The sequence below is a fragment of the Tritonibacter mobilis genome (assembly GCF_001681715.1).
In the GTDB taxonomy this organism is placed as follows: domain Bacteria; phylum Pseudomonadota; class Alphaproteobacteria; order Rhodobacterales; family Rhodobacteraceae; genus Epibacterium; species Epibacterium mobile.
In genome coordinates, this window is record NZ_LNWY01000009.1 from 1 (window position 1) to 55,677 (window position 55,677).

The 55,677-nt window shown below is 59.0% G+C and carries 59 protein-coding genes and 1 pseudogene (1 of these 60 only partly in view); 29 read left to right on the forward strand and 31 right to left on the reverse strand.

The window, feature by feature from the left end:
• The first annotated feature begins 311 nt into the window (after positions 1 to 311).
• Entirely contained in the window at positions 312 to 2,402 is a 2,091-nt protein-coding gene (locus UB90_RS10105) for a protein-disulfide reductase DsbD family protein (RefSeq protein WP_081285562.1), read from the forward strand.
• Positions 2,403 to 2,404: 2 nt separating this feature from the next.
• On the opposite strand, the pseudogene UB90_RS10110 reads toward UB90_RS10105, so the two are convergent.
• From UB90_RS10110 to UB90_RS10125, 4 genes and pseudogenes are all read right to left on the reverse strand, one after another.
• Positions 2,405 to 3,125: pseudogene (locus UB90_RS10110) on the reverse strand (MauE/DoxX family redox-associated membrane protein).
• Between the two features lie 68 nt (positions 3,126 to 3,193).
• Complete coding sequence (locus UB90_RS10115) at positions 3,194 to 4,144, reverse strand: DUF305 domain-containing protein (RefSeq protein WP_050686576.1); 951 nt, start codon at positions 4,142 to 4,144, stop codon at positions 3,194 to 3,196.
• A 119-nt stretch (positions 4,145 to 4,263) separates the two neighbouring features.
• On the reverse strand, positions 4,264 to 4,653 hold the full coding sequence (gene cueR, locus UB90_RS10120) for a Cu(I)-responsive transcriptional regulator (RefSeq protein ID WP_005619161.1): 390 nt from the start codon (positions 4,651 to 4,653) through the stop codon (positions 4,264 to 4,266).
• 9 nt (positions 4,654 to 4,662) lie between these two features.
• Positions 4,663 to 7,173, reverse strand: a complete 2,511-nt coding sequence (locus UB90_RS10125; RefSeq protein WP_043847201.1) for a heavy metal translocating P-type ATPase — start codon at positions 7,171 to 7,173, stop codon at positions 4,663 to 4,665.
• Between the two features lie 146 nt (positions 7,174 to 7,319).
• Between UB90_RS10125 and UB90_RS10130 the strand changes: the two genes are divergently transcribed.
• Positions 7,320 to 7,514 carry a heavy-metal-associated domain-containing protein gene (locus UB90_RS10130; RefSeq protein ID WP_043847225.1) on the forward strand — a complete coding sequence of 65 codons (195 nt, stop codon included), beginning with the start codon at positions 7,320 to 7,322 and terminating at the stop codon, positions 7,512 to 7,514.
• Positions 7,515 to 7,522: 8 nt separating this feature from the next.
• Here the strand turns inward: UB90_RS10130 and UB90_RS10135 are convergent, their stop codons facing one another.
• The 10 genes from UB90_RS10135 to UB90_RS10180 form a co-directional block, all read right to left on the reverse strand.
• Entirely contained in the window at positions 7,523 to 8,242 is a 720-nt protein-coding gene (locus tag UB90_RS10135) for a DsbA family protein (RefSeq protein WP_005619167.1), read from the reverse strand.
• Positions 8,242 to 8,736, reverse strand: coding sequence for a c-type cytochrome (locus UB90_RS10140; RefSeq protein ID WP_005619169.1), 495 nt, complete (start codon positions 8,734 to 8,736; stop codon positions 8,242 to 8,244). Before UB90_RS10140 ends, UB90_RS10135 begins: the two co-directional genes overlap by 1 nt.
• Entirely contained in the window at positions 8,733 to 10,121 is a 1,389-nt protein-coding gene (locus tag UB90_RS10145; RefSeq protein WP_065331939.1) for a multicopper oxidase family protein, read from the reverse strand. The genes UB90_RS10140 and UB90_RS10145 overlap by 4 nt, the downstream gene beginning before the upstream one ends.
• A gap of 16 nt (positions 10,122 to 10,137) precedes the next feature.
• Positions 10,138 to 11,028: a c-type cytochrome gene (locus UB90_RS10150; protein WP_005619174.1), complete on the reverse strand. Its 891-nt coding sequence runs from the start codon at positions 11,026 to 11,028 to the stop codon at positions 10,138 to 10,140.
• Between the two features lie 4 nt (positions 11,029 to 11,032).
• Positions 11,033 to 11,623 (reverse strand): c-type cytochrome, encoded by a 591-nt coding sequence (locus UB90_RS10155; protein ID WP_005619176.1) that lies wholly within the window; start codon positions 11,621 to 11,623, stop codon positions 11,033 to 11,035.
• Positions 11,624 to 11,637: 14 nt separating this feature from the next.
• Entirely contained in the window at positions 11,638 to 12,096 is a 459-nt protein-coding gene (locus UB90_RS10160; protein ID WP_005619178.1) for a c-type cytochrome, read from the reverse strand.
• On the reverse strand, positions 12,096 to 12,668 hold the full coding sequence (locus tag UB90_RS10165) for a L,D-transpeptidase (protein WP_005619181.1): 573 nt from the start codon (positions 12,666 to 12,668) through the stop codon (positions 12,096 to 12,098). Before UB90_RS10165 ends, UB90_RS10160 begins: the two co-directional genes overlap by 1 nt.
• Positions 12,669 to 12,796: 128 nt before the next feature.
• Positions 12,797 to 13,390, reverse strand: a complete 594-nt coding sequence (locus UB90_RS10170) for a L,D-transpeptidase (RefSeq protein ID WP_005619183.1) — start codon at positions 13,388 to 13,390, stop codon at positions 12,797 to 12,799.
• Between the two features lie 17 nt (positions 13,391 to 13,407).
• Positions 13,408 to 14,850, reverse strand: a complete 1,443-nt coding sequence (locus UB90_RS10175) for an ATP-binding protein (protein WP_050672446.1) — start codon at positions 14,848 to 14,850, stop codon at positions 13,408 to 13,410.
• A complete protein-coding gene (locus UB90_RS10180; RefSeq protein ID WP_050672447.1) occupies positions 14,847 to 15,566 on the reverse strand; it encodes a response regulator in 720 nt (239 codons plus the stop codon). The genes UB90_RS10175 and UB90_RS10180 overlap by 4 nt, the downstream gene beginning before the upstream one ends.
• Positions 15,567 to 15,698: 132 nt before the next feature.
• Here UB90_RS10180 and UB90_RS10185 point away from each other — a divergent pair, with 132 nt between their 5' ends.
• The 3 genes from UB90_RS10185 to UB90_RS10195 all read left to right on the forward strand — a co-directional run bounded on the left by UB90_RS10185 (position 15,699) and on the right by UB90_RS10195 (position 17,216).
• Entirely contained in the window at positions 15,699 to 16,145 is a 447-nt protein-coding gene (locus UB90_RS10185; protein WP_043847208.1) for a DUF411 domain-containing protein, read from the forward strand.
• Between the two features lie 97 nt (positions 16,146 to 16,242).
• A complete protein-coding gene (locus tag UB90_RS10190) occupies positions 16,243 to 16,785 on the forward strand; it encodes a hypothetical protein (protein WP_050672448.1) in 543 nt (180 codons plus the stop codon).
• Positions 16,786 to 16,904: 119 nt separating this feature from the next.
• Positions 16,905 to 17,216, forward strand: coding sequence for a DUF2933 domain-containing protein (locus tag UB90_RS10195; protein WP_037953520.1), 312 nt, complete (start codon positions 16,905 to 16,907; stop codon positions 17,214 to 17,216).
• A 280-nt stretch (positions 17,217 to 17,496) separates the two neighbouring features.
• Here UB90_RS10195 and ccmI read toward each other — a convergent pair whose 3' ends face one another.
• Genes ccmI through UB90_RS10215 form a run of 4 tightly spaced genes read right to left on the reverse strand, consistent with a single transcriptional unit; the run spans position 17,497 to position 21,687 of the window.
• A complete protein-coding gene (gene ccmI, locus UB90_RS10200; protein ID WP_043847209.1) occupies positions 17,497 to 18,654 on the reverse strand; it encodes a c-type cytochrome biogenesis protein CcmI in 1,158 nt (385 codons plus the stop codon).
• On the reverse strand, positions 18,651 to 19,121 hold the full coding sequence (locus UB90_RS10205; protein ID WP_009824475.1) for a cytochrome c-type biogenesis protein: 471 nt from the start codon (positions 19,119 to 19,121) through the stop codon (positions 18,651 to 18,653). The genes ccmI and UB90_RS10205 overlap by 4 nt, the downstream gene beginning before the upstream one ends.
• On the reverse strand, positions 19,118 to 19,684 hold the full coding sequence (locus UB90_RS10210; protein ID WP_009824474.1) for a DsbE family thiol:disulfide interchange protein: 567 nt from the start codon (positions 19,682 to 19,684) through the stop codon (positions 19,118 to 19,120). Before UB90_RS10210 ends, UB90_RS10205 begins: the two co-directional genes overlap by 4 nt.
• 2 nt (positions 19,685 to 19,686) lie before the next feature.
• Entirely contained in the window at positions 19,687 to 21,687 is a 2,001-nt protein-coding gene (locus tag UB90_RS10215) for a heme lyase CcmF/NrfE family subunit (protein WP_043847210.1), read from the reverse strand.
• Between the two features lie 196 nt (positions 21,688 to 21,883).
• Here UB90_RS10215 and UB90_RS10220 point away from each other — a divergent pair, with 196 nt between their 5' ends.
• The 8 genes from UB90_RS10220 (at position 21,884) to UB90_RS10250 (ending at position 29,328) form a co-directional block, all read left to right on the forward strand.
• A complete protein-coding gene (locus tag UB90_RS10220; protein WP_043847211.1) occupies positions 21,884 to 22,429 on the forward strand; it encodes an EF-hand domain-containing protein in 546 nt (181 codons plus the stop codon).
• A gap of 39 nt (positions 22,430 to 22,468) precedes the next feature.
• Positions 22,469 to 22,936 carry a rhodanese-like domain-containing protein gene (locus UB90_RS10225; RefSeq protein WP_043847215.1) on the forward strand — a complete coding sequence of 156 codons (468 nt, stop codon included), beginning with the start codon at positions 22,469 to 22,471 and terminating at the stop codon, positions 22,934 to 22,936.
• 1 nt (position 22,937) lies between these two features.
• Positions 22,938 to 24,389, forward strand: coding sequence for a multicopper oxidase family protein (locus UB90_RS10230; protein WP_043847217.1), 1,452 nt, complete (start codon positions 22,938 to 22,940; stop codon positions 24,387 to 24,389).
• Positions 24,390 to 24,459: 70 nt separating this feature from the next.
• Positions 24,460 to 24,603, forward strand: coding sequence for a hypothetical protein (locus UB90_RS22805; protein ID WP_009824469.1), 144 nt, complete (start codon positions 24,460 to 24,462; stop codon positions 24,601 to 24,603).
• A complete protein-coding gene (locus tag UB90_RS10235) occupies positions 24,593 to 25,267 on the forward strand; it encodes a TVP38/TMEM64 family protein (RefSeq protein ID WP_043847219.1) in 675 nt (224 codons plus the stop codon). Before UB90_RS22805 ends, UB90_RS10235 begins: the two co-directional genes overlap by 11 nt.
• Positions 25,268 to 25,354: 87 nt before the next feature.
• Positions 25,355 to 25,912, forward strand: coding sequence for a ubiquinol-cytochrome c reductase iron-sulfur subunit (gene petA, locus UB90_RS10240; RefSeq protein WP_009824465.1), 558 nt, complete (start codon positions 25,355 to 25,357; stop codon positions 25,910 to 25,912).
• A 121-nt stretch (positions 25,913 to 26,033) separates the two neighbouring features.
• Positions 26,034 to 28,379 (forward strand): heavy metal translocating P-type ATPase, encoded by a 2,346-nt coding sequence (locus UB90_RS10245; RefSeq protein ID WP_043847221.1) that lies wholly within the window; start codon positions 26,034 to 26,036, stop codon positions 28,377 to 28,379.
• Between the two features lie 85 nt (positions 28,380 to 28,464).
• Positions 28,465 to 29,328: a cation diffusion facilitator family transporter gene (locus tag UB90_RS10250; RefSeq protein ID WP_227512169.1), complete on the forward strand. Its 864-nt coding sequence runs from the start codon at positions 28,465 to 28,467 to the stop codon at positions 29,326 to 29,328.
• Positions 29,329 to 29,445: 117 nt separating this feature from the next.
• Here UB90_RS10250 and UB90_RS10255 read toward each other — a convergent pair whose 3' ends face one another.
• Entirely contained in the window at positions 29,446 to 30,009 is a 564-nt protein-coding gene (locus UB90_RS10255) for a Crp/Fnr family transcriptional regulator (RefSeq protein ID WP_227512966.1), read from the reverse strand.
• 215 nt (positions 30,010 to 30,224) lie between these two features.
• On the opposite strand from UB90_RS10255, the gene UB90_RS10260 reads away from it, so the two are divergent.
• Positions 30,225 to 30,608, forward strand: coding sequence for a hypothetical protein (locus tag UB90_RS10260; protein WP_009824461.1), 384 nt, complete (start codon positions 30,225 to 30,227; stop codon positions 30,606 to 30,608).
• 69 nt (positions 30,609 to 30,677) lie between these two features.
• Here the strand turns inward: UB90_RS10260 and lgt are convergent, their stop codons facing one another.
• Positions 30,678 to 31,607, reverse strand: coding sequence for a prolipoprotein diacylglyceryl transferase (gene lgt / locus UB90_RS10265; RefSeq protein WP_050672452.1), 930 nt, complete (start codon positions 31,605 to 31,607; stop codon positions 30,678 to 30,680).
• Between the two features lie 459 nt (positions 31,608 to 32,066).
• Between lgt and UB90_RS10275 the strand changes: the two genes are divergently transcribed.
• From UB90_RS10275 to UB90_RS10285, 3 genes are all read left to right on the forward strand, one after another.
• Positions 32,067 to 32,732, forward strand: coding sequence for a DUF3047 domain-containing protein (locus tag UB90_RS10275; RefSeq protein WP_050672461.1), 666 nt, complete (start codon positions 32,067 to 32,069; stop codon positions 32,730 to 32,732).
• Positions 32,733 to 32,987: 255 nt separating this feature from the next.
• Positions 32,988 to 34,145, forward strand: coding sequence for a multicopper oxidase family protein (locus UB90_RS23295; RefSeq protein WP_348429606.1), 1,158 nt, complete (start codon positions 32,988 to 32,990; stop codon positions 34,143 to 34,145).
• Between the two features lie 214 nt (positions 34,146 to 34,359).
• A complete protein-coding gene (locus UB90_RS10285; protein WP_227513137.1) occupies positions 34,360 to 35,559 on the forward strand; it encodes a sialidase family protein in 1,200 nt (399 codons plus the stop codon).
• 43 nt (positions 35,560 to 35,602) lie between these two features.
• On the opposite strand, the gene UB90_RS10290 is transcribed toward UB90_RS10285, so the two are convergent.
• The 6 genes from UB90_RS10290 to UB90_RS10315 all read right to left on the reverse strand — a co-directional run bounded on the left by UB90_RS10290 (position 35,603) and on the right by UB90_RS10315 (position 40,574).
• Positions 35,603 to 36,205 (reverse strand): hypothetical protein, encoded by a 603-nt coding sequence (locus UB90_RS10290; RefSeq protein ID WP_227512168.1) that lies wholly within the window; start codon positions 36,203 to 36,205, stop codon positions 35,603 to 35,605.
• Between the two features lie 322 nt (positions 36,206 to 36,527).
• Positions 36,528 to 37,979 (reverse strand): mercury(II) reductase, encoded by a 1,452-nt coding sequence (gene merA, locus UB90_RS10295; RefSeq protein WP_050672454.1) that lies wholly within the window; start codon positions 37,977 to 37,979, stop codon positions 36,528 to 36,530.
• Between the two features lie 58 nt (positions 37,980 to 38,037).
• Entirely contained in the window at positions 38,038 to 39,387 is a 1,350-nt protein-coding gene (locus tag UB90_RS10300) for a dihydrolipoyl dehydrogenase family protein (RefSeq protein WP_050672455.1), read from the reverse strand.
• Positions 39,371 to 39,811 (reverse strand): mercury resistance system transport protein MerF, encoded by a 441-nt coding sequence (gene merF, locus UB90_RS10305; RefSeq protein ID WP_081285561.1) that lies wholly within the window; start codon positions 39,809 to 39,811, stop codon positions 39,371 to 39,373. The genes UB90_RS10300 and merF overlap by 17 nt, the downstream gene beginning before the upstream one ends.
• 37 nt (positions 39,812 to 39,848) lie before the next feature.
• Positions 39,849 to 40,154, reverse strand: a complete 306-nt coding sequence (locus UB90_RS10310; RefSeq protein ID WP_048535538.1) for a heavy-metal-associated domain-containing protein — start codon at positions 40,152 to 40,154, stop codon at positions 39,849 to 39,851.
• A gap of 12 nt (positions 40,155 to 40,166) precedes the next feature.
• The gene (locus UB90_RS10315) at positions 40,167 to 40,574 is read right to left on the reverse strand and encodes a mercuric transporter MerT family protein (protein ID WP_009824452.1); all 408 of its coding nucleotides are present in this window, start codon (positions 40,572 to 40,574) and stop codon (positions 40,167 to 40,169) included.
• A 96-nt stretch (positions 40,575 to 40,670) separates the two neighbouring features.
• Here UB90_RS10315 and UB90_RS10320 point away from each other — a divergent pair, with 96 nt between their 5' ends.
• Positions 40,671 to 41,072: a MerR family transcriptional regulator gene (locus UB90_RS10320; RefSeq protein WP_037953553.1), complete on the forward strand. Its 402-nt coding sequence runs from the start codon at positions 40,671 to 40,673 to the stop codon at positions 41,070 to 41,072.
• A gap of 69 nt (positions 41,073 to 41,141) precedes the next feature.
• Here the strand turns inward: UB90_RS10320 and UB90_RS23240 are convergent, their stop codons facing one another.
• The 3 genes from UB90_RS23240 to UB90_RS10330 all read right to left on the reverse strand — a co-directional run bounded on the left by UB90_RS23240 (position 41,142) and on the right by UB90_RS10330 (position 43,499).
• Positions 41,142 to 41,273, reverse strand: a complete 132-nt coding sequence (locus UB90_RS23240) for a hypothetical protein (protein WP_264753311.1) — start codon at positions 41,271 to 41,273, stop codon at positions 41,142 to 41,144.
• Positions 41,274 to 41,354: 81 nt separating this feature from the next.
• Positions 41,355 to 42,134, reverse strand: coding sequence for an arsenic resistance protein (locus UB90_RS10325; RefSeq protein ID WP_235859291.1), 780 nt, complete (start codon positions 42,132 to 42,134; stop codon positions 41,355 to 41,357).
• Positions 42,135 to 42,431: 297 nt separating this feature from the next.
• The gene (locus UB90_RS10330) at positions 42,432 to 43,499 is read right to left on the reverse strand and encodes a hypothetical protein (protein ID WP_065331941.1); all 1,068 of its coding nucleotides are present in this window, start codon (positions 43,497 to 43,499) and stop codon (positions 42,432 to 42,434) included.
• Positions 43,500 to 43,725: 226 nt separating this feature from the next.
• On the opposite strand from UB90_RS10330, the gene UB90_RS10335 reads away from it, so the two are divergent.
• From UB90_RS10335 to repC, 4 genes are all read left to right on the forward strand, one after another.
• Complete coding sequence (locus UB90_RS10335; protein ID WP_065331700.1) at positions 43,726 to 44,634, forward strand: recombinase family protein; 909 nt, start codon at positions 43,726 to 43,728, stop codon at positions 44,632 to 44,634.
• A 342-nt stretch (positions 44,635 to 44,976) separates the two neighbouring features.
• Positions 44,977 to 46,176: a plasmid partitioning protein RepA gene (gene repA / locus UB90_RS10340; RefSeq protein ID WP_065331699.1), complete on the forward strand. Its 1,200-nt coding sequence runs from the start codon at positions 44,977 to 44,979 to the stop codon at positions 46,174 to 46,176.
• The gene (repB, locus tag UB90_RS10345) at positions 46,176 to 47,144 is read left to right on the forward strand and encodes a plasmid partitioning protein RepB (protein ID WP_228711381.1); all 969 of its coding nucleotides are present in this window, start codon (positions 46,176 to 46,178) and stop codon (positions 47,142 to 47,144) included. The genes repA and repB overlap by 1 nt, the downstream gene beginning before the upstream one ends.
• Positions 47,145 to 47,381: 237 nt before the next feature.
• Positions 47,382 to 48,437: a plasmid replication protein RepC gene (repC, locus tag UB90_RS10350; RefSeq protein ID WP_065331697.1), complete on the forward strand. Its 1,056-nt coding sequence runs from the start codon at positions 47,382 to 47,384 to the stop codon at positions 48,435 to 48,437.
• A gap of 174 nt (positions 48,438 to 48,611) precedes the next feature.
• On the opposite strand, the gene UB90_RS10355 is transcribed toward repC, so the two are convergent.
• Together UB90_RS10355 and UB90_RS10360 are read right to left on the reverse strand one after the other, a co-directional pair.
• Complete coding sequence (locus UB90_RS10355; protein WP_065331696.1) at positions 48,612 to 49,124, reverse strand: RES family NAD+ phosphorylase; 513 nt, start codon at positions 49,122 to 49,124, stop codon at positions 48,612 to 48,614.
• On the reverse strand, positions 49,124 to 49,474 hold the full coding sequence (locus UB90_RS10360; RefSeq protein WP_065331695.1) for an MbcA/ParS/Xre antitoxin family protein: 351 nt from the start codon (positions 49,472 to 49,474) through the stop codon (positions 49,124 to 49,126). The genes UB90_RS10355 and UB90_RS10360 overlap by 1 nt, the downstream gene beginning before the upstream one ends.
• A 459-nt stretch (positions 49,475 to 49,933) precedes the next feature.
• Here UB90_RS10360 and UB90_RS10365 point away from each other — a divergent pair, with 459 nt between their 5' ends.
• The 7 genes from UB90_RS10365 to UB90_RS10395 all read left to right on the forward strand — a co-directional run.
• A complete protein-coding gene (locus tag UB90_RS10365) occupies positions 49,934 to 50,404 on the forward strand; it encodes a hypothetical protein (protein WP_065331694.1) in 471 nt (156 codons plus the stop codon).
• A 40-nt stretch (positions 50,405 to 50,444) separates the two neighbouring features.
• Complete coding sequence (locus UB90_RS10370; protein WP_065331693.1) at positions 50,445 to 51,383, forward strand: ArdC family protein; 939 nt, start codon at positions 50,445 to 50,447, stop codon at positions 51,381 to 51,383.
• A 69-nt stretch (positions 51,384 to 51,452) separates the two neighbouring features.
• Entirely contained in the window at positions 51,453 to 51,842 is a 390-nt protein-coding gene (locus UB90_RS10375; RefSeq protein WP_065331692.1) for a DUF3768 domain-containing protein, read from the forward strand.
• Between the two features lie 154 nt (positions 51,843 to 51,996).
• Positions 51,997 to 53,979: a ParB/RepB/Spo0J family partition protein gene (locus UB90_RS10380; protein ID WP_065331703.1), complete on the forward strand. Its 1,983-nt coding sequence runs from the start codon at positions 51,997 to 51,999 to the stop codon at positions 53,977 to 53,979.
• Between the two features lie 76 nt (positions 53,980 to 54,055).
• Positions 54,056 to 54,649 (forward strand): hypothetical protein, encoded by a 594-nt coding sequence (locus tag UB90_RS10385; RefSeq protein ID WP_025042408.1) that lies wholly within the window; start codon positions 54,056 to 54,058, stop codon positions 54,647 to 54,649.
• Positions 54,649 to 55,302 (forward strand): DUF6927 domain-containing protein, encoded by a 654-nt coding sequence (locus UB90_RS10390; protein ID WP_024099305.1) that lies wholly within the window; start codon positions 54,649 to 54,651, stop codon positions 55,300 to 55,302. The genes UB90_RS10385 and UB90_RS10390 overlap by 1 nt, the downstream gene beginning before the upstream one ends.
• A 124-nt stretch (positions 55,303 to 55,426) precedes the next feature.
• Positions 55,427 to 55,677: the 5' portion of a type II toxin-antitoxin system PrlF family antitoxin gene (locus UB90_RS10395; protein ID WP_005668772.1), read on the forward strand. It continues 76 nt past the right edge of the window; only the first 251 of its 327 coding nucleotides appear in the window; its start codon is at positions 55,427 to 55,429; the stop codon falls past the right edge of the window.

The following is a 55,677-nucleotide window of genomic DNA, read 5'->3' on the forward strand; positions in this document are numbered from 1 at the left end:
ACCGTTAATGTGACAACACCTCTTCTTCCTTCTCTCAATTGCTAAGCGTTCAACTAAGTCATCCGCATTTGGTTTCAATTTCCAGCGCTGGAAGGTTGGAGGCCGCGGTTGCGATTGAAATGTTCAATGAAGAAAAAAGCTTCTATTGGCCTTCCTGCTACGAACGCGGACTTCGTCGCGTTATTCTCGCAGCGGGATGGCTTCACAAACGACATTGTATCCGTTTGTAAAGTTGACCAACCGGGAGATGCAGCCATAGAGGTGCTTCGGATTTCGATCTCGGGACAAGGGTGGAAGCGAGCCAAAAGATGATGCGAACCACGTTGCGCCTATTCTTCCTTCTCATGGCTTGCCTTTGGGCCTCCATGGGCTTTGCTGCATCGAGCGATACCTACGAGAATTCAACAATCACGGCCCGGCTCATCTCCGTTGAAAATGGGGTCGCGGAAACCTCCAGAACCCTTTCCCTTGGCCTGGATGTCGAGCTGGCCGAGGGCTGGAAAGCCTATTGGCGTTCGCCCGGCGAGGTGGGTCTGCCGCCTGAAATTTCATGGGATGGATCGGAAAATCTGGTGAGCGCACAGATGCTCTGGCCCGCGCCTGAGCGCTTCACGGCATTCGGCATCGAGAATTTTGGCTACAAGACCCGTGTCGTCCTGCCCATTCAGGCAGTTCTCGAAACTGCGGGCCAGTCCGCAACATTGCAGGCGCGTGTTTCATTGCTGGCGTGCTCGACTGTCTGTGTGCCGCATGATTTCGATCTCGCACTGACAATTCCGGCGGGCACCGGGATTGACGCGAAGGCGGCGGGCCTGATTTCGGAGTATGCCCAGCGGGTGCCGCTTGGTCCCGAAGAGAGCGACATCATTGTCGAAACGGCGGTGATCGCGGATGATGCGCTTTATGTGACGGCGCGCAGTGCGAATGCCTTTGTGAAGCCGGATATCTTTCCGGAACTGGGGCCGGAATTCACCTTTGGCAAACCGGACATCCGAACCGATGATGCGGGAACAGCCCTTTGGGCCAAGCTGCCTCTTCTCGCGCAAGGGGAGGATCCGCCGCCCCTGCAACTGACTTTGACCGATGGATCACGCGCGGTGACAGCGCAGCCCGCTTGGTCAGACCGCATCCCGGGTGCACCATTCGAGGTTATGGCGAACCTGCCGGATCTGACGCAAATCCTGGCGATTGCGGCCTTTGCCTTTCTTGGCGGTCTGATCCTGAATGTCATGCCCTGTGTTCTGCCTGTCCTGTCCATCAAGCTGACATCGGTTCTCAATCATGGAAACAAGCCAGCGCACGAGGTCCGGAATGGGTTCCTGATGTCGGCGCTTGGCGTTCTGGTGTTCATGTGGGCCCTCGCCGCAATCATTCTGGTTCTGCAATCCGTCGGCGTCACCGTTGGGTGGGGCCTGCAATTCCAAAGCCCTGTTTTCCTGACCGTCATGTTTCTGGTGCTTGCCGTGTTCTCTGCCAATCTGTTCGGGGTGTTCGAAGTTTCATTGCCCTCCGGGTTGCAGTCACGGCTGGCCAGATCAAGCGGTCGCGACGGGTATGGCGGAGATTTTGCAACAGGCGCCTTCGCGGCGGTGCTGGCCACGCCCTGCTCGGCCCCGTTTTTGGGGACAGCGGTTGCCTTTGCCCTGTCCGGGCGCCCGATTGATGTCATTCTCGTTTTCACGGCTCTGGGGCTTGGGCTCTCCCTGCCCTATCTGGTTCTGGCGGGGAAGCCTGGTCTGGTCCGGTTGTTGCCCAGGCCGGGACGTTGGATGGTTGTCGTCAAATGGGTGCTTGCCGGTCTTCTGGCCGGGACCGCGATCTGGCTGCTCTGGGTACTGATAGGGGTGGCGGGTGGCCGGGTGGCCATGACCGTGCTGCTTATGACGAGCCTTTTCATTCTTCTCGCAACAATACGTTTGCCGGGCAGATTGACGCGCCCGACAGCGCTGGTGGTGGTTGCTGTTCTCAGCCTTCTGGTGCCGACGGCGCTGACAATCCCGCCGCAGACGAGAGCGGTGGGCCAGGACTGGGTCGCGTTCGATCGCTCCGAGATACCGAAACTGGTGTCGCAGGGAAAAACCGTCTTTGTCGACGTGACCGCAGACTGGTGCCTGACGTGCAAGGCCAACAAGACGCTGGTGCTGGACCGTGCGCCCGTGGTCGACCAACTGCGGGGTGATAATGTCGTTGCGATGCGGGCAGACTGGACTAGGCCCAGCACTGACATTTCCCGGTATCTGGAAAGCCACAACAGGTTTGGCATCCCGTTCAACATCGTCTACGGGCCAAACGCGCCAGACGGGATCATCCTGTCCGAGGTTCTGACGTCCGAAGCCGTTCTCGACGCGCTGAGCAGGGCTGCACTTGGCGACCCTGTGACCGCTTTGAAAACGGATGGTTAGGCCTAAAAGAGGCCCATCGCACGCGCCGACATCCAGACGCCCATGAATATCATCATCAGGTTTTCGGTCAGGGACACGAAACCCAGCGGCACGTTTGAACCGCCGCCCACGCAGGCGCACTTGATCTCGCGCTTATCGATGTAGACGGCCTTGAAAACTGAAGCCGCTCCGACCGTACCGATGAACAGTGCAACAGGCGCGCTGATCCAGACCAAGGCACCGGCGACCATGAGAATACCGGCAAGTGCTTCGCCGAAGGGATAGACATAGCCATAGCGCACCCATTTCTGGGCAAGCAGATCGTAGTTCAGAAACATCGTGGAAAACGTCTCGACGTCCTGCAGTTTTTGAACAGCAAGAAAGCTCATCGAGATCGCGATGAACCACTCGAATGCCCGCAGCGTCAGGATCGAACCGTAAAACGCCCAACTGAGACCAAGCGCCATAAGGAATGCGACAGCGAATATCGCAATGACGGGTTGATAAGTCGTCTCGTCGTCATCCTTTACGTCCTGGCCGAAAAATTCCCTCAGCGCGTCATAGCCACCAATTCTTTCATTGCCGATAAAGGTCTGCGGAGTCGTTTCGACACCGTGTTCTTCCATGAAAGCATCCGTTTCCTCGCGGGTGTTCAGAGGCCGGTCCTCAATCGAATACCCCTCCCGCTCAAGCAGGTCCTTCGATTTTCAGCCCATAGGGACAAACATGCTCCTCCATCACCATTCGGTACAAAACCGCCGTCTTCGGGGTGGATTTTGCCTCTCTCGTCATGACGCGTTCCTTTAAATCCTTTAACCGTTGCAGGTCCAATACCCGGTAAATCCGACAGTCAGAGGCGTCTCTCCCGTCAATTCAAACAGCAGGGTGGCGTCTTCACCGTCCGCGTCACCCGGCGCCAGCGTGAATTGGCCACCATCGGCAGACAGGACGCCACCGGACGTCACTGTGTCTTGCGACGTGAAGTTGACCAGCGATCCGGATATCTTGGCGACGCCGTTCCCCGCCCCGTCCGTGACCAGAATGGGATCGGCGTTCACGGCGCGAATGAAACGGCATTGTCCGTCGGACCCCAGTGCGCGTGTTATTTCTTCGGCTTTGAGCGGTGCAGGACGGATTCCGGCAATCACCGGGGTTGCAATCGCTTCTTGAAGCCCCTCCATTTCAGCCGGACCGTCCGCTTCACCAAGTGGCCATTCAGGACCGGCTTCGCCATTTGCCTCAATGTCATCTATGAGGAAACGCATTTCGGAAATTTCGCGGTTTTGCGCCGTCACAATTTCCGAAGCCAGCGCCTCGACCCTTGGATCTGTCAGCTCGGCCCGTTCGCTTGTCATGATCGCAATGGAGTGGTGCGGAATCATCGCGCTCATCCAGCTTTCGTCCTGAATGGTCTCCTGGCTTCTCACGAGCCAGAGCGCGCCGGCGAACATCACGACAGACCCGAGAATGATCGCGGCGTTGACGCCCTTGTTCTTGTACATGTTCAACATGAAAAGGAGCATCACGGTCGCCATCGTCGCGCCCATGATGAACGTCATGTAAAATCGGGTTTCGCTCCAGTAGACATGTTCGAAGGAGTACGAGTTGATGTACATCAGGCCGAACATGATCGCAGTCGATGTGCCGACCATCGCCAGAAACCGGCCATAGGATGAACCTGAATGGCCTCCCGAATGTGCTGCACCTTCACTTGAACGGGTGTCGGACCCGCCACGAGATTTCCCGATCGCATCTTCAGACATCTGATCTCTCCATCATGGATTCTATTTGTGGAGGAACAACATTCCAGCGCTGGAGGGTTTCAAGACGATATATCGAAACGGCATGAAACCCCATAAATGTCTGGCCCAGGCATCGTGCGTTACGGGTCTTTGGCCAGATCTTTCAGGATTGGACAATCGGGGCGGTGATCGCCCTGGCAGGCGTCAACGAGGTGAGCCAGGGTCTCTCGCATCGACTTGAGCTGGGCGATTTTTTCGTCAACGGCGGCCAGATGCTCTTGAGCGACAGCCTTGACCTGTGCACTTTCCCGCGTCTCATCTTCATAGAGATCAAGCAGCGTGCGGCAGTCTTCGATCGAGAACCCGAACGTCCTGGCGCGACCGAGAAATGCGAGCTTGTGGATGTCGCTGTCGCGAAAGGCGCGATAGCCGTTGTCGCTGCGCAAAGGCCGGACAAGGCCGATGTCTTCGTAGTAGCGGATTGTCTTCGCTGGCAAACCCGCGCGTTCTGATACTTCTCCGATGTTCACACCTGTCTCCTATTCTGCGGGCTGCGTTGCGAATTTCGTCTCCGCGTCGTGGGGCGGATCCTGTTCCGACATCGTCGCCTTGATCCGTCGCAGCCGCAGCGCGTTGGTCAGAACCGACACGGAGGACAGCGCCATGGCCCCGGCGGCAAACACCGGCGACAGGAGCAATCCAAAGGCCGGGTAAAGCGCGCCCGCCGCCACAGGGATCAGCGCGACGTTATAGCCAAAGGCCCAGATAAGGTTCTGCCGTATGTTGCGCATGGTCTTGCGCGACACGTCGATGGCATTCACCACGCCGCGCAGGTCGCCCGACATCAACACCACGTCGGCGCTTTCGATTGCGACATCCGTGCCGGTTCCGATGGCGATGCCGACATCGGCATGGGCCAGCGCTGGCGCGTCGTTGATGCCGTCTCCGACAAAGGCGATCTTGCTGTTCCCTTGCCGCAATTCGTCCAGGGCGGCGACTTTTCCATCCGGCAACACCCCTGCAATGACATGGTCGATCCCGACCTCGCGGGCGATGGCATCTGCCGTGGCCTTCTTGTCTCCGGTGATCATCGCGACCTTGATCCCTCGATCATGCAGAGCTGCGATCACTTCGGCGCTGGAGGATTTGACCGGGTCTGCCACGGCAATCACGGCCGCCAGGGATCCGTCCACCGCAGCATAAAGCGCGGTGCGTCCCTTTTCGGCCAAGGCCCTTTCGCGGTCTTCCAGCGGGCTGGTGTCAATGCCCTGCTGCACCATGAAGCGATCCGCACCGACATGAACCTTGCGGCCCTGGACAAGCGCCTCGACACCGTAGCCGGTCACGGACCGGAATTCCGTCGCATCGGGCCAGGACAGGCCTTCGCTCTTTGCGGACTGCACAATGGCCTCTGCCACCGGGTGCTCAGACTGCGCCTCGACAGATGCGATGAGGGCGAGTGTCTCTGCCCGGTCAAAGCCGTCGGCCGTGATGAGGTCTGTCAAACTGGGTTGCCCTTGCGTGACCGTCCCGGTCTTGTCCAATGCGACAACGCCAACTTCATCCAGATGTTGCAGCGCATCTCCCTTGCGGAAGAACACCCCCATCTCAGCCGCGCGTCCTGTCCCCACCATGATCGAGGTGGGCGTGGCCAACCCCATGGCGCAGGGGCACGCAATGATCAGAACGGAGACACCCGCCACAAGCGCAAAGGTCAGAGCCGGATCGGGACCGACCAGCAGCCAGACAACCACAGTCGCAAGCGCCAGAACCAGAACGGCAGGCACGAACCACATGGTCACGCGATCCACTAGGCCTTGGATCGGCAGCTTGGCCCCCTGAGCATCTTCGACCATGCGGATAATCTGCGCCAGCGTGGTATCCGCCCCGACTCGCGTCGCCGTTATGGTCAGGCTCCCGGTGCCGTTCACCGTGCCGCCGGTCACCGGTTCGCCAGCAGCCTTTGGCACGGCGAGGGGTTCACCGGTGATCATGCTTTCATCGACGTTGCTTGATCCTTCTGTGACCTCGCCATCGACAGGCAGCCTTTCACCGGGACGCACGAGGATCTGATCGCCGATCCGCAGTTCCTTGATGTCAACCTCGGTCGCCTGCCCGTCACGCAGGACCCTGGCTGTCTTTGCCTGCAGACCAAGAAGGGCCTGAATGGCTGCACCGGTCTTGCCCTTGGCCCGCGCTTCAAGCCAGCGACCCAACAAGATCAGAACGACAATAACCGCCGCTGCTTCGAAATAGACGGCGCGCACACCGTCAGGCAGCACCTGAGGCAGGAAGGTCGCGACTACGGAATAAGTCCACGCCGCCCCGGTTCCCAGTGCGACAAGGCTGTTCATATCCGGGGCACGCTTGATCAACGCCGGAATGCCCTTCGCAAAGAACCCCCAACCCGGTCCGAAAAGAACCACCGTGGCAAGCGCGAATTGGATCAGCCATGACGTTTGAATGCCGATTGTGCTCTCAATCAGGCCCTCAAAGCCGGGTATGGTATGTTTTCCCATTTCCAGAACGAACACCGGCACGGTCAGGATCGCGGCAAGGATGACACGGCGCGCCAGCGCGTCGGCTTCTTCTGCCTTGCGGTCCGATCGGTCCTCGTGCGCATCGCTCTGCGCAATCTCGGCCGGGTACCCCGCCTCCGTACTGATCCGGGCAATCTTTTCCGGGGTGATGGCATCTGGCAGATACTCTACCACAGCCGTTTCGGTTGCCAGATTGACCGCCGCATTCAATACGCCGGGTGTCCGTACAAGCGCCTTTTCAACCCGACCGACACAGGACGCGCAGGACATGGCGTCTACGTTCAATGTTACGCGCCCCGTCCGTGCCGGGTATCCGGCGTTCGAGAGGGCCGTGACCGCCACGCCCGTGGTGGCCGGATTATCCATCTGAAATTGAGCCGTTTCGTTCACAAGGTTGACACTGACGTTCGAAAGGCCCGGAACCTCGTTCAAAGCCTTCTCAACCCTGCCCACACAAGACGCACAGTTCATGCCGGAAACGGATAGACGTATCGTATTGGGGTCGGTCATGAGGGCCTCCTCGGTTGAACTTACCCTGATATAGGGCTTCCAGTTGCTGGAAGCTCAAGAGAGTATCTAATTTTTTTTGATATTTGCTTGACCTTCCTCCCGATGGAACGACCAAGTCTGAGGTTGTACCAAAAATGGAGGCCTTCATGATTTTTTCCGTCCCGAAAATGAGCTGTGGACACTGCACATCCGCTATAGAAAGCGGCATCAAGGCAAAGGATCCATCAGCCGTTGTCACGGCCGATCTGGACCTTCGCCTTGTCACTGTCCAAAGCACATTGGAACAGGCGACCGTGCGGCAAGCCATCGCTGACGCTGGCTACGACGCTTCAGCCGCGTAGGATTGTCCTTATTCGGCGGCCCGTGCCTGATCGACAAGCTCGATCATCTGGTCCGCCTGGATCAGGCCCGGCGCAAGACTGTCGCCGATCACAAATGAAGGTGTGCCACTGAACCCCAGAGATTGCGCAAGCCGCATGGAAGTCTGTATGTGTTCTTCTATTTCCGGTCCGTTCATGTCGCGACGCAACTGTGCAACATCGAGGCCGATGTCTTCCGCAGTGCGGAGAATCGATGCTTCCTCTGCGCGTTCCTTCAGTTGCATCATGGCCCAATGAAACTCTTCATATTTGCCCTGGTTTCGGGACGCCAGCGCCGCGCGGGCGGCAAAAACCGACCCGTCCCCCAGAATGGGCCATTCCCGGTAAACGACCCTGACGTTGGGATCAGCAGCGAGCAGGGCCTCCATTTCAGGTTTAACCCGGCGGCAATAGGGGCAGTTGTAGTCGAAGAATTCGACAACCGTGACATCGCCATCCGGATTGCCCAGAACGGGCGCATTGGGATCATTTTCAAGCGTGGCTTTTTCCGTATCGAGAACCTGCGCTGCGGCTTGCGCCTGCAACGCCTGCTGTTGCTGTTCGAACAACTGCGCGGCCTCGAACACGATGCCCGGATTCTCGCGGATGGCTTCCAGCACCAGTTCCTTGATCCGGTCTTCGTCCATGCCGTCTGCCGTCGCAGCGATGGGAAGCATTAACAGTGCGGTGGTAGCCAAGAATCTTTTCATTATCCGTCTCCTTGTGAGGCAATATCCTGGGCCGTGCGCTCGGCTTGCGTGGCGCGTTCACGCTCCGGCCATGTTGACTTGATGTATGCGAGGATGTCCCAGATTTCCCCGTCGCTCAGTTGGTCGCCGAAACCGGGCATGCCGCTGTTGAAGTCAACGCCTTGCGCCGCGAGAACCTCGGCGCCCCCCAGCTTGGTGTAGGCGAACAGCATGCTGTCCGCGTGGTGCCAAGTGTGGCCGCTTGCATCATGCGGCGGTGCGGGCAGGCTTCCGTCATCACGCGGACTGCGCCAGTTTTCTTCACCTTCCAAATTTGCGCCATGGCACGCGGCGCAATTTTCGGCATAGAGAACTTCGCCCGCGGCCACATCGGCTGAGGAGTTGATGAGGTTTTCCGCCGTATGGTCGGTTCCGCCGGACCGGGTCCACAGGAATATGGTAGCCACCGCAACGGTAACTACGCCCAACGCAAGATAGACGGATCGCGGGGTCATCCAACGACGATCTTGGTCATCATGCCCGAAGCCGCATGCGACAGCATGTGGCAATGTAGCAGCCATTGGCCCGGGTTGTCCGCCACAAAGGCAATCTCGCGCGTCTGACCCCGTTCAAGAAGGGTCGTGTCACGCAGTGGCCCAAGGGTGCCGTTTTCGGCGACCTCGTGGAAGTGAATGCCATGCAGGTGCATCGCGTGCGGAAACGCCGTGTCGTTCACCATCTTCAATCGTACATTCTGGCCGCGGTCCAGCCGCGCAAGGGGATCACCGTTGATGCCATCCACTCTGCCGTTGAACGACCAGAAATACCCGGCCTCGACGATCTCGCCAATCGGCTTGAGCTCACCTCCTAGGGAGGCGGACCTCATGCGACCCATGGCACCGCCTTCCATGCTGAGGCTGAGCGTCGTGGCTTCTTTCAGGTCGACCATCCTGTGGTCGTTCGGCGGCAAGGCCAAGGGCGCGTCGCGACGGTTTGTCGTGCCCCCCTCAACAACCTCGAATGCAACCTGGCTGAAGGCTTCTTCCCGGCCGAACTGAAGAATATGAGCCGCTTCACCAACATCCGCGACCACATCGACGATCAGGTCAATCCGTTGTGCCGGAGCGAGGATCATCGCCTCTGTCACCTTCACGGGTGCCGTCAAGGGCATGCCGTCCAGCGCGACCACCCAACCGTCCAGGCCTTCCAGGCCCAGCTGGAAATTGCGCGCATTGGCAGCATTGATCAGCCGCAAACGCAGTCTTTCGTTCTTTCGGGCACGCAGGCCCAGATTGAAGGTTCCATTGGTCGTCAGCAGGTTGCCGATGCGCCCTGCGTGGCTAAGATCATGAGACGCGCCGAAGTCGTCCTTGATTTGCGCGGTTTCGGGATCAATAAGCCAGTCATCCAGGATCAGGACTTCCTCGCGATCAATGTCGAGAGGCTCGGCCTCTTCCACGATCAGTGCACCGTAAAGCCCTCTGCCCACCTGCTCGAACGACCTATTATGGGCATGGTACCAATAGGTCCCGGCGTCCGGGACGGTAAAATCATAGTCGAATGTTTCCTCCGGCTGGACCGCGTCCTGGGTCAGGCCGGAAACGCCATCCATTGCATTGTTGATGCGGATGCCGTGCCAATGCGTCGACGTTCCCTGAGAAAACCGGTTGACCAACCTGCGCTGGACACGCCCCCCCTGCGCCACGCGAATCTCCGGACCGGGTGAGCCGCCGTCAAAGCACCAAAGCGATGTCTTGCCATAGTCGCCGGGCAGCAGCTGCACGTCGCTTTGCTGGGCTGTCAGGGTCGCGAATGGCGTGCCCGCAAATCCAGTGCGGGCCGACAGACCACTGAACGCAGCAGATGTTGCCAGAAACTGGCGGCGATTGAGCGTGATCATTCGTGGGTTCCCAAGATTATGATTTGTTGTCCAGCAGGTAGGTGGCCATCGCGTTCAAGTCCGCATCGCTCAGAAAGCCTGTGCCATAGCGCACGACTTCGGCCATTGAACCACCAAAGACGTCGCCGGAAGGAGTTATTCCAGATCGCAAAGCATAAGCCATATCGTCCACCGTCCAGCCTTCTGACAAAAGGTCGCGTGACCGGATCGAAGGCGCTTTGCCGCCTCCGGGCAAGGCGTCGTTGCCGGAAAACCGTTCCGCCACGATGCGCGCACCTGCAAAGTTTCGCGACGTGTGGCAGGCAGAGCAATGCGCGGCCCCGTTGACCAACAGCTTGCCCCTGTTCCATGCATCGCTTTTGTCCGCCACTGGTTTTGTATCAGGCTTCGTTAGAAAAGCCGCCCGCCAAAGTTTCATTCCCCACCGCTGATCGAACGGGAATGGCACCTCGTGCGCCGGGGCCGACACGCTCACGGCTGGCACGGTCTGGAACGCGGCCCACAGATCGGCAATGTCTTGATCCGTGAAGTTCGCGTAAAACGGATAGGTGAAGGTCGGATAATAAGGATCACCATCCGGGGAAACACCCTGCCGGACGGCCCTTGCAAAGTCTTCTACGGTCCAGCCCCCCATTCCGTGTTCGACATCGGTGGTCAGATTTGGCGGATAGAACGTACCGAAATCGGTCCGGAGCGGCGCTCCTCCTGCCAATGGCGCCCCGCCAGCTTCAAAGTTGGTGTGGCACGCAATGCATCCACTGGCGCGCGCCAGATACGACCCCCGCTGGGCATCGCCTTGCAGGGTCAGGTCCGAGACTGGCCCACCGATCGGCCAGGCTATCGTTGCCGCGACAACGCCGATGCCGCCGACGACCCCCGCACCGATGATCCAACGCCACCACCGCATCTGATCACTTGTCCTCTTTGCGGAACTTCTGGTGGCAGGCCGAACAGGTCTGGGCGACCATCGCGAACGCACGGTCGGTCGGCATGTCCGCAAACATCTCGGTCGTCATGGGAAGGTCCGATCCCATCATGCCCCCTCCCATTGCAGGCGCGGACCCGCCACCCATCATCCCGTCAGTGGCGCCGCCCATCATTGATTCGCTACCGTTGCCCTGTGCTGCGGCCAACCCATTGCCTGCGCTCAACTTCAATCCTTCGGCGGCTGTTCTCAACTCTTGCGCAAGGGCCGCGAACTCTTCGCTGTTTTCCCAGACCGACGGCAACGCCTTGGACACTCCGCCACCCGAGCCTTCAGGAAACAGTCGCGTCATTTGCTCACCGGCATGGCCGATCATCGCGCCAGCTTCCCTGCGGACGACATCGGCGTCATAAGGTACCTGACCCCGCATCATGGGTGATAGCGTCTTGAGTGTTTTGGCCATCGCGGACATGCCCTGCATCCGCTCCAGCACCACGCCGGTTGCTCCGGAATGCGCCAAGGCAGCAACGCCGGTCGTCCCGATCGCAATGGCAGTAATCCATATCTTCATGTTCATGTTGGTCATTCCTGTCAATTGATCCCGTTGGCGCGCTGAAGTTCCCGCACATATGCAACAACCATCTTCACATCGCCGGGTGTGACGCCTTCAACTGGCGGCATATTGCCAAACTTCCAATGGTGCGCTCTGACACCTTGTTTCGCGGCAAGCAAAAAAGCGGCGTCACCGTGATGGCTCGGTTCATAGATCTTGTGGACAAGCGGCGGTGCCACGCCATTCTGTCCGGCAGCATTCGCACCGTGACAAGCGGCGCAAGCGCCATCGAAAACACGCTTTCCCAATTGGGCATTTGCTGAGAATTCAGCAGGCACAACCACGTCTGCAATCGGCGCGCCCTCTTCCGTCTGCGAAAGATCAGGCGTTGTCATTGTGTGGCCGGGCATCGAAGACGATGGCTGCAATTGCTGCCAGATCACAACCGCGCCACCGACGACAAAAAACGCCGCAATCAGGATGCCGGACTTCGACATCAGATTAATCGTACCTGCGTGCCGACCGGTGTCCTTTCGAACACCTCGATGATTTGCTCGTTGTAGAGACCGATACACCCGCTTGAAGAGCGTCTTCCGATCTTGCGCGTATCATGGGTGCCGTGAATCCTGTAGTACGTCCAACTCAGGGGCAGGGCACGGACGCCCAACGGGTTATCCGGCCCGGGCGGCATATAGGCTGGCAAAGACGGGTCACGTTCGCGCATGGAGGGTGTAGGGGTCCAGTCAGGTTCGGGGTCCTTGAACGTGACTGTCGTGTAGCCGCGCTTTGTCAGCTCGTCAGACAAGGGAACCGATGTCGGATAAATGCGCATTTCGCCATCGGCCGTCCAGTGTTGCATCACGCGGGTAACGGTGTCTGCGATGATGATACCCTTGTCCAAAGCGTCAAAGTGGTCTTGCCAAGCGTGTGTACGAAACGATGAGATATTCCTTCGGACACTGGTTTGATCCACCTGGGCACGCAGGATGGACGGGGCCGCGAAAGCTGCCGGTGCGGCACCTGCCGTGAATGCTCGACGCGTTACACGTGTTTGCTTGCGGGTCATCATATGGCCTCATGTTGTTGTCTGCCTATCCACTAGACTACCCGCCTGGTCGCATTTCATGAACAGTCCGGGGCCTGATATTATGTAACGATATGTATCCCGGCCAACGGACACGTCTTCGCGCTGCTGCCTCAAACCTCGATGGGTTTCAGGACAACACGCGTGTCGAGCGGGACCTTCTCATAGAGTTCGATGATCTGATTATTGGTAAGCCTTGCACAGCCGTTTGAGACACGTCGACCAATCGTCTTCGGATCCGTTGTGCCGTGAATTCTCAGGTAGGTGTCCCCACGCCCTGGCTGGTAAAGATACAAGGCGCGGGCACCGAGTGGATTGTTCAGCCCACCGGGCACACCGCCCGCAAAACGAAGATATCGGTCAGGATCTCTGGCTATCATGGCGGGTGTGGGCGTCCACCGCGGCCACTTTTGCTTGCGCGCGACATAGAACTCGCCGGATTCATAGAGCCCCTCCCGGCCAATTCCGACGGTATACCTGATTGCCCGATTGTTCGGCAAAGTCCAAAATAAAGCGAACTGGTTCGGATCGACATGTATTTCTCCCGGTTTGTCTGCCTCGGTGAACGGAACCTGGCGCGGCAACTGCTCCGGGGGCACCACAGATGGCCCGACGCGCCGGTCGTGCTCTGCGTCACTATGCGCGAATGCTGTTTTTCCACTCACCGAAAGAGCTGCAACAGAAGTCAGGAAATATCTTCGTTTCATATACTTGCCTCACTAAACTAGTCGGGTTTGAGGTGACGAACAACCCGCGCCATATGTGGCGAGCCTTCCTCTTTCGGGGCTGACTCGGCGCTTTGTTTGACGGGCAGCGTGATTTCAGCGCGCAGACCCCCATCAGTGCGGTTTTTCAGTTCGATAGAACCACCGTGCTCAAGGATGATGCTGCGCGCAATCGACAGCCCCAGGCCATGACCGCCGGTATCCTGTGATCGCGACGTCTCGAGCCTGACATAGGGTCCGAAAACAGCCTCCAGCTGATTGTCGGGAATACCGGGCCCCTGATCGTCGATGGCGACCACTACCTCACTGCCCATGCGTTGCCACGAAACCCTGGCCTCACTCCCGTAGCGGATCGCGTTCTCAATCAGGTTTCTCAACGCGCGCCCCATCGCGCTTGGTTTCACGGATACGATGAGTGGACCTTGGCTGGTCACCTGAACCTTGTCCAAGCCCATACCAGTGATCAGATCGTGCAAATCAACCGATTGGACCTCTTCATGCTGTCCGACGCCCTTCGCGAAATCGAGGGTCGCATCGACCATCCGTTGCATCTCTTCACTTGACGCCACCAAGGACGTGCGCGTGTCTTCGTCGTCCACCATTTCGGCCCGCACCCTAAGCGCCGTCAAAGGCGAGCGCAGATCATGCGCAAGCGCTGCAAGCATCTGGGTCCGGTCACTGACAAATCGCGTCAGGCGATCCTGCATGATGTTGAATGATCGGGTCAGATCCCGAACTTCCTTCGGCCCTACGACCGGCAGATCGCCCTTGGCGGCGCCGCGACCCAGACGTTCGGACGCAGTCGCGAGATCGTTGAGTGGTCCGGTCAGTCGGGACAGGAGAAACCAGAAACTTGCAACCAGCAGAAGTCCCGCAGTCAGTGCAAAGGATATGTTGGACGCCAGCGACCTTTGCAGAGGCGGCCGTTCGAACCGCGTCTCGATGTTGAGCCAATTCCCACCGGACAGCGCAATGGACAGCTCCATCTCGATGGCCGCAAGGCTGCCCTGCATCATTTCGGCGTGCATTTGCGCCATTTCCGGTGACAGGTTCGGAAGGGGCAGCAGACCTCCCTCGATTTCATGAACCTCAACCCGGATATCCCGGCTGTAGCTTTCCTGAAGCAGTGCCCGTATCCGCGCTTCGACCGCTCCACCGTCATCGTGTTGTCCGTGTGCAACCGACGGCTCGTCTGTAAGGTCGAACCGTACGAGCGGAGACGTTGCCGCGCGGACGATCTGGGCATGCAATTCCGGGGGTGCGCCTTCAATCAACTGTGCGACATTTGCGGCCCTTCCGGCGGCTTCGGCACCGATGGCGGCCTGAATGGCTAACGAGCGTTCATCAACGAAAAACCAAAGACTCAGAGCTTGCGCGAGGATCAAGACACCGAGGACCAGAAGGGCAATCTGTGCACGCAACGTCCGCGGAAGCAGCTTCATTCGCAAATCTCGACATCGCAGGAAAGACTATACCCCCCATGCCGGACAGTCGCGATGATCTTCGGGCGCAAAACGTCCTCTTCCATCTTCCGGCGCAACCGGCTCACCTGATTGTCGATGGTTCGGTCCAATGGACCGGCGACCCGGCCGGTGCTCAATTTGAGCAGCTCGTCGCGGCCAATGACCGTCCTTGGCCTTTGCAGGAACAGGGTCAGGAGTTTGAGTTCACCGGATGTAAGTTGCGTACGCGAACCGCCTTGGTCAATCAGTGTGCGGCCATCGAAATCCAGCTTTAGGTGTGCAAACTTCAACGTTTTCCCCGCAAAACCATTCGGTTTTGGGATCAGCTGCGTCCGACGCAATATCGCGTTGATCCGCGCCACCAGTTCCTTGGGATTAAACGGCTTGGCGAGATAATCGTCTGCCCCGCCATCCAGACCCGCGATGCGGTCTTCGTCGTCACCCAATGCGGTCAGCATCAGGATCGGAATATGCCCTTCCTTGCGCAATCGCCTGCACGCGGACAGCCCGTCTTCCCCCGGCATCATCACATCGAGGACAATCAGATCGAAATGCGCTTCCGCCAGCCTTGCGTCCATCTCAACTGCATTTTCCGCCGCTGAAGCACGCATGCCGTTGCGTTCCAGATAACTGGTGACGGATTTCCGAATCTCTGAATGGTCATCGACGACAAGGATGCGTGGCAGATCGCTCATGCCGCCAACATAGTCATTTTCACCAAGGGACGCCCATCCCGTGTTTGTAGCCAAATGTAACAGCGCGGGCAGTCGACTTCGGGATACCGAGCAACTATTTAAGGAAGAACGAAGAACATCGAGGAGTTTTAAGTGAACCGACGTGAATTTGGCCTTACGGCACTCAGCCTGGCCTTGGCCGGGCCTGCTTTGTCGCAAACCGCCGCACCCACGTTGCAGGTGACAAAGACACCGACCTGCGGCTGCTGCGGCGCTTGGGTAAATGAGATGATCGCTGCCGGTTTCAAGGCATCGGTCGAGGACGTGGATTACGACACGCTTCAGGTTCTGAAGCAGAAACACGGCATCGCGCCGGAACTGGCAGGATGTCACACTACGTCCGTGGGCGGATATTTCGTCGAGGGTCACGTGCCTGCGGCTGACATCGGGCGGTTGCTGAGCGAAAAACCTGTCGCGCGCGGACTGACAGCACCGGGAATGCCCATGGGTTCGCCCGGCATGGGCCCCCAAGGTGATCCCTATGATGTGCTGCTTGTACTGATGGATGGGTCGACGCAAGTCTTCGCAACCCACGGCTGACGTGTTTGCCCGCGATACGTTCCGACAAAGTTTTTCGCCGACCTTACCATTCGGCAGATTTTGTTGGAACGTATCCGTTCTGAGCTTGGCAAGCATATTGCCGTTCCTGCTTGTCTACATCCTCGCAACGCCTGGTTTTGCGACGCTGCTGCTGACGAATGGGACCGCGCTCTCGCGCTTCCTCCGGCAGGTCTTTACCAATGGGTTTGTGGTCGTTTTCCTCGTGAATTACTTGGGGTTCGTTTCCGCATCGGTCGCGCTGAAGCAGTACCAGCATCGGCCGATTGTTTACCTGGTTTTAGATGGCCTGCTGCGGAGTGTCGCATTCATTGGGGTTCACATTGCCGTCTATGTGATGTCGGCCGATCTGTTCGGCTCGTTCAACGGCAGCCGTGCAACAGCTTTGAGCGTGGTCGGACCAACGCTCGAGCGGTCGTTCATGTTTGGGAACATCTCGGGCGTATATCTCTATGCCCTGGCGCCCGGCACCTTCATCGCGCTTCTGGTGGTTCTGACAGAACCTTCTGGCGAGGCATCGAAGCCTACCATGTTCAGGACAATGAGCATGGCCTTGCTGTTCAGCCTGACCCCGATCCCCCTCGTCACATTCCTGTCCTATGCGTTGGATCTGGCAACCTGACGGGCCAACTTGGTCAACGACCCGCAGGCTGTCATCTGATCAAATTGTATCCGAATGTACCCTTGACCTTGCCTCACTGGAATGTCGCAGAAGAACACGAGCATATTCTGGAGAGCTACATGTCTGACAATCAAAGTCAAAAATCCACCGGTTCATCGAAACTGATGCAGTATGGTATGATGGCCTGTTGTGCCGTTATGTTGTTTCCAGTCGCCGCATTCTTTATTGCAGGCGGCACGATCGCGGGTCTGTGGGGCAACGTCGGCCTTTTTGCGCCGCTCGCACTTTGTCTTGGTGCGCATGTCGTCATGCACAGGATGATGGGAAAGTCGTGTCACGGGTCAAGAGTTGAACAGGCGAACGAGGCGACTGTGGATGCAGAATTTGAAGATGGCCAAGCTCCCGAACGAGAACTGGTACGCGCCCGCTAGAACGCGGCTGACAATCGGAATTCCGATTGCAGGTATTCTGGCCCTCGGCGGTTGTGCCCAGTCGGCCTCGGGCAAGCTTTGCCCACTTGAGCCCCCTTCCGTGACACGGGATGCGGCACACGACGTCATGCTTCCCGTAGGATGTCGCTTGGTCGGTCAGTCTGAAGGTACTACCCACGAAATAGTCTGTGACGACGGCCGGACCGGATGGGCTTTCGATTAAGCGCCAAACCTTGATCCTGCCTCACATTCACCTGCACAGCGACGGTCGCCCACGCCACTACGGGCGCAACCGTTCCAACGCGCTTTGCACGGCTTGACGGCGCGGGTCATCTCCCGGCACCTCCGACAACAGGATTTCAGCGTGTTCAAACGCCGCGATTGCCGGCGCGGTATCACCCAGAACCGAATAGGCATTGCCAAGCCGCATCCATCCATCAAGATCGTCAGGCTCATCTTCCAGCCGCGTGGCCAGCCGTTCGACCATCGAGCGGATGAAATCCTGTCGTTCCTCCACACTCATGTCCTGCGCGTTTTCGATGTCTTCCTGTGTCGGGCCGGACGCACTGGTCTTCGGGGCATAGTCGGCCAGCGAGATCGGAGCCTTGCCGATCTTCGCGCCAATCCGGTTGGCTTCGCCAACAAAGCTTTCCATCCACGGGAAAAACCTATCCGCATCGTCCAGCCGGGCCACCAGCGTTTCGTGAGCCCGAGCCTCATCGCCCTTCTGCTCGAGCGAGACTGCCTTGAAAAAGGCAGCACCGGGATTGGAAGGATCCAGTTCGTACGCCCGATCAATCGCGGTGTCCGCTTCAGGTGTCACCACACCTTGCTCTGCGTAGATCAGAACCTCGGCCAACATGGAGAAGACGGCGGAATCGGCCTCCGGTCGTTGTGCGACAACTCTATATGCATCGGCTGCATCCGCATACCGGCCCATTTTCGAATAGGTTTGCCCCAGCAGCATCCAGCCTTCCGAAGGCCCGCCTTCGGGGTCTGAACTGAGCCGGACGTACAGACGATCTGTCAATTCGGCGATTTCCGCCGCTTCCTGCCGTTCAGTGGCACGTTCGGCAAAGGCGACACCTGGGATCTCTGGCGAGCCCATTGCGGAGTAATATCCAAAAGCGAAGACCGGCACGAACACTGCGCTCAGAACGACCATCAAGCGGCCCCCTGCCGCCGGTTTCCCATCTGACAGAACGGACCGGCGCGACTGCACGAGGATCCGTCTCTTGATCTCCTGCTCCGCCGCCGTGGCCTCGGTGTCGGAAATGACACCGCGCTCAAGATCCCGCCGAACCTCATCCAACTGATCCATGAGGACCGCATCCGTGGCGTCAGCCGGGACGGGTGTCCGCGACGACCGATGGCGCAGCGGCAGGCCCATGAAAAGCAGACCTACAACGGATAACAGGGCGAAAACCAACCAGATCATGAACCGTCCTTTGAAGCGTTCTCTTCAATGAAACGCGCAATTTCCGCTTTTTCGTCATCGGAAAATCCCGTTGCGGCAGCCCTGCGCCGGCTTCTCGAAATGACGGTCCAGCCGACAAGCAGCGAAACAAGCGCAAACACGAAGGGCGCCATCCAGAGCGCGAGAGTGGCGCGATTCAGGGGCGGGCGCATCAGGACATAATCGCCATACCGGGCGTGGATGTACGCGATGACCTCCTTGTCGCTGTCACCGGCAACAAGCCTTTCGCGCACCAGTATGCGCAGGTCCCGCGCAACCCCGGCGTTGGAGCTGTCGATGTCCTGATTCTGGCAGACAACGCAGCGCAGTTCCCGTGATATTTCACGGGCGCGTTGCTCCAGTACAGGATCCTGCAACATCTCGTCTGGCTCGACCGCCAAGGCCGTCACCGGAAGCAGCAGGAGGAAAGCAAATGCGATATACCTCATCCGTTCTGGCCCCTTGCTAACGCGCCAGCCTGGATCAATGCTTCCCTGAATGTGGAAATCGCCGTTTCGCCCACGACGGGGCCGACATATCTGAACAACACCGTCCCGTCAGAGCCGACAATGAATGTTTCAGGTACGCCCGAAAGGCCCCATTCAATCCCCACTCTGCCGCTCAGATCAGACCCGATCCTTTCGTAGGGATTGCCAAGCTCAGCAAGCCATTTAGTCGCATCCTCCGGCTTGTCCTTGTAATTGATCCCGAACAACGTCAGCCCGTCCTTTTCGACCATCTGGGTCAGAACCCCGTGTTCGGCCCGGCAGGGCACGCACCACGAGGCAAACACGTTCACGATGACCGGTCGCGGGTTCCCGACCAGATCGGCGCGGGAAAGCCCTGGCGTCTCCAACCCGTCGACAGCGGCCAGATCGAATTCGGGTGCCGGCTGCGAGATCAGAACCGAAGGAATGTTGTTCGGGTCCCGGTCCGGGTTCAAGCCCCACAGAAAAAACCCCCCGAAAATGGCCGCGATTGCCAGCGGAATGAATGCCAGTATACGTCCCATGCCTACTCCGCAGGAAGTGCTGCGGGCGCTGTCGCCTTGCGACGGGGTGCCCCGACGCGCAACCGCCGGTCAGACAGCGAAAGACCCCCACCAAGCACAAGCATCGCCGATCCGATCCAGATAAAGTTGACCAGAGGTTCATACAGGATGCGCAGGGTCCAAGCCCCTTGCGTGCTCTCGTCCTCGGCGGCCGGATTTGCGATGGACGCATAGAGATCACCGGCCATTGTCGATCTGATGGCGCTCTCTGTGGTGGTGGTTTGCGCGACCGGATAGGTACGCCGCTCCGGGAAGAGATCGGTGACATAGTTCCCCTCCCGGGCCACACGAAGCGTGCCACGATCCGCGAAGTAATTTGGCCCACGCACACGTTCGGCCCCCTCAAAGGTGACATCGAACCCACCAATGCTGACCTCTGTACCGGGCCGGACAAAGATGATTTCCTCGGATTTCCAGACCGTCGAGCCGATAAATCCGAACATCGCCATCGCGAGCCCCGCATGAGCCAGTGTCATCCCATGAGAGGATCTGGGCAGGTTGCGTGCACGGCGCACCGATTCCGGGAACGGTGCCTCAAACAGCTTTATGCGCATCGCCCATTCCCGCAGGGTTGAGAAAAACAGCCAGAATGCAAGCATCAGCGACAGATACCCCAACACCGGACCGCCCTCGGCGAGATACCAGGTCACCAATGTCGCGAGCACGGCCAGAACGACCACGAAACGCAACCGCTGCAGAACGCCCGCCAGATCGGCACGTTTCCAGGACAGGTAAGGCCCCAGCCCCATCGCAAAGACGAGCGGCAGCATCACGGGAATAAAGGACGCATTGAAGAAGGGCGGCCCCACCGACAGTTTTTCACCGCCCGTCGCGGCTTCGTAGAAGAGCGGGTACAAGGTGCCGAACAGCACAATGCCGGTGGCCGTGGCCAGCAGCAGGTTGTTCACCAATAGCCCCGCTTCCCGGCTGATCGGCTTAAACAGGCCGCCGGGCTCCATTGTCGGCGCGCGCCAGGCAAACAGAGCAAGGGAACCGCCGATCGAAACGGCCAGCAATCCAAGGATATAAAGTCCCCTTTCCGGGTCGACCGCGAATGCATGCACAGAGGTCAGCAGGCCCGATCGGACAATGAACGTGCCCAAGAGCGATAGGGAAAAAGTCAGGATCGCCAGAAGGATTGTCCAGCTTTTGAACGCATCCCGTTTCTCCGTCACGATTGCGGAATGCAGCAGTGCCGTGCCCATCAGCCATGGCATGAAACTGACGTTCTCAACGGGATCCCAGAACCACCAGCCGCCCCAGCCAAGCTCATAATAGGCCCACCAGGATCCCAGCGCGATGCCTGCGGTCAGGCTCATCCAGGCAGCCAGCGTCCACGGACGTACCCACCGTGCCCAGGCCGCGTCCACCCGCCCTTCGATCAGGGCGGCAACCGCGAACGAAAAGACAATCGAGAACCCGACATACCCGAAGTAGAGAAGCGGCGGGTGCATGGCGAGACCGACATCCTGCAATAATGGGTTGAGGTCCTGACCGTCGTCTGCCGGAGGGAAAACGCGGTCGAAGGGATTGGACGTCAGCAGCATGAAAGTCAGGAAACCGACACTGATCCAGGCCTGCACCGACAGCGTTCTTGCCTTCAGCGACAGAGGAATGTTCGATCCGAAGAGGGCGACCGCCGCACCAAACACCGTCAGGATAAGGGTCCACAGCAACAGGGATCCTTCGTGACTGCCCCAGGTGCCTGCCACCTTGAACAGCATCGGTTTGAGTGAATTGGAATTCTCCACCACGTTCTTGACCGTGAAGTCGCTTGTGACGAAGGCTTGCATCAGCGCCAGAAACGCGATGCCGACAAAGAAAACCTGACCGAACGAGGACCATCTGGCAGACTGCATCCACAGGATGTTTCCGCGCCCCGCACCGAGGATGGGCAGCACACTTTGAACAAGCGCCATGGCCAAGGCCAGTGCCAGCGCGAAATGACCGATTTCAGGTGTCAAAGGATCATCAGCCTCTTCAATGAATTCACTGGATCGACGTCTGTCTAGCAAATCGTCCGGCGAACTGTGAGTGGTTGCTTTGTCACCGTTTGTAACAGGATGCTGTGACAAATGATTACAAAACGGCCCGCGCTTGGCCTTTAATCAAAGCGCTATAACGCCAATGTATCTAGGGTAAGTCTGAAAGGAATGAGAAATGAAAAAACAAGAAATTATTGCGCTTGGCGTGGTGATCGCGGTTGGCATGGCGCAAACAGCATTTGCGGAATCCGACGGGGCTGCCGACAGCAAGCCTGACAGCGGGAATATGTCCGGCATGGCGATGGGCGATGGCGACAATCAGATGGGCATGATGGGCGGGGACATGATGCCGATGATGCGAAAAATGATGAAGATGCATGCCGCTATGATGGGTGGCCAGGGCAACATGATGGGAATGATGGATCGGGACATGATGTCGACAATGATGTCCGGTGGACAGCCTCATGAAATGGCCGCGCAGATGTCCGAAAAAATGCGGGAGTTCGATGCGAATTCCGATGGAGCGTTGACACTTGACGAGTTCGAAGCCTTGCATATGGACGCAATGCGCGCGCGCATGGTAGATCGCTTTCAGCATCTCGATGCGGACGGTAACGGCCAGATCTCTCAGGACGAGATGGAAGATGCCGGTACACGGATGAGCAAAATGAACGGTACTTCCACCGGAACGGACATGGAAGGTCATCATGACAGCGAATAAGGGTCAAGCCTGCGGCACTCAGCTTGATGGGGGCAAATTATGGCCTTCTTTCTGACGCGCCGCGGCGCAAGCCTTGCGATGTTGGCCAGTTCCGTTGCACCTTTCTCGGCTGTCGCCCAGACCGCCGAGGTCTGGTCGGCGGACATGGCAGCAGATGCGCTGCAACAGGACCTGATCCGGATGATCGACGTTCGGTCGCGACCGGAATGGACCGACACCGGCGTTGCCGACGGTACCTGGCCCATCAGCCTGCATGAGGACCGTTTCGCCGAGCGGCTTTTTGCCGCCCGGGAACGGGCCGAAGGGCGGCCTGTCGCGCTCATCTGTGCGACAGGCGGGCGGTCTGGCCGCGTCATGCGAAGTCTTCGGCAGGCTGGCTACAGCGGCTTTCTTGACGTATCCGAAGGCATGCTCGGTTCTGCCGCCGGACCGGGCTGGATCGCGGGCGGTTATCCGGTCGTCAGTGTCGATATGGCTCTGGCGGCGCTGCCAGAGGAATTGAGTTGAAGTGAAACTGTTGAACCGTCGAGAACTGTTGGGCCATGCCGCAGGCTTTGGGGCTGCATTTGCCCTGCCATCGGCTGCATTCGCGGCATCGGACAAGAGGCTCGCGTATCCTCCCCTTCTCGATGCGACGACATCCCGGCTTTTTCAGCTGGAAGCCCGCACGGGCGAGACCCGTTTTGACGACGGTGCCGCCAGCGAAACGTTCGGCTACAACCAGGGATACCTTGGCCCGACGATCCGGGTGCAGGCCGGGGTCGAGACACGGGCAGAGGTGCACAACACGCTTGGCGAGCCGATGTCGGCGCATTGGCACGGGTTGGTTGTTGCCGGTGAGTTCGATGGCGGACCACATCAGGCCATCGCACCGGGAGACACCTGGAAGCCGGTGCTGGACCTTGACCAGCCCCCGGCAACGGCCTGGTATCACAGCCACATTCACGGCGCGACGGCACGGCAGGTCATGCTGGGGCTGGCGGGTGTTCTGCAGGTGACGGATGACGCGGATGACGCCCGTGGATTGCCATCCGCCTACGGGGTCGATGATCTGACCCTTGTATTGCAGGACCGTCAGTTCAACTGGCGCGGACGCCTGAAATACGATCCCGGCATGCACCAGTCCATGAACGGGTTTCAGGGCGACACAATGGTTGTGAACGGTCAAATCGGCGCGTCGGCAGCGGTTCCGAAGGGGATCGTGCGGTGCCGTGTCGTCAACGGCTCGAATGCGCGGGTTTACCGCCTGTCCATGTCTGACAGCCGGTCGCTTCATCTCATCGCGACAGATGCCGGATTTCTGGATCGACCGATTGCGCTGAACCGCCTGACCCTTGCACCAGGAGAGCGCGCAGAAGTGCTTGTGGATTTCACAAGCGGGCGGGACAGTGTTTTGAAGTCCGACGATATCATTAATTCGGCCATGGGCGGAATGATGGGCGGCGGCGGTTCCGGCAGTCCATTCACCGTGCTGCCTTTCGCTGTCGACACAACCCTTCCGGTTCGCATCGACGCCCTGCCCGGCTCTCTGGACGGGCAGTTGCCTGATCTTGCGGTCAAGGACGCGCCAGTCCGACGTCTGTCACTGGATATGTCGATGGGCATGGGGATGATGTTCTCGCGGTCCGGTAACCGATTTTCGATCAACGGCGCGTCATACGATTCGGGAACGCTCAATTTTTCCACCAAACTCAACAGCATCGAGCGTTGGATTGTGCGTGGGGCCATGATGATGCACCCGTTCCATGTTCACGGCGTCCGGTTTCAGGTCCTGTCGGAAAACGGTACGGCACCGCGTGCAGAGAACAGGGGTTGGAAGGATACGGTACTGGTGGATGGTGAAGTGGAGCTTGCGATGAAATTCGAAAAACCTGCCTCAGCGGCTGCGCCCTACATGTATCACTGCCACATTCTGGAACACGAAGACGGCGGCATGATGGGGCAATTCAGTGTTGCTTAGCGCAGAAATCCCTTTACCCTCCGCTGACAGGAACCTTTAGGGGAATCCTATTCCTCGATAGAGGTTTGAGATGAAAACCGAATTGCACATCAAGCGGCTGACCCTCGCCGGCGGGCTGTTGATCGTCATCTCTGCGCCTATGCATTTCATCTTGCCCGAGCAAAGGCCAATTGTCTTCGCAGCTCTCTTTCTTTTGGTGCTCCATGCCGCTTAGCAAACCGCGCCTGCATCGGGTTGGGCTATGGTTGGTGGTTGCGCTTGGCGTACTTTTGATAGCCATATGGGCAATGGGATATGGCCCGGCGATAGCCCGCGAGACTATCGAGGTCTGGATAGAGCGGGCCGGCGCTTTGGGACCGTTGCTCATCATCGTGCTCATGATGGTTTCGATCGTGGCAAGCCCCATTCCAAGTGCACCGGTCGCACTGGTGGCAGGCGCGGCGTATGGTCATGTTGCCGGAGCTGTCTATGTCGCCATCGGGTCGGAACTGGGTGCACTCGTGGCATTCATCATCGCCCGCTATATCGGGCGCGACCACGTTGAGCGCTGGCTTGGGGATAAGGCCGGTTTCGGGTTATTGGGCTCTCAAAATCTGTTGATGTTGACGGTGTTCGCGTCTCGCCTCTTGCCCTTCATCTCGTTTGACGCAATGAGCTACGCTGCCGGTCTCAGCCGCCTGCGCCTTTGGCGGTTCCTGATCGCAACTCTGGCAGGCATTCTTCCAGCCAGTTTCCTGCTCGCGCATTTCGGAGCAGAGGCCATGTCGGGAGATTTCGGCACTGCTGAGTGGATCATCATCGGTCTTGGATTGATGACTGCCGCACCGTTGCTGGTCGCAGCGCTCTGGCGAACAAATCGGTCAACCAACGCTTCCTAAGTCTGAGTATGTCAGCAAAAATGAAAACCGTGATTGCCTACTTTACCATTGACCTTCCCCCACAGGAAGCTGCGACCGTGAATCGCTATGGATACACAAACACCACAACTCCGCCGGGATTTCCTGTACTACGCCACCGCCGGAACGGGCGCGGTTGCCGTAGGGGCTGCGGTCTGGCCATTGCTCAATCAGATGAACCCATCCGCCGATGTCCGCGCGCTGTCCCAGATCCGCGTCGATATCTCCGGTGTGGAACCCGGAACGCAATTGACTGTCAGTTTTCTCGGCAAGCCGGTGTTCATCCGGCACAGGACCGACGCGGAAATCGCGCAGGCCCGTTCGGAAGATGTGCTTTCCCTTCCTGATACCGTCGCCAGAAATCCCAACATATCCGGAGATGACCTGGCCACCGATGCAAACAGGGCAGTGGCGGGAAATGAGAATTTCTTGGTCATGATAGGCGTTTGCACGCATCTGGGATGTGTACCACTTGGTGACGGAGCCGGCGATTTTGGTGGTTGGTTCTGTCCCTGTCATGGCTCCCATTATGATACAGCAGGACGCATTCGAAAGGGTCCGGCACCGGAGAACCTGCATATTCCCACGATGTCCGTTTCGGAAGACATGATACTGACCCTGGGCTGACAGGAGCTTCGCGCATCGCGAAGGCCCATAAAATTCATACGCAGCGTTGTCGGAAGAGTCTTGACCCTCCAGTAACTGGAAGGGTTATGTGTTCAATTGTCTTGAAAACGGGAATTAGAAGATGGCCACGGACCAAGAACATCATCATGACATGACGCGCACCTCGACCGCATCAGACCCAGATACAGCGACCGACCCGGTGTGCGGCATGACCGTCGAGATAGACGAAGACACGCGCAGTGCCGAGTATGATGGAGAGGTCTTTCATTTCTGCTCGGAAAACTGCGAAACCAAGTTTGGCAAAGACCCATTTTACTATGCGTCGGGAAACGCCCAAAAGACACCAGCACATGGCGAGGCCGGTACGCAATGGACCTGCCCGATGCATCCGCAAATCCTGAAGGATGAGCCCGGGTCCTGTCCGATCTGCGGCATGGCGCTTGAACCGATGCTTCCATCGGACGAGCCGTCAGAAGAGTTGTCCGATTTCACAACACGCATGTGGATCAGCGCGGCAGCCGCCGTTCCGCTGGTTATCCTGACGATGGGTGAACTGGTCGGCCTACCTGTGCGGGAATGGATCGGACATCAGACGGCTGTCTACATCGAATTCGTCCTCGCAACCCCGATCATTCTCTGGGCGGCTCTTCCCTTCTTCAAAAGGGGGTGGGAATCGATCAGGAATATATCGCCGAACATGTGGACCCTGATCGCGCTTGGCGTCGGGGCTGCCTATATCTATTCGCTTGCCGCAACATTCCTGCCCGGCATTTTCCCCGAAGCGTATCGAAACGGCCAAAGCGTCGGGACATATTACGAAGCTGCGGTTGTGATCGTTGCGCTGATCTTTGTCGGTCAGGTGCTCGAGTTGCGCGCCCGCGAACGGACGGGTGATGCCATCCGTGCATTGCTCGATCTCGCACCAAAAACGGCGCGGCGGATCCTGCCGGACGGGACGGAATATGACGCACCTCTCGAACACATTGTTGAGGGTGACAGGTTGCGGGTACGCCCCGGCGACAGCATACCCGTCGATGCCGAGGTCCTCGAAGGGCATTCATCTATCGACGAAAGTATGATCACCGGAGAGCCGTTGCCGGTCGAGAAAACACAAGGCGACCGGGTCACAGGCGGCACGATCAACAAGAACGGCACATTGGCGATCCGGGCCACACAGGTCGGTGCGGACACGGTCCTGTCCCAGATCGTGGACATGGTGGCAGGTGCAAAGCGGTCGCGCGCGCCGATTCAGGGTCTGGCGGACCGGGTATCGTCCGTCTTTGTTCCGACGGTTGTCGTCATTGCGATCATATCCTTCGTTGTCTGGCTGTTCTTAGGGCCCGATCCCGCGCTCGCCTTCGCTGTTACTGCAGCCGTATCCGTTCTTATCATTGCTTGCCCCTGTGCCTTGGGCCTTGCGACGCCCATTTCGATCACAACGGCGGCGGGCCGCGGGGCACAGGCTGGCGTTCTGATCAAAGACGCCGAAGCACTGGAACGCATGGCGCGTGTCGATACCGTCATCGTTGACAAGACCGGAACACTCACCGAAGGGCGCCCCAAGCTGACAGACGTGGTGCCCACGGGGGACAAGGCTGAAAATGACCTGCTGACAATGGCTGCGGCCCTCGAACGGGGCTCCGAACATCCGCTGGCCGAAGCAATAGTCGAGGGTGCGCTGGCACGGGGGCTGACGCTTCCGAACGCAACGGAATTCGAAGCCGTGACTGGCAAGGGCGTGAAAGGCATGGTCGATGGCCAGGTCGTGGCACTTGGGAATCCCGCCATGATGGCAGAGATCAACGTTGACGCTTCGATTGCGGAATTTGCTGCGGACGACCTTCGTGAATCTGGAAAGACAGCAATGCTTGTGGCGATAGATGGCACTTTTGCCGGCATTGTCGCTGTTGCCGATCCCATCAAGGAGTCCACGGCAGACGCCATCGATGACCTTCATCGCCTCGGTCTCAGGGTCATAATGGCAACCGGTGACAATCAGAAAACCGCCGAAGCCGTCGCCGCAAAGCTGGGTATTGATGAAGTCCACGCAGGCGTCTTGCCCGAAGACAAGAAGGCATTGGTGGACTCCCTCAGACAAGAAGGGGCCCGGATCGCCATGGCAGGAGACGGCGTGAACGATGCCCCTGCCCTGGCGGCGGCTGATGTGGGCATTGCGATGGGCACCGGTGCCGACGTTGCCGTGGAAAGCGCAGGCATCACCCTTCTGGGTGGTGATCTTGTCGGCATCGTGCGTGCGCGCCGATTGGCAAAGGCAACGGTGCGAAACATCAAGCAGAACCTGTTTTTTGCCTTCGCCTACAATACCGCAGGTGTGCCCATCGCGGCTGGTATTCTCTACCCGTTTTTCGGCCTTCTTCTGTCGCCGATGATCGCCGCCGCCGCGATGAGCCTGTCTTCGGTCTCCGTCATTAGCAATGCACTGCGGCTGCGACGGGTACGGCTTTAGTCGCAAACTAAGGAGATAGATGATGGCAGGCGGACATCAGGGGCATATGCCGTCCGGCGGCAAGGGGCTGGCGATATCAGCCTAGTTGACCGGCATCTATTTTGTGATTGAACTGGCGATTGGCCTATGGACAGGGTCAATCGCGGTCATCTCCGACGCGTTCCATACCTTTTCGGCCGTGGGCGGTGTGCTGGTCGCCATTGTCGCGGCGCGTATGGCGTTGCGTCCGGCGGATGAAGAGCGGAGCTTTGGCTGGGCGCGCGCCGAAATCATCGGCGCCCTTGTGAATGGCGGCTTCTTGCTGGCCATGGCGGTTGTTGTCATCGCGATGGCTGCCATGCGCATGTCTGCGCCAATTGATCTTCCAACGGGTCCGATGCTGATTGCGGCTGCCGGGGGGCTCTTTACGGAGTTCATTTCGCTTGCGCTGATCTGGAAGCAAAGCAAGGAAGATCTGAACACGAAGGGAGCGTTCTGGCATATCATCCAGACCTTTGTTGGCAGTCTGTTGATCATCGTGACCGCCCTCGCAATCGAATTCACCGGGTTTCTGCTGATCGACCCGCTGCTTGGCATGGCGTTCGGGTTTGTCCTGCTATGGGCGAGCTGGGGATTGCTGAAAGAAGCGGCGCATCTTTTGATGGAAGGCACGCCTCCCGAAGTGAGTCTGCCTGAAATCAAACGTACCCTTGAAGAACTGCACGAGGTTTCCGATGTTCACCATATTCATGCCTGGGCGCTGACAAGTGGCAAGCATGTCTTCTCCGCGCATCTGCGTGTCACAGATCAAGAAGAGGTCCTGCAAACCGCCTACGACATGCTGCGTAAGGACTTCGGGTTCTTTTTCGCAACCCTGCAGATCGAAACACGGTGCTTCGACGAAAGCGGCGCTGAGGCAATCGACCTTTCAGCGGCGAGCAGTAAGACAGGGCATAACGGCGATCTTTGAAAACAGGTCATCGTCGCGGGCAGCAATTCTCATTGTTATCGGGCAAGCGAAATACCCGCCAAGCTTTGCTACCGCACCTTTTGTTATCTCGAACCGGGCATGGTCCGGCTGATCCATTCAGGGGCGCAAATGATACGTTCCCCGGGTCGGATTTGCGATCCGGCCATCATTCACAAGCTTTCGCAAGGCCCGATAGGTGGCCTCGTGCGAAAGGTGCAGCGCGCTGGCAAAATCGACAACGGAGCTTTCAAGCAGGCCCGCCACCATACCGGCATAGACCCGTTCTTCTGCGCGGCGGATGCCTACGATCTCAAGCGCCTGACGTTGCGCTTGTATCTGCTGTGCCGCTTGCCGCGCATAGGCGCGTGCAAAATCCGGATCTGCAAAGGCAGACAAGACCGCCGCTTTGTCGATCTGTACAAACGCCCCAGCCTCCGCCACGACCGCATCGCAGTGGTATCTATCCGAAAACACCGATGCTTCGGCAAGGCTCATCCCGGGCTCGGCACGGTAGATGATAAATCGTTCGCCATCCGGGCCGACACGCTCAAGATGAACGCGCCCGCACTTAACAACATAAAGGCCGCAGGTCCGCGCGCCCTGACGAAAGACCGTATCCCCTGCGGCCCTCGTCAGCGGACGCAAGGCGGAGGGCGGTATGAGATTATAGGGTTCAGGCATCATATGATCCAAATCATATTTCAGGGTCCGATCAGGTACTAGGCTGAATCCGAATACACTCAGGAAAGGCTGGTCCATGCGACTGATACCCGTTCTCTTCGCTGTCTTGCTTGCGACACCCGTTACGCCGCAACAAATGCATTCATCCATGGGTCACGCGTCCGACGCCCCAGGAAACCGGCCAGTCCGCCTTCGCCGCATTGGCCGAAATAGTTGTGCTGCTCCAGGCCGATCCCGAAACCGATTGGGGCGCCGTCAATATCGACAAACTGAGGGACCATCTGGTCGATATGGACCTTTTGACACGAAAGGCAGAGGTCACCCGCATTCTGCGGCCCGACGGGGCACGGTTCGAAGTGCGTGGCAGCCCGCGTGTCCTGTCGGCCATCAACACAATGGTTCCCGCCCATGCACCGTTCCTTGCCGGTGAAACAGGCTGGAGTGTTGCGTCAGAAGAAATGGAGGATGGTGTCGCACTGATCGTGGGTGGCGATGGTGAACAAATACAGGGCCTTGGTTTCTTTGGTCTGATGACAATCGGTGTACATCATCAAGAGCACCATCTGATGATTGCGAAAGGACGCAAGCCGCATCATTGAGCACGCGCCCAAGGCTCATATGCGGACCCAGGCCGCAATGGTCACTTCGCCAACACTACGCTCGGATATTCACAAAGAATCTGATGTCGACACCAGATCCGCAGAATTAACCGTCACACGCCTGCGGGACCATACGATCAGGGCCGCGCCAAGGATAATCATCGGCAACGACAGCAGTTGGCCCATTGTCAGCCCATAGCCCGCCCAATGAACCGCATGTCCAATCGGGTTGTCCTGCGTGACGAACTGCATATCAGGCTGCCGGAAGAACTCGACAAGGAACCTTGCGCTTCCGTATCCCGCCAGGAACAGGCCAGTAAGGCTTCCGGGAAAGCGCAGCCAACCGCGTTTCCAGGCCAGAAAGATCAGGACCGAGCCAAGCAGGATACCCTCCAGAAGAGCCTCATAAAGCTGGGACGGATGGCGGCCACACAGGCCCACGACGCCCGCACAGGACTGGGCCGCCTCGCCGGGGAATGCCACCGCCCAGGGCACATCGGTCGGACGGCCCCAAAGCTCGTTATTGGTGAAGTTGGCCAGCCGACCGAGGAAAAGACCCGGTGGTGTTGCAACAGCGAGCAGATCCGCCGTTGATAGAACGGGTGCGCCGTTGCGATAGCAAAAAAGCAAGGTGGCCACGACCACGCCGAAAAAGCCGCCATGAAATGACATACCACCCTGCCAGACCATGAAGATTTCGACGGGGTTCTGAAAATAGTACTGAGGTTGATAGAAAAGCACGAACCCCAGCCTGCCCCCCACGATCACGCCCAGAATGATCCATGTCAGCAGGTCTTCCAGTTGCTTGGGTTGCAGCGGCGGCGCCCCGGCCCCCCAGACTGACGAAGAGCGGACCAATGCGACACAGATGCGCCAGCCGATAAGGAGGCCAACAATATAGGCCAGCGCATACCAACGCAGGGCAAAGCGGAACGATCCGATATCAACGGCAAAAATCTCTGTTCCGATGTCAGGAAATTGGATAATCGAAGTCAGCATTCTTTGTTACCTTTGCCTGTTTCACACAAGGCCACATTTTGTTTCCCGCAACGGACGTTGGCGCGTTCAACCCTGTTGTCCCCAGCCCAAAGCGCTGTGGTGAATGTGCCATCCTTGCGTGCGGGAGTCGGTTCCGTTGAACCAGAGATGACGCACATCGGCACCCGCGTCCATGTGTTCAGGCGCTTGTATCCCATGAGTTTTGTACTTGTTTGTAACGGTTGGAAGCTCCGCCGCCTACTGGATCCGTCCGTCGCGGGAAATCAGCCGATCAAGGTCGCGCTCCATGATCTGAATTCGCTCCCGCGTCCTGCAACGACCATTGCGCAACCACATCTATGATCACGGATATGTTCATTGAAGTTGCGCGCGCCCGGCACAATTCAACGGATCATGACGGCACATAATGGTGATAACCGGGATCAAAGCAGGACCAGCGGCATCGCAAAAGGAGTTCAGATGTTTATACGGTCCCTCGCAGCGACACTTTTCATCGCTTTTGTTGCATTAGCTGCAAACGCCCCGCCCCTCTATGCGCAAGGAAAGACAATTCCATTCGATGGAAGCTGGAAAGAACAGGGCCTCTTGCGGCTCTTTTCGAACGAGTACGGCCTGCAAGGTCGGCGGCTGGACGTGATTTCCGATGGCACGGTTTCGGTTCTCTGGCGTCCGGTCAGCGCAGCCCTTGGCACCGCAAAGGCAGCAATGTGGGAATGGTCCGTCACGCAGGGTGTTAAGGGAACCGACCTCACACGGCGCGGCGGCGATGATCGCAATCTTGCTTTGTACTTCATATTCGTCGATCCGCAGACCGCAAGCACGCTTGGCCGAACAACGGCGCGCAAATTGCTGCGTGATCCCAATACGCGGGCGCTGGTTTATGTCTGGGGTGGCAATCATGCGAAAGGCGCATTGCTGAACAGCCCCTACTCGACGGGTCTCAAATCGAAAATTCTGCAAACGGCGCAAACCGGCAACTTCACCGAGAATGTGAACCTGGATCGCGATTTCGTGCGTGCGTTCGGGGACATGCCAAAGGTTCTGGTCGGTCTTGCGGTGACAGCCGACAGCGATGATACCGACGGAAAGATCCTTGCGGCCATTCAGGACCTGCAGATACATTAGGTGCTCTCCGGTATTCCGCCAAACCTGGGCGCCGATCTGCAATGTATCAATATATCTCGCCGGGACGCCCTTCCGCAACGGTGGGGGATGTGGGTTGCAGGCCCCAGAAACGGAATACACGGAAACCCATGCTTAAGCGTCTTCAGATGATGGTTGCGCTTGGCGCAGCCACGCTCCCCCTGCCCCTGAGTGCGGCTTCGGTGCCTGTCACCCTGACGCCCGGCCTTCACCCGGATCGGGTCGCGGGACATTGCAATGCTTGGATTCAATGGCACCTGTCCCGGCCCCGAAATCAGACAGCGCCAGAACGATATTCTGCGGGCGCGGGTGGAAAACGGGCTGGAGGACGGGACCCTCGTACACTGGCATGGCATTCGGTTGCCCAACGCGATGGACGGCGTAAACGTGCTGACACAGGATGTCATCATCCCGAATGAGGGTTACGAGTACCGGTTTCCGGTTTCCGGTTCCCGATGCCGGAACCTACTGGTATCACTCCCACTACCTTTCCTACGAACAGGTCGCCCGCGGACTGTTCGGCCCCTGATCGTCGAAGAACCTGCCCCGCCAGACGTGGATCAGGACATCACGGCCATCCTCTTCGACATTCGGCTTGATGACACCGGCCAGTTCGACATGGAATTCGACCGCGCTGATTTCATAACAGCAGGTAGGCTGGGGAACTTGATGACCACCTTCCTGTCGTCTGAGCAGGCGCGGCTGGGGGATCACATCCGGTTGCGTCTGATCAATCCGACACCGGATCGCATTTTCGAGATACGTATCGACGGGCTGACGGGCTTTTGTGTGGCCTATGACGGGATGCCGCTGCCCGAGCTGGTTTCGCTGGGCAATCTAAAACTCGCACCGGCGCAGCGCATCGACATCATCGCAGATGTGACGGGTGATGTGATCCTAAGAGAAACCGTGCCTTCGGGTGGCGAGGAACTGGGGGGCATTATGTTGAACGGTCAGCGACAAATCCGGTCTGCGCCGATAGCTCCCCTCCCCGCGAACCTCGTGCCCGCGCCCGGAGAGATCACGCAAACGGCAGATCTCTTCATGCAAGGCGGTGCCGGGGACGGCGCGCACGGCGGGTTCGGGGGCTGGGCCTTCAACGACGTGAGCGGTCTGCCGAACAAACCGCTGATTTCGGCAAGACGTGATGAAGCAGTGCAGGTGCGGATGGTGAACGACACTGCTTTTCCGCACGGTATCCACCTGCATGGCCACCATTTCTGGGAAACCGATCAGAATGGTGCGCGAACCCACCTTCGCGACACGACCCTCGTAGCGCCGGGCGAGACGATGACGATTGTGTGCGTACTCGACAATCCCGGCGCGTGGATGCTGCACTGCCATATGCTGAGCCATCAGGCTGATGGCATGGCGACCTGGATGCAAGTCAGCTGAGGTCGGAGCGGTGGTTGCGCCAACCGTTGACGCGAAGCTGTGCCACAACGGGATATCGCTCTTAACAACAAGCACAGGCCCGTCATACAAAAGTTTACATGGCACTCGCCAAAATTTGCCTATGCTCAGGTTGTGAATGACGCTGGTCTGATAATCGGAAAGGTGCGCAATGCCATCAAAAATCCATTCTGGCGTGATTGTGGCCCATCTGTTCATGGGCATGACGGCGGGCATGGTCCTTGCCGAGCCATTGGAGTTCGCCGACCTAGACCCACCGGTCGGGAACAATGCGCAGGAACCCACCCTGTTCGCACTGCAGGATGATCGGGTCCTGCTGGGTTGGACCGAACCACACCCTGCCGGGTTTGCGGTAAAATTGTCGGTCCTTGAAGACGCAGAATGGAGCGCGGCCCGCACTGTTACCGTGTCCGACGAACTCTTCGTGAACTGGGCCGATTTTCCGTCCGTTGTTGCGCTTGATGACGGTACCTTTGCGGCTCACTGGCTGTGGGAAAATTCCAAAAACGACTATGCCTATGACGTCAAGATCTCTCTTTCGCCGGATGAGGGCCTGACATGGAGCGCACCGATAACGCCACATGATGATCGGTCGGTTAGCCAACACGGTTTTGTCACGCTCCAGCCGCTCGAAGACGGTTCCTTGATGTCTGTCTGGCTTGACGGACGCGCATATGACAAGCCGCTTTTCACCAGCGCAGCCAGCAACTACCCGGATGCAATGCAGTTGCGCGCAACCCGGATCACGCCCGAAGGTACGCGAACCGATGATGTTCTTGTCGATGCGCAGACCTGTTCATGCTGCCAGACGTCCGCCGCATCGCTGGACGATGGCACCGTCCTTGTCGCATACCGCGACAGAACAGATGCGGAAATCAGGGATATATCTGTCGTAAGACACCAAGGCGGCATGTGGTCAGAACCAACAAACGTCCACAATGACGGCTGGGAAATCTCCGGCTGCCCGGTCAATGGCCCCGCCATCGCGACCGCCGGTCAAACAGCCGCCGTGGCCTGGTTCACGGCTGCAAATGACAAGCCGGAAGTCAAGGTTGCGTTCTCTTCCGATGGTGGCAGAAATTTTGGCGATCCGGCGAAAGTCAGCCTCGGGATTCCCGCCGGTCGGGTCGATATTCTCATGCTGGACCCTCAGACTGCGTTCGTGACGTGGGTCGAATGGGCAAATGAGAGCGAGGTGATCCTTGCTTGCCAGATCACAACCGGTCAGCAGTGTAAGGACCTGCAACTGATTGCGCGAAACAACGGCGCAGGTTCGGTCAACTTCCCGCGCACGGCGCGAACGAATGAAGGGGTTTACCTGTCGTGGACACAGCCCAGCAACTCGGATGATCCGGAACCGAGTTCGACTATACGCACGGTTTTCGCTTCCTATTGAAGGTTTCCGGACGAAAGCTGATGGTTCTTTCGCTTGGCTCACATCAGGAGTGGGTCCAACGATCACCGTCAACAAGAATTGCATTTCCTGCAATAGAGCTACCGGCAAATGACGGTGATTTCTCATCCATAGTGACTGGTCTCTGGCCCGGAAATTGTAGCGTGCCACGCTTTTTCATGATCCCGGTCCCGAGCATATGACCCACCAGCGCTACCCAGGCAATGCCGGTGAAATTCAGAAAGAAGGGAAGATCTGCGACAGAAGTAGTGCCCCCGATGGCCAACACCCACAGGCCGAACCCATAAATCGCCGAGGGCAAAAACCAGTTCGTCTGCCCCGCGATACGGTGCCAAATTGGTCTAAAGACGAACAACCAACCGACGGGATAGCCAATCAGGCCAACAAGATAAAAATGTACGAAATATCCTGCGAAATCACCGTTCGGCAGACCAAGGCTGCCGAGTAAGCTCCTCGCTAGCCCGTGCGGTGACAACCGCGAAAAGCCCAAGCCCGGGCTGATGATCTGACCCAACAGATCGAACGCGACGGTCGCAAAGAAACCTGCGACGAACATTAACCCTAAAGTTCGGGCGTTGAATGCGGGTAGTGAACCTGTTGTGCGAGAATCAGTATCAACTGTATTCATGGCGATTCTTTCTTTGTATTGCGGGCGATCAAATAGACAGGGCTAATGTAATGACCAATTGTTGACCCAGCGACGTTCTCGGCAACTCCCGATCACTTTCCATCTTGATGAGATCGGTCTGTTTATGAACCCCGCCACAATAACCAACCTAATGACAGAACGTGGGATGTGCACTGCTGGCTCTAATATGTGATTATCCGTTACCGCCGTCAGCCTCCATGCCGAGAGAATGCTGACCGCCACAAGCACTTTGTGGCTTTGTACGCGCTGGTTCACAATGAGCGCTGCTTATGAGTCGGTGTCGCCGGAATTTCTCGTCTTTTCACCCCGCGCAGCAGCTGAGTTTGGCTACATCCTTGTCGAAGGTTTGTGCGGCGAGTTTCAGCCCTTCGACCGTGGTCAAATAAGGAAAGATCGTCTCTCCGAGCGCCCGTGCGGTCATGCCGAATATCAGCGCCATTGCCAGTGTCTGAATCGTGTCCGACCCCTCCGGTGCTGCGATCTGACCGCCCAGCAGGCGGTCGGTCTTCGCGTCGGCCACCAGCTTAATCACGCCGCGGGTATCGCGTGCAGCGACGGCGCGGGGCACGTTGTCGAGCGTGATCACACTGGTTTTGACCTTGTGCCCCGCCGCCTTGGCCTCAACCTCCGAAAGGCCGACGCCGGCCACTTGCGGGTCGGTAAACACGACCCACGGCATCGCCGCGTTGTCATAGCGCATCTGCTCCAATCCAAGGGCATTGTTGATCGCCACCTTGGCACCATAGGCCGCCATGTAGACGAACTGGTCACGGTCAGTGACATCGCCCGCGGCCCAGACGCCGGCACGCGTGGTCGCCATGTCCTGACCGACCTTGATAGAGCCGCGTGCGTCGGTCTCGATGCCAAGCTCTTCCAATCCAAGGTTCTCGGAATTGGCGATCCGGCCGGTGGTCACAACCAGCCGTTCGGCGGTCAGATCCTCGGTCTTGCCACCCCGTTCGACAATCAGATTGACGCCGCCCGCAGCTTTCGCGACCGAGACGTAAGCAAGACCGGTCTCGACCGCGATGTCTTCGGCCTTCAGCGCTTGCGTCAGCGCCTGGGCCACCTCCGGTTCGGCGCCCGGCAGGAGGCGCGAGCGGGTCACTAGCGTGACCTTCACCCCCAGCCTTGAAGCCATTTGCGCCAGCTCGCAGCCGATATAGCCGCCGCCCAGCACCAAGATGCTTTCGGGCCGGTCAGGCAAAGTCAATAGATCGGTGGAATCGAGGGGCTCCACTGTGTCGATCCCCTCGATCGCTGGCAGGTGGGGGCGCGAGCCGGTGGCGATCAGGACGCGCGGGGCGGATATCACCCGTCCTCCAACAGCGACGCCACCCTCGACCAATCGCGCCGGGCCATCCTCGATATAGGTAACGCTTTTATAGGCGGGCAGCAGGTCTATATATTTCTTGTGCCGCATCTCCTCGACCAGATCGGTGGTGCCTTGCACTACGGCACCCCAATCCACCGCATGATCACAGGGCTCGACGCCCGGGAACCGGGCGGCCGACGCGCCGCCATGCACCGCCTCTGCGGCGCGGATCATCGCCTTGGACGGCACGCAGCCGACATTCACACAGGTGCCGCCGGTGGTGCCGTGCCCGATAAGCGCCACGCGCTTTCCGGCATCGGCTGCCGTGATCGAGGCAGAAAACCCGGCCGAGCCGGCACCAACGACAATGAGATCGTAGTTGTCATCGCGGGTTTCACTGGCAGTGCAGCAATCGTCTTTCGTTACAGTTTGGTCCATTGGTTCTTCCTTAGCTTGCGATCGGTATCGCGACACGGCCCCGATCAATAATTTTGAATCACACCATCGAACCGATGTCGGAGGCATAGCTCGGATAGGCGAAAATCATGGCCTTGATCTGGTTGGCGGTCTGCCCGGCACCCATGGCCATGGCGAAAAGATTGATCTGCTCCTCGGAGCCCGGCCCGATCAGATGCGCGCCGAGGATCTGTCCGCTGCCCTCTTCGACAAGAACCTTGAATCCGGTATGTTTCGCGCCGACGCGCAGCGACGAATACCAGTCCCCTGTCTTTTCGAAATGGGTGTCGAACTTCAGCCCCTGTTCCCTGGCCACCGCTTCCGACAAGCCCACGGTGGCCACCATCGGGAGGGTGAAGACTACCGACGGGATCGGCGGATAATCCACGGTACGCTCGTCTTCTCCAGCCAGCAGGTTCTTGCCTGCCACACGCCCTTCGAAGGCGGACACCGGGGTCAGCTTGGGCCCACTGGCAGCGCAGTCGCCCGCGGCGAAGATCGCCGGATTGGTGGTGCGCATCGCGTCGCTCACCTTGATGCCACGGCGTGAGTATTCGACGCCGGCGGCCTCAAGGTTAAGGCGATCGATATTGGGCACCCGGCCCGTGCCATGCACCACCAGATCGCAAGTGATCGTTTCGGTGCCGTCGGGAGTTTCCACCGTGACGGTGAATTCGTCGCCCTGCTTTTCGATCTTCGCCACCTTCGCCTTGGTGCGGAGATCGACGCCGAGCTCTTCGGTTGCCTCAACCAGCATTGCGACCAAGTCGGGATCGAAAGGACCCAAGGGGCGGTCCATCATCTCCAGCACTGTCACTTCGCGCGCGCCCGCCCGCTTGACAATATGGGCGAATTCCATGGCGATGAAGCCGCCGCCGACAAAGGCGATGCGGTTCGGTCGCTCAGGCAGTTCCAGGAATTCGGTGCTGGTGGTCAGATGCTCTTCGCCCGGGATGTTCAGCGTCATCGGCCGCGCGCCGGTGGCGATATGAAAATGCTTCGCGGTCAGGGTCTCGCCGTTCAACTCGATCGTATTGGGGCCGGTGAACCGTGCCAGCCCATGCAAGACGTCGATCCCCGCTTTTTCCAACCCGGCTTCGATGCGCGGTGGCATAGCTTCGGTGAAGCTGCGCTTGAAGGCGATCATGTCGGGCCAGTTGACCGAAGGTTGCGCCTCCAGCCCCTTGCCTTCCATGTTTTCGGCCCATTCGACACCCTCGGTGACCGCGACCAGCATTTTCTTGGGGTCGCAGCCGCGCAGGGCGCAGGTGCCGCCATGGGGTTCGCTGTCGATGCTGGCGACGCTCCAGCCTGCATCCGCGGCCATCCGGGCGACGCCATTTCCAGCGGTGCCGCCGCCGATCACGATGAGGTCATAGGTCTTGGTCATACCTGTTCCTTTCCTTGTGCCAGTTTCTCTTGATCCGGCTCACTGCTGAACTGCCTGATTTTCTGAGCCAGAGCGCATATCCCGCCACCGCCAAAGCGGCGGCAACCGAGATCCGCAGAGCAAAGCGGAACTCCAGCCAGAACAGCAGAGCCGAAAGAACAACCGCCAAGCCGATGAGAAGGGCTTTCGGACTGTGCCCTGGTCTGCCGGCTTGCTGCCACAGGGCATATGCAACCGCACTCAGCGAGGCGAAGAGCATCGGGAAAAGCGCGTAGTCGAGCCAACCAACAACGGCAGAAAGTCCGACCCCGGCGACGATCAGCACCAGGAACGGCGTGAAGCAACAGATCGCCGCAAATACGCTGCCGATGAGGCCGCGCCGCAAAAGGGTCGTGGGTTCATTGTTATTGTTCATGTCTGTCATGCTGTCTCCAGCTCCGAGTGCGGGTCGGTGAATGCGATCAGAAATCGCCGGACTCGACGATGTCCGCCGAATAGCCGGTGGCGCGGATTGCTTCGACGATCATGTCCTGATCGGCGGCCTCGTCATCAAAGGCGACGATGTAGGTGCCGGTGCCGAATTCCTCTCCTTCCATGAAGTCGATGATCTCGACCGAGGGAACGCCCCGCATGGCCGCCGCCACCGTGTAGGAGCAGGTCGGGCATGTCAGTTCGCCTACCCCGATATTGATGCGCTGTTCGGCGGCGCTGGCGGGGGAAGCTGCGAGAGTGCCAACGACCGCAAGGGCAAGATGGAGTGACTTCATGGGTTCGGCCTTTCAGTAGGACAGAAGGTATGGGGTGAGATAGGGAAAGATCATCGCGACGGTGACGATGGCGGTGGCAATCCAAAGAATGGATCGCATGAGTTTCCGGTTCATGGGGCGCGCGCAGGTGCCATCCGCGCAGGCCTCAGTCGGGATCGGACGGTAGGCCTTGTAGAATCCATAGCCGATGCAGGCGGCACTCAGCGCGAAGGTGATCCATTTGTACTGGTAGAGAACGCCCAGCTGCGCAATGAAAACGCCGGTAACGCCGAAGCTGACCAGCACCAGCGGCAGGATGCAGCATGAGGTCATCGCCAGCGCGCCAAGCGCGCCGAGCCAGGTTGTCGTCCATGCCTTTTTGTCGGCAGCCCCTGTTTCGTCCATTGCCGTCTGCCGGTCGGCGGATGTGGTTTCAGTCATGGTTCGAATCATCCTTGCCTCAGTGATGATCTCAATCTAGGGTCTGTAGCAGGTACAGGCTCAAGAGGGTCAAACGTGAAAAATCGTCACAGATCGGTGAAGGTCCTCAGGCGCGGAGATCTGGCCAGGCTGACCGGCTGCAATCTCGAGACCATTCGCTACTACGAGAACATCGGCGTTATGCCCGAGCCGCCGCGCTCCAGCAAAAACTATCGCGTCTACGATGATCGGCATGTCGCGCGCTTGTGCTTCATCATGCGCGCGCGCGAGCTTGGGTTCACGCTCGACGAAGTCCGCGATCTGCTCGCCTTGGTCGATGGCGGTGCCCAGACCTGCGGCGAGGTGCAGGGTCTGGCAAATTCGCATCTCGCCTCGGTCCGCGCCAAGATCGACGATCTCAAACGCATCGAACGCGTGCTGTCTTCCACCGTGGCGCAATGCACCGGTGACGATGTCCCTGAATGCCCTGTGATCGACGCGCTGACGGAGGTGACCTGAAGGGCCATAGTTGAGGACGCCCATGCATGTCAGCCAAGCGGACAATGGTGCCAGCGCCGTTGTTTGCGATCATTCGTTCCCCGCGGAGTCCTGCGTGGTCGCCGCATGTTCGGGGACCAGATAGCGCGGCACGATCCACAGATAGGCGACCATGCCGAAGAGCTCGACGAGCGACTGGAAGACGATGACCACGGCCGCCACGTTCCACTCCGGTCCAAGCACCAGCACCAGCGGAAGTACGACGAAGGAGTTGCGGGTTCAGAGCGAGAAGATGACCGTTCGTCACCCGCTAGTGGACAATCCGGCCGCCCGCCCGGTCGCCGCACCGAGAAGTGCTGCGGCGACGAGGTAGGCGACGTAGGCGCCCGCCACCTGCGCCAAAACCGGCAGCGCATCCCGTACCGCGTCGACTTGCGAGGCCGCGATCAGGAACACCACGACAGCCAGAAGCGGAACCGGCAGCCAGGCGAGGCGATTTACGATCGCGGCCCGCTCCGGGCGCGCCTCTGCCCAACGCTCCAGCAGGAAAACCGCTGTGAGCGGCAGCAGGACAAGCGCCGCAAAGACGGCGGCAATGCGGTCGGCGGCGAGAAGCTCAAAGAATGCCTCGCCGAGAAAAAGCCAAAGGAAGAGCGGCAGACTGGCGAACTGAACCGCGAGGAGGATCGGTGTCGCGGACGCGGCACGCACCGCATCGCCGCGACCGAGATGGGTGAATGTGATGAACCAGTCGGTGCAGGGCACCAGCAGCACGACAAGCACCCCGAGCCGAAGCGCAGGATCGTCAGGCAGGAACGCGATCAGCCCCCAGACCAGCAGCGGCACCAGGACGAAATTGCCGATCAACATGGTGCCGATGAAACGCCGGTCGCGCGTCGCGCGCGGCAGGTGCGCTAGCGGCATCTGAGCGAAGGTAGTGAAAAGCATAAGCCCCAACACCGGCCAAAGCAGCGCCTCGAACACCCCCGAGATACCGGGGGCGAGCGAGCCCAAGACCAGACCGGAAAGGATGGCAGCGAGGTAGATCCAGGCTTGATGGCGTTCGAGATTTTGCAGCTTCATGTCCTGCCCCTGCTCTTTCCGAAGGCGATTTTCAAGAAGACATCACTCGACATGCCATTGCGACAACGGCTCGTTCGTCGCTTGGAGCGTTGTATGGTCTGTCCGGTTTATACCCGCAGACCGGTCACGACCCAGTCGACAATGCTCTCATGGTAGTTGGGGACGTGGCGATAGCCGAATTGTCTCAGCCGATCAGCCGAACTCTTTGACCTCGAGCATCTGCAAAACGGTGCTCCTCACCGTTTCAGCCGTGCTGCGGATAGACGCAACATCGGCGCGCACAGATCGCTTCGACAATCAGTTTGTGGCGCGCCACATTCGGAACCGTCCTTGCCCTGTTAGCTCGCGGACCAGATCCCGCGCTTCCATCCAGGCGAGGTTGCGCTGGACAGCGGCGCGGCTGGCTCCGGTCAGGGCCTCGGCCATAGGGGCAGAGACCAGGGGCCATTCGGTCAGCACTCCGCGCAGGGCTGGCGGCGTCTTGCCCGAGAGTGGGGTCATCTCGGCTTCCGCCAGCGCCGACCATGTCTCGATATCGTCGAGGTGCCGCATCGCGGTCAGGCAGGCCGTTTCCATTTTCTCGAGCCCGCGCGCCAAACGTTCAGCCGGGGGGCCGCCGGCGCGCAGCGCCCCCGCCCCACCCATGGCCAGGGGTGCGAATATTGCCCCCTCGCCCTCATGCGCGGCAATGCGCGACGCCGTGACCGCCGCTTCCATTCGGTTGCTCTGCTGTCCGAGGCCCGCGAGGCTCCAGAGGTGAAACCCCATGCAGGCACGCGTGATCGGGTGCAGGTCGGCGGCTTGCGCCATCAGGTCAAGCCACCCGCCCGCGCGATCCGCGAAGGGCTCGGCTTCATCCACCATGTTCTCGGGGTCACGGCGATCGAGGAAGGCGGACAGGTCCACGTCTGGGCCGGGACCGCCTGTAAGACGCCGCACCGCCCATCCGACACGCGCAAGCGCTGCGGTGTCGTCCTGCACGCCGGACAAGCGCATGGATATCCAGAGCGCCAGCCGATCCGGGCCAATTCGGTCGCCTGCAAACCAGCTGAGGTCTGCCGCCTCGATCAACGCAAGCCTGTGCCGCCAGCCTTCCGGGCCACGCTTCAGACGGTCGTCTAGCGCCCCGATCCGGCCGGCCACACGGGCAAGGCGGGCAGCATGGCCCGCCTCGGCACGTCGCCAATCGTCAAGAACAGCGGTCTCACGCACTTCGGCCCTAGGTCCGGGCGCCAGATAATGCGGCTCCTCTTCCATCGGACCGGGCAGGAACCACAGGTCGTCCTCAGAAGTCTCTTCAAGCTCCTCCGCATCCTCAAGAGGATCATCAAAAATATTATACTTTATACATGCTTGAGGCTCCATATGTGCAAAATATGGCATTTTTGCATTTTACCCAAGGGTTTTGTCAGGGTGCGCCTGCACACTTCATATAGCACGTGCGCGCAATGGTCTGCGAGAGCTCGCTGATCGCGCTCAGCGTAAGGGAACCAAGGGCTTTGGACTGAACAGCCCCACAGAGCCGGCACTTGCATTCGCTTACAAACGGTCATTTAGTGGCGATACCTTAAATTGCAAACGGCTCGTTTTCATGCCCTTGATAGGCTATGCACGCGTATCCACAGAGGATCAGACCCCCCTGCCCCAGTCAGAGGCCCTTCAATCTGCGGGATGTTCCGAGATTTTCGAAGAGCACGCCTCAGGTGGAAATCGTGCGCGGCCTGTGCTTGCCCGCGTGCTGGAGCGAGTTGACAAAGGCGATACGCTGGTCGTCGTTCGGATCGACCGGCTTGCACGGTCCTTGTCGCATCTTCTCGAAGTGATTGAGCGTCTGGAGGCCAAGGGTGCCTTCTTTCGCTCCCTGCAGGACCCCATCGACACCTCATCCCCGCAGGGCAAATTCACGCTGCAAGTTCTGGGCGCTGCCGCCGAGTTTGAACGTGCCCTGATCCGAGAGCGTACCAAGGCCGGCCTTGCCTCGGCACGCGCCAAAGGGCGCGTAGGTGGCAACCCAGGGCTTCGCGCCAAGGACCCCGCCGCGCTTCGCAAGGTCCGGCTGGCGCGACAGGAAGGCTACATGGAGCGTCTGAACGAGACCGCGCAGGATTGGGTGCCCCATGTGCGCCGCTTGCGCCCCGATATGGCTTGGGAAGACGTCCTGCGGATTGTCAATGGCCCCCTGCCGCCAGATCGCCATTGGACCCAAAGCCGCCTGCTCCGCGCCGTGAAGGCGTATGTGCGCGACGGATATCTGCCCAATGAAGTGCTTGGCCGCGCCGGACGCCGCGAAACCAACGATCGCCTGCCCGCAATCGTCGCCGGCATCAAGGGCGCGGACCCAGACATCACTCTTCAGGCAATCTGCGACCGGCTTGAGTCTATGCGTGAGCGCACCCCTCGAGGTCGCACGAGCTGGCAGCCGTCGTCGGTCAAGATGCTGCTCGAACGAGCGGAGCGACTTGGACTAATTTCATCAGAATCGGCTCACTCCCGACTGTAATTAGCAGGGGCTCATCCAACAGAATCTATTGCTCCAGACACCGTCAGAAGGACAATTGTGCCATTGGTTGCATGGGTTTAGCTGAAACCATCCAAACAATTCGGATTGGTGGCTTGAAACGCGATCGTGTCGACTTAATGCAATAAAATCAAACGTTTGCGGCTATCCTGATGCGGCTGAACGTATTGGCGCTGTGGATAACTTTCACACTACATCTAGATTCTTCTTGCCGGACTCACCGGATCGTGGCATTCCCATCCTGACGGCAAAACGCGTCAGATACGCTGTACACCGTCAGAATGACCAAGAGCCTCAACAGAGGCCGAGAGTGGGCGGCAGGATATGGATGATCGTAACGTTGGATACGCGCAAGGCATAGGGTCTTCCGACATCGGAGCATTTGCCGACAATCTGGCTGAGTCTTTGGATCGCCAGATGAAGATCGCTTTCGAGCCCGAAGAACGAAAGTCCCTGCGCCGTTTCAGTTCTACCGAGGTCGCCAGCCTCCTGCGCGTGAGCACATCTAACCTGCGCAACCGGCACAAGGACGGCAGCTTCCCGGAAGTACATACAGACAACCGCGGACACCGGTTCTACACAGCCCAAGAGATTGATGAGTTGCGCGATATTCTGGGGCGCACTGGAAAGAACGCAGAAAACTACCGCCCTGGTCGACGTGAGGGCGATCGTCTCCAGGTGATATCTGTCGTCAATTTCAAAGGCGGATCGTCAAAAACGACAGCAACGATACATCTTGCACAACGGTATGCCTTGCGAGGCTACCGAGTATTGGTTTTGGATCTCGATCCGCAGGCAAGTCTGACCACCTTTTTCGGCTTTCGGCCCGAGCTCGAGTTCGCCGAAGGCGGCACAATCTATGATGCCCTGAGATATGAGGAACAAGTTCCACTCTCAGCCGTCATCCAAAAAACCTACTTCCACAAGCTCGATATGGTCCCAGCGGGCCTAATGCTATCGGAATACGAAACCGAGACGGCAAACGCCCTCGCCCGCCGGGTGCAGCCCATATTTGCGGAGCGTCTCGCCTTAGCGCTTGAGGAAGTAGAGGCGAATTACGACATCGTTCTGATCGACTGCCCACCTCAACTTGGTTTTTTGACCCTTACGGCGTTGGCAGCCTCGACGGGGCTTTTGGTAACCGTGGTACCTGGCATGCTCGACATCGCTTCCATGAGCCAGTTCCTGAAACTTGCTTCGGAAACGGTCAAGGCCGTGGAAGAAGCCATTGGCCGGCGCGTTACCTGGGACTTCGTAAAGTTCTTGATCACGAGATACGAACCGTCGGACGGGCCTCAGACGCAAATGGCAGGCTACCTGAGATCGATCTTGGCCGGACAGGTCATGACTGAACCAATGTTGAAATCTACGGCAATCTCGGACGCTGGTATGACCCAACAAACCGTCTACGAAGTTGATCCGAGCCAATTCATCAGAAAAACGATTGATCGCGCTCTGACCAGCGTGAACGGCGTTGGCGATGAGTTGGAACAGACAATCCAAATGGCATGGGGGCGTCGCTGATGGCCCGAAACATCTTCAATCAGCCACCAAAGGACGAGAAGGAGAGCGCGGCCCCCTCCCCTACCCCACCAAAGGCAGCAAAACTGCCAGGATCTGTTGGCGGATTGCGCGACTCTTTGCGCGAGATTACCGCGAATTCGATCCGTGACATCGAGCCCGACCAGATTGATATGGATGGCCTGCGCGATCGGTTGGTGCTGGAGGATTCCAGTATTGATGAGTTGGCCGAAAGCATTCGCAAGCATGGGCAACAAGTGCCAATTATGGTCCGTCCATCGGCCCAACCGGACAGATACCGCATCATCTACGGACGACGCAGGCTTGCAGCGATCCGCATGGTCGGCGGAACGGTCAAGGCGATCGTTCGAACCTTGGATGATGACGCATCTCTGATCGCACAGGGCCAAGAGAACAACCTCCGACTAGACCCGTCTTTCATTGAGAAATCTCTTTTTATCAAAGAGATGCAGGAATCAGGTTACAAGCCAAACGTCATTCAGGATGCTCTCGGCTTGACACGGCAGGGCGTGTCCAACCATCGCGTGGTCATAGAGCAACTGCCAGAAGGGCTTGTACAGCTGATAGGGCCGGCACATGGCATCGGACGACGGCAATGGGGTGACCTGGCCGCTTTCTCGAAAAAGATAGATCTGGTGAACACGGCCAAAGAGGTGATTGCCGCCCTGCCCGACGACACTCCAAGCGCGGAAAAGTTTCAGGCAGTCTACTCGGCTTGTTCGAACAAGGCACGTAGCGACAAGAAGCAAGCCAACGGCAGCCTAACGTCCGTCGTCAAAGATGCGGACGGTAGCTCTGTGGGAACGCTGACAATCGATCAGAAAACGATCGCCATCAAGATCGCCAAGAAGGACAACCCAGAATTCGGCCAATGGATCGAAGAGCGCGCGGAGGCAGCGCTTTTGAAGCTCTTCGAACAGTGGCGGAATGAGAGCGGCTCTGGGTCCTAACCCAAGCCACACAGAGTAACGCGAGCAGAGGAGAAAAGCGAAGACCAGAAGAAAAGAGCCCCCCAAAGTTTCCCCTGGAGAGCCCTCATCATTCGATTAGCACTCATGATGTAGCAACCTCCAGCAAACCGGTCAAGAGTCACCGATTCGGTGGACGGATTTTTATTGCCTTTTCCTGAGCGAAATCTCGGGAAGAGACTGGGAAGCTGTGGGCCGAACGGTCGTCGTGAACAAACCATGGCATTTACAAAACTATCGATCAGAACCGCTGGTGCTGATGCATCACGCGGCTCAATTTCTGCGGATGAAACCGACATCTGGACCATCTTCAGGGCACTGAGAGATGCACGTAGTGTATTCGGTCTGCGTCCTGGCCATATCCAAACACTTCAAGCCATGCTCAGTTTCTTGAAGCCCGGCCATGGCGAAACGGTTTTCGCGTCCAACGACTCGATTTGCCAGCGCGTCGGCGGAATCGACGAACGGACGCTCCGCAGACACATCAACCGCTTCGTCGAACTCGGGTTCATCAAACGCAATGACAGCTCGAACCGAAAGCGCTACCGCGTTCGCTCGTCCAGCGGGGAATGCATCAGCTATGGACTGTCTCTAACCCCCCTCCTCCAACGCGCGAGCGAGCTTATCGCCATCGCACATGAGATGGATAATAACCGGCGGGATCGGATATTTGTCCGCAAACAGATCCTTACAAAGCTCGCCCATTTGGAAGAGCATGATCCCAGCAACTCATTCATCAACCACGCACGGAGAGCTCTACGCAGGAAGCTGAGCCTGCCCGAATACCACGCGCTGCTCGCTGACACGGACAGAGAATGCCTGAGTTTGAATACACCAGATGACACACCAGAAACTGTGGAATTGCCCGCCAATGACGGACAAACTGTCCGGCACCAATCTAAGTCCGAAGAAGAAAAAAAAGATTTAGATAGCAACATAGGCAATGAAGCTCTGAAACCGGACTTGCTAACCTCAGTCTGCGATCAAGCGACATCGTTCTCCACAGAGAAACTTAGAGACTGGTTGGACATTGAGATACATGCTCGAACACTTGCACCCATGATGGGCATTCACCCAGAAACGTTCGAGAAAGCCAAGAATGCGGTAGGAGCTCAGAAAGCGTCATGCGCGATCTTCATCATGCTGCAACTTGGACAACGCATCAGGGACTTTGGAGCGTATTTTCACAGTATCACCTTGGGCCAACGTCAAGACCAGTTTGATCCAGTGGCTTTGATCAAGCGTCTGTCAAAAACTGCTATGCAAACCGCCTAGTGTCCACCGCGGTGGACGTCTGGCCGGCAACTAGTCCAATGACGCGCGGTCTCTCCACGTGCATCAAAGCGACCGAGCCAAATTACACTAGGGCGATACTGCACGGTCAATCCGTGTTCCTCCGACCCGCCGATGTCCACCGCGGTGGACAGATCAGGCACCAAGTCTCACAACTCACATGCGTGACAGCCGCTCTTCGTCATCCACCACTTCCAAAGAACCTATATTGTCAGTCCAGACCCACAGCACAATATTGAAGTCAGATGATGACGCGCCCTTTGCAAAACTCTGGATCAGAAGCCCCGCGAACCGATCTGCTATGAGGGCGCTTGCCAAATCCTGTGTCGGCACAGGTTGGCCATCGAGCATCTTCATGCGCCATGCAGGGTCGGCAAGCATTGACGCTGTCACACCATACCGATCGAGCCTGTCCTGATCGCGGGTATCGAAAATAGGCCCAAGGTCGGCCTTGTAGGACACCAGGATAGTGGGTTGCAGGCTGCCTACCTGGTTGGCTTCTCTAAGAGCGGTCGCGGGATCCAGCGAGGTGTAGAGGGCAGGGGTGCCCTTGGCATTAAAGCGCCCTCCATAGAGTTCAGCGCCTAGTCCGGACAGAGGTTCACGCGCATAGACCGGGTTCAGGGCGCGGTAGAGCGGCCCTGAGTAGCGTCCATCTTTCAGCGGCATCAGGCAAAGACGCCTGCATCGACCGCATCGATGTATTCCAGAACTTGCTGAGCTTTGCCTTCCTGAACCAGCTGCATGGCTGTTCGGCCATCAAAGCCGGGCAGGGGCTCTGACCGGTACCATGCATAGGCCATCAGTTCCGAGCCGAAGCGGGGTTCGACTTTGTTCAGCACCTCTACCAATTCGCGCAGGCGGCGCTGCGTCTTGTCCGAACCGATGCGGGCTCGCCTCTGCAACGCGTCTTTGCCCAAGCCGACGGTCAATGCGATCTCTTCTGCTGATGTGCGTAGCACCGCGGCGATCTTCCGCGGTTCGAATTGCCCAGCTTCAGCAAAGCTCGTGATGTGCATGATCTGTGCTCCTACAGTGATACTGACGGTATATAGCGGCAATATTGCTGAAATTCAAGTTTTCAGGAAGTGCTGTGCCTTCGTTTCCCATACTTATTCGTAACGCTCCATTACTCAGAACGTCGAAAACCCTGATTTTTGGGCTTGAGAAGTCGCCGTTGGCGCGTTCTTTTCCGATCGAGAACGTCAGATAAGTTATTGATAATATGACAAAGACTGCGGCAGTCGGACCGGAGTTGCCGATATGGCTTGCCGATCTTGGATCGGAACCGGCACTTACTGCATGCAGTCACTGGGGTCCGCGGTGGTGTCGAGCCATTGACAGTTACCTCAGACCAGTTGGCTGGTGGAAAGTGAAAGTGGACTTCGGGTTTTGTGACTGACGGATGAGGGCCTTTGGGGTGCCTCGGACGGGTCCGGGCCGGGTTCCGGTCTGCCGTTCCTGATAAGGGCATTCCCATGCAAATAGGTGTCTTGCGCGTCTTGCGCGCGACCGCTGCCTCCTGGTGGCGGCATAGAGAACTGCGCCGAACTGGCCAGACGGCGCTGGCACAGCAGCTCGAACGCCAGACCGTCCAGCGTGACCTCGGCTATCTCAGGCAGGCGGCGACAATGCCGGACGCGCATGTGATCTGCGGGGAGGGTGGCACTTTCCTGCATCTCGGCTGGACCAACGTTTCGACTCTCACGCCGATCGAGTGCTTTCCGTTGGCCGCCCTGGCAGTCGCACGAGGGACGCCCCTCATCGATATCCGGCCCATCACCGATGTCATCGCCTTCGCGAACCTGCCGCAGGTGAGGCGGGACGGATCGGTCAACCCTGAGCATTCGGGTGCCGGCAGGTCCGTTTCTCTGACCACCTACATCGACATGGTCGAAGAGCTCGGCGCGAGCATCACCAACGATCCACGGCCCTGTCGGTCAACCTAGTCGCCACTCCCTCTCATCAACACTCGAAAGGAGGCCAGCCATGGCCCGATCCCGCACGCCCAAATTCGATGCCTCCGAGGTCATCACCAACGAAATCATCCGCATCATCGAGCGCGGCGTCCTGCCCTGGCGCAAGCCCTGGACCATTGGCGGCAGCTCTCGTCCCCTGCGCGTGGGCGGAGAACCCTACCAGGGTGTGAACAACTTCCTGCTCACCATGCGAACGGTGATGGCGGGCCACAGCTCGCCCTTCTGGATGACGTTGCCGCAGGCCAATGCGTTGGACGCAAAGGTCCGCAAGGGCGAGAAATCCTCTGTCGTCGTCTATTACGGCCAAAGCCGGAAAGACGCGGGCGGCGAGGACGACCGCAGCGATGGCGATGATCGCTCCGAGGAAGCCCGCATCTTCCGCTTCCAGAAAGCCTACCGCGTGTTCAATGCCTGCCAGATCGATGGCCTGCCCGACAGTTTCTTCCCCGACCCGGAGCCCGCACCCGAGCATCCTCCGTCCGAGCCCATCCCGCACATGCAGGCGTTTTTCGACGCCATCGACATCACGACCGTCTTCACGGGGACGGAAGCCTACTATTTGCCACCTGTAGACAAGGTGTTCATGCCATCCATTTCCAGGTTCGAGAACCCGCGGAACTTCTACGGGGTCTGGGCGCATGAGCTCGCCCATGCCACCAAGGCGCGCCATCGGCTGAACCGCGACTACGGCCTCTCGCGCTTCGGCAACACGGCCTATGCCCGCGAAGAGATCGTCGCCGAGCTGACCTCGGTGTTCCTTGGTCAGACGCTCGGCTTTACGGCCCATACGCTCGAGATGAACGCGGCGTATCTCTACAATTGGCTGCGGGTTCTGCGCTCGGACAAGGGCGCCATCTTCAAACACGCCGCTGACGCGCAGCGCGCCTGCGACTACCTGATCGCACTGTCGGAGGCGGGCAGGGCATGGGAGGTCGACCAGGCCGCTTGAGGGGATGTGTGTCGGCAAAGGGAAAGCAGGCTTTGGGAAGGGTGTTTCAACTTCACAGAGGAATGCCCCATGACCAGTACCGCACAACCCCAGACAGACCGCCCGGACTCGAGTGTGATCGCAGCGCAGAACGACGCGTTTCGCAAGCTCGCTTGCCTCGGGGTGCCGCCCGCGCAGCCCATACAGGGCCGCATGCATGTCACCCGCTCGATTATGGAGGCTGGTGACGGCTTCATGGCCGAGGCGGTGAAGGCCACGGGCATGTTCGAGACCTTCGAGCCCGAGAACGATCCCGAAGGATGGCATGATTTCGGGGCGGTCGAGGTCCGCGGCGAGACCGTGTTCTGGAAACTGGATTTGTACGAAGCGGATTCCGACTTCCGCTATGGCGCCGAGGCCCCGGACAATCCCGCCACCACCATGCGCGTGCTGACCATCATGCTGGCGCGCGACTGGTAGGGGAGGGGACACCCCTCCTGACAGCCCAGGCGATGAAGGCCCGCTGACCCCTCAAAGGGAGAGTGGGCCTTTTGTTGTGGTGATCCCTGAAGACGGGGATTGGCCGCGCATCTGAATGCGCGGGCCGCTCCAAACCCACCGAAAAGGAAACGCCATGACCACAAGCTTCAAACCCGTCTCCGTCGCCATCGGCGATCTGGTCTCACATCCCGCCAATGTGCGCAGCAACTCGCCGGAAACCTATGATCCTGAGAACATCGCCCATCTGAAGGCAAGCATCGCCGTTCTGGGTCTCCTGCAGCCGCTCATGGTCCAGAAGCTCGACGGCAAATATGCTGTCCTCGCCGGTGGCCGTCGGCATGCCGCGCTGAAGGAGCTGGTCGCGGACAGGGCCGCGAAAGGCTTCACGGCGAAGGCCAAGATCGACTGCCGTCTTGTGCCAGAGGATTGCGATGTCACCACGGCCCTGTCGCTCGCTGAGAACATCACCCAGGCGCCGATGAATGCCATCGACGAGTTCGAGGCTTTCGCGCGGATGATGGAGGTCGACGACCAGACGCCCGAGACGATCGCAAAGACCTTCGGCACCACGGTGGCGGCCGTGAAAGGCCGGTTGCGCTATGGCCTAATCCACCCCGACATCCGCGCCGCGGCCCGGGCCAAGACGATCACGCTCGACACGATGAAGGCCTTTGCGGAGCATCCGAGCCAGGAGGTGCAGCGCGAAGTCTTCGAGGCGCTCACCAAGGAAGATAGCTACCTGCAGGCCTATACGGTCCGCCAGGCGCTCAAATCCCGCGGCGTGCAGGTCAGTGACGATATCGGGGCCTTCGTGCGCGCGGACTACGAGGCGCGGGGCGGCGCTGTCGCCGCTGACCTTCTGGAAGAGCATTCCGTGCTCGAAGACGCCGCGCTGGTCGAGACCATCCTGCTCGAGAAGCTCGGTGCCGCCGCCGAAGAGGCCCGCATAAAGCTGGGCTTTGCCTGGGCCGATGCCATGGTCCGCTATGATTACGCGACCATGGCCGACTACGGCCGCGTTTATCCCGGCCCGATCGAGCCTGATGAGGCTGCGCAAAAGCGCATCGATGAGATCACCGCCGAGCTTGAGAAACTGCAGCTCGAGATGGAGGATGAGGGGCTCGAGGACGGTGCCTACAACGCGCTTTACGAGCGCGTGGACGCCTTGGAAGAGGAAGCCCGCGACCTGCAGGAGGCCTACAGCGCCGAGGACCTCGCGCGGTCTGGGGTAATCGCGTCCTGGTCGGGCGGGCAGGTGACCCTCCATGTTGGCCTCGTCCGCCCGGAAGACACCGTCAAAAAGGAGGGCGCGCGCGGCTCCTCGGCTAGCCCGACCGGGGAGGAGGCCCCAGACGCCGGCGAAATCACCTATCCGGCCTCACTGGCTGAGGACCTCAAGACCGAGCGAGCCATGGCGCTTGGGGCCGCGATGGCGCTGCATCCGGAAGCTACGCTCGATCTGACGCTCTTCAAGCTGGTGAGCGACGTTCTGGCCAGCGGCATGAGTGTCACGCAGGCGATCAAGATCGATGCCCGCAAGGAATACCGCAGCCATGCCAAGATGGACGAGATCGACGCAACCTCGCGCGAGCAGGTGGCGGCGGCGCATGAGGCGCTGGACCTCTCCTGGCTCGATGACACCCGCGCGCCCGCCGATCAGTTCGCGGCGTTTCGCGCGCTGGAGGCAGGCGAAAAGGCCAAGCTCGTGGCCTATGCCACGGCCAGCACCACGCAGTCCTGCTTCGCGCGGGACCGCCAGCGCGACAGCCTGATGCATGCGTTCGAGATCGAGATCATGCCCGACATCCGCTCCCACTGGACGCCGAATGCGGCGCTCTTCAACCGCTTCAAGAAGGCTTGGCTCCTGAAGATCCTCGGCGAGGATCTGGGTCTCGCCCAGGAGGCGGTGACGCTGGCCTCGTCGAGCAAGAAGGAGATCGTCGCCTTTTGTGACAAGCTCTTCGCCGAGCCCTTCGCCACGCTCACGGACGCGCAGCGCGCTGCCGTGGCCGCCTGGTGCCCGCCCATGATGCAGACAGCCGGTGTCGCCTGTGATGAGGCGGAGCCCGCGGCGGAAACCCCGGAGCCTGACGGCGACATCGCGCAAGCGGCCTGAGTCCTCACGCGACCCGCGCGTGGACCATGCCGCCCGCGCGGGTCGACCCTTCCAAACCGAACAGAAAGACATCCCCATGGCTATTCTCAAGTTCTCTGCCTCCGCTGTTGCGGCGCAAATCGCACATGCGCGTGCCTGCAAGACCTTCCTGCCCAACTGGAACGGGCCCGTGGACAGGCCGGCCCTGATCCTCATCGTCGGCAATGGTGTGCATCTGCGCTCAAACGGCATCGATGGCACGACCACCCGTATCGTTACCACCGAGCAGGCCGATCCCTCCTTCGCCTTCGCCGACGGCATGAACCCGTTTCGGGACACCGACTGGATGGCGCAGCGCCGCATGGCGTTTCGCGATCTGACCGGCCAGTTTTACACCGACATCCTGGATGACGTGCAGGTGCTCATCGACCGGGGGCGAGGGGCCATCCGGCTCGCCACCGATGGCCACAGCATCCGCGTCTTCGTGCGCCGGGCCTCGGACTATCTCATCGGCGGGACCTACGAAGTGCCCTCGGGCCTCGGTGGCACCTTCAGGGTCATCCTCAAGGATGCCTGCGACACCTTTGCGATCGTGCAGAACTGTGGCAATTGCGAGGATTTCGACGCCATGCAGCCCTACCGCGTGCCGCTCGATGCGCTGATGGAAATCGATGACCGGAGGGCGGCGTGATGGGTTGGCTCTTCTACACCGACGGCCGCGTCCAGACCTACGCGGATGAGAAAGCGGAGATTGCTCGGCTGTGCACCTTCGAGGGCGAAAGGCGCAAGACGGAACTGGTCAAAGCCTGCAAGGTGGGTTCGACTTGGTACGCGGCGGCAAAGGTCACAAATATCGACGGCACCCCTGTCGAAGACACGACCTATGTCACCGATGCGGATGGCTCCATCACTTTCGCCGCCGTATTCCTTACCCGATATGATGACGGCTGCTGGGGCTACAAGGACATGGAGGAAAGCGCGGGACCGGTCGAATCCCGCGCGCCACTGAGCCTATTGGCCCTGCTGTCCGAGCTGAAAGACCCAGACAGCTATGCTCATGCCTGGCGCCAGCGCTGCCAGGACTGGGCTGCGATCCCGGACTACGAGGAAGGCGACAAGATCAAGCTCGCCACCCCTGTGACGCTCACCGATGGCAGTACCTGCCAGATTGTCACCGCGACCCACTACAGGCGTGGGCGGCAAAAGCGCCGCTGCTACCGCATCGAGGAAACTGGTGGGCTCGTACGCCTGTCGAAGGCCTCGCTTGCGGGCTCGGAGCTGCTCAGCTCCACGAAAGGTGCGGCTAGCCCGGTGCTGGCGGAGTTCCTGGCGGGGCGAAATTAGGTCCTGCGCCGGACGGTTCATCGACCTGCCCGGCGACAGCAGATGCTGCGGCTTGTCTTGACAAGGCAATGCAAATGCATTACCTATCGCGGGCAGCAAAGCCCCTTTTCTTCAGGAGACTGCCATGACAGCCCTCGCACAAGATGTCTCGAAGCTCACGGATCGGTATCAGACGACCGTGCCGGCGGGTGTGCGCAAACAGCTCAAGCTGGGCAAGGGCGACCAGATTCGTTACTGCACCGAGCCGAGTGGCAGGGTCTATATCGAGCCCGTGCGCAGCGACGAGGAAGATCCCGTGCTCGGAGCCTTTCTCGATTTTGTCGAGGCCGATATCAAGGCGCATCCGGACCGCATTCGGGCTTTCGATGGGGCTTT

Coding starts and splice junctions, on each gene's coding strand:
- UB90_RS10105 (WP_081285562.1), top strand. CDS start 312: ATGCGAACCACGTTGCGCCTATTCTTCCTTCTCATGGCTTGCCTTTGG.
- UB90_RS10115 (WP_050686576.1), bottom strand. CDS start 4,144: ATGTCTGAAGATGCGATCGGGAAATCTCGTGGCGGGTCCGACACCCGT.
- UB90_RS10125 (WP_043847201.1), bottom strand. CDS start 7,173: ATGACCGACCCCAATACGATACGTCTATCCGTTTCCGGCATGAACTGT.
- UB90_RS10130 (WP_043847225.1), top strand. CDS start 7,320: ATGATTTTTTCCGTCCCGAAAATGAGCTGTGGACACTGCACATCCGCT.
- UB90_RS10135 (WP_005619167.1), bottom strand. CDS start 8,242: ATGAAAAGATTCTTGGCTACCACCGCACTGTTAATGCTTCCCATCGCT.
- UB90_RS10140 (WP_005619169.1), bottom strand. CDS start 8,736: ATGACCCCGCGATCCGTCTATCTTGCGTTGGGCGTAGTTACCGTTGCG.
- UB90_RS10145 (WP_065331939.1), bottom strand. CDS start 10,121: ATGATCACGCTCAATCGCCGCCAGTTTCTGGCAACATCTGCTGCGTTC.
- UB90_RS10150 (WP_005619174.1), bottom strand. CDS start 11,028: ATGCGGTGGTGGCGTTGGATCATCGGTGCGGGGGTCGTCGGCGGCATC.
- UB90_RS10155 (WP_005619176.1), bottom strand. CDS start 11,623: ATGAACATGAAGATATGGATTACTGCCATTGCGATCGGGACGACCGGC.
- UB90_RS10160 (WP_005619178.1), bottom strand. CDS start 12,096: ATGTCGAAGTCCGGCATCCTGATTGCGGCGTTTTTTGTCGTCGGTGGC.
- UB90_RS10165 (WP_005619181.1), bottom strand. CDS start 12,668: ATGATGACCCGCAAGCAAACACGTGTAACGCGTCGAGCATTCACGGCA.
- UB90_RS10170 (WP_005619183.1), bottom strand. CDS start 13,390: ATGAAACGAAGATATTTCCTGACTTCTGTTGCAGCTCTTTCGGTGAGT.
- UB90_RS10175 (WP_050672446.1), bottom strand. CDS start 14,850: ATGAAGCTGCTTCCGCGGACGTTGCGTGCACAGATTGCCCTTCTGGTC.
- UB90_RS10180 (WP_050672447.1), bottom strand. CDS start 15,566: ATGAGCGATCTGCCACGCATCCTTGTCGTCGATGACCATTCAGAGATT.
- UB90_RS10195 (WP_037953520.1), top strand. CDS start 16,905: ATGTCTGACAATCAAAGTCAAAAATCCACCGGTTCATCGAAACTGATG.
- ccmI (WP_043847209.1), bottom strand. CDS start 18,654: ATGATCTGGTTGGTTTTCGCCCTGTTATCCGTTGTAGGTCTGCTTTTC.
- UB90_RS10205 (WP_009824475.1), bottom strand. CDS start 19,121: ATGAGGTATATCGCATTTGCTTTCCTCCTGCTGCTTCCGGTGACGGCC.
- UB90_RS10210 (WP_009824474.1), bottom strand. CDS start 19,684: ATGGGACGTATACTGGCATTCATTCCGCTGGCAATCGCGGCCATTTTC.
- UB90_RS10220 (WP_043847211.1), top strand. CDS start 21,884: ATGAAAAAACAAGAAATTATTGCGCTTGGCGTGGTGATCGCGGTTGGC.
- UB90_RS10225 (WP_043847215.1), top strand. CDS start 22,469: ATGGCCTTCTTTCTGACGCGCCGCGGCGCAAGCCTTGCGATGTTGGCC.
- UB90_RS22805 (WP_009824469.1), top strand. CDS start 24,460: ATGAAAACCGAATTGCACATCAAGCGGCTGACCCTCGCCGGCGGGCTG.
- UB90_RS10235 (WP_043847219.1), top strand. CDS start 24,593: ATGCCGCTTAGCAAACCGCGCCTGCATCGGGTTGGGCTATGGTTGGTG.
- petA (WP_009824465.1), top strand. CDS start 25,355: ATGGATACACAAACACCACAACTCCGCCGGGATTTCCTGTACTACGCC.
- UB90_RS10245 (WP_043847221.1), top strand. CDS start 26,034: ATGGCCACGGACCAAGAACATCATCATGACATGACGCGCACCTCGACC.
- UB90_RS10255 (WP_227512966.1), bottom strand. CDS start 30,009: ATGCCTGAACCCTATAATCTCATACCGCCCTCCGCCTTGCGTCCGCTG.
- lgt (WP_050672452.1), bottom strand. CDS start 31,607: ATGCTGACTTCGATTATCCAATTTCCTGACATCGGAACAGAGATTTTT.
- UB90_RS10275 (WP_050672461.1), top strand. CDS start 32,067: ATGTTTATACGGTCCCTCGCAGCGACACTTTTCATCGCTTTTGTTGCA.
- UB90_RS23295 (WP_348429606.1), top strand. CDS start 32,988: ATGCTTGGATTCAATGGCACCTGTCCCGGCCCCGAAATCAGACAGCGC.
- UB90_RS10285 (WP_227513137.1), top strand. CDS start 34,360: ATGGGCATGACGGCGGGCATGGTCCTTGCCGAGCCATTGGAGTTCGCC.
- UB90_RS10290 (WP_227512168.1), bottom strand. CDS start 36,205: ATGAATACAGTTGATACTGATTCTCGCACAACAGGTTCACTACCCGCA.
- merA (WP_050672454.1), bottom strand. CDS start 37,979: ATGGACCAAACTGTAACGAAAGACGATTGCTGCACTGCCAGTGAAACC.
- UB90_RS10300 (WP_050672455.1), bottom strand. CDS start 39,387: ATGACCAAGACCTATGACCTCATCGTGATCGGCGGCGGCACCGCTGGA.
- merF (WP_081285561.1), bottom strand. CDS start 39,811: ATGACAGACATGAACAATAACAATGAACCCACGACCCTTTTGCGGCGC.
- UB90_RS10310 (WP_048535538.1), bottom strand. CDS start 40,154: ATGAAGTCACTCCATCTTGCCCTTGCGGTCGTTGGCACTCTCGCAGCT.
- UB90_RS10315 (WP_009824452.1), bottom strand. CDS start 40,574: ATGACTGAAACCACATCCGCCGACCGGCAGACGGCAATGGACGAAACA.
- UB90_RS10325 (WP_235859291.1), bottom strand. CDS start 42,134: ATGAAGCTGCAAAATCTCGAACGCCATCAAGCCTGGATCTACCTCGCT.
- UB90_RS10330 (WP_065331941.1), bottom strand. CDS start 43,499: ATGGAGCCTCAAGCATGTATAAAGTATAATATTTTTGATGATCCTCTT.
- UB90_RS10335 (WP_065331700.1), top strand. CDS start 43,726: ATGCCCTTGATAGGCTATGCACGCGTATCCACAGAGGATCAGACCCCC.
- repA (WP_065331699.1), top strand. CDS start 44,977: ATGGATGATCGTAACGTTGGATACGCGCAAGGCATAGGGTCTTCCGAC.
- repB (WP_228711381.1), top strand. CDS start 46,176: ATGGCCCGAAACATCTTCAATCAGCCACCAAAGGACGAGAAGGAGAGC.
- repC (WP_065331697.1), top strand. CDS start 47,382: ATGGCATTTACAAAACTATCGATCAGAACCGCTGGTGCTGATGCATCA.
- UB90_RS10355 (WP_065331696.1), bottom strand. CDS start 49,124: ATGCCGCTGAAAGATGGACGCTACTCAGGGCCGCTCTACCGCGCCCTG.
- UB90_RS10360 (WP_065331695.1), bottom strand. CDS start 49,474: ATGCACATCACGAGCTTTGCTGAAGCTGGGCAATTCGAACCGCGGAAG.
- UB90_RS10365 (WP_065331694.1), top strand. CDS start 49,934: ATGCAAATAGGTGTCTTGCGCGTCTTGCGCGCGACCGCTGCCTCCTGG.
- UB90_RS10370 (WP_065331693.1), top strand. CDS start 50,445: ATGGCCCGATCCCGCACGCCCAAATTCGATGCCTCCGAGGTCATCACC.
- UB90_RS10375 (WP_065331692.1), top strand. CDS start 51,453: ATGACCAGTACCGCACAACCCCAGACAGACCGCCCGGACTCGAGTGTG.
- UB90_RS10380 (WP_065331703.1), top strand. CDS start 51,997: ATGACCACAAGCTTCAAACCCGTCTCCGTCGCCATCGGCGATCTGGTC.
- UB90_RS10385 (WP_025042408.1), top strand. CDS start 54,056: ATGGCTATTCTCAAGTTCTCTGCCTCCGCTGTTGCGGCGCAAATCGCA.
- UB90_RS10390 (WP_024099305.1), top strand. CDS start 54,649: ATGGGTTGGCTCTTCTACACCGACGGCCGCGTCCAGACCTACGCGGAT.